At 36.7% G+C, this 57,671-nt stretch carries 47 protein-coding genes and 1 other RNA gene (2 of these 48 running past the window's edge); 30 read left to right on the top strand and 18 right to left on the bottom strand.

Annotated elements, in window-relative coordinates; genetic code table 11:
• Positions 1–2,599, bottom strand: partial view of a hypothetical protein gene (locus A3H37_03325; GenBank protein ID OGL50854.1) — the 5' portion only. Its footprint begins 875 nt before the window's first position; the window shows 2,599 of its 3,474 coding nt (coding positions 1–2,599); the start codon lies at positions 2,597–2,599; its stop codon lies off the left edge, out of view.
• Positions 2,600–2,746: 147 nt separating this feature from the next.
• Between A3H37_03325 and rnpB the strand changes: the two genes are divergently transcribed.
• Positions 2,747–3,165: RNase P RNA component class A (gene rnpB, locus A3H37_03320), an RNA gene on the top strand.
• A 41-nt stretch (positions 3,166–3,206) separates the two neighbouring features.
• Here rnpB and A3H37_03315 read toward each other — a convergent pair.
• From A3H37_03315 to A3H37_03295, 5 genes are all read right to left on the bottom strand, one after another.
• Positions 3,207–3,845, bottom strand: a complete 639-nt coding sequence (locus A3H37_03315) for a hypothetical protein (protein ID OGL50853.1) — start codon at positions 3,843–3,845, stop codon at positions 3,207–3,209.
• Positions 3,846–3,943: 98 nt separating this feature from the next.
• Positions 3,944–6,223, bottom strand: coding sequence for a ribonucleoside-diphosphate reductase, adenosylcobalamin-dependent (locus tag A3H37_03310; GenBank protein ID OGL50852.1), 2,280 nt, complete (start codon positions 6,221–6,223; stop codon positions 3,944–3,946).
• Positions 6,224–6,447: 224 nt separating this feature from the next.
• Complete coding sequence (locus A3H37_03305; GenBank protein ID OGL50851.1) at positions 6,448–8,337, bottom strand: hypothetical protein; 1,890 nt, start codon at positions 8,335–8,337, stop codon at positions 6,448–6,450.
• A complete protein-coding gene (locus A3H37_03300) occupies positions 8,321–10,210 on the bottom strand; it encodes an asparagine synthase (glutamine-hydrolyzing) (protein OGL50850.1) in 1,890 nt (629 codons plus the stop codon). Before A3H37_03300 ends, A3H37_03305 begins: the two co-directional genes overlap by 17 nt.
• Before the next feature lie 178 nt (positions 10,211–10,388).
• Positions 10,389–10,943, bottom strand: a complete 555-nt coding sequence (locus A3H37_03295; GenBank protein ID OGL50849.1) for a hypothetical protein — start codon at positions 10,941–10,943, stop codon at positions 10,389–10,391.
• A gap of 239 nt (positions 10,944–11,182) precedes the next feature.
• Between A3H37_03295 and A3H37_03290 the strand changes: the two genes are divergently transcribed.
• The 4 genes from A3H37_03290 (at position 11,183) to A3H37_03275 (ending at position 14,630) form a co-directional block, all read left to right on the top strand.
• Positions 11,183–11,926: a hypothetical protein gene (locus tag A3H37_03290; protein OGL50848.1), complete on the top strand. Its 744-nt coding sequence runs from the start codon at positions 11,183–11,185 to the stop codon at positions 11,924–11,926.
• A gap of 35 nt (positions 11,927–11,961) precedes the next feature.
• Positions 11,962–13,017, top strand: coding sequence for a hypothetical protein (locus A3H37_03285; GenBank protein ID OGL50847.1), 1,056 nt, complete (start codon positions 11,962–11,964; stop codon positions 13,015–13,017).
• A gap of 21 nt (positions 13,018–13,038) precedes the next feature.
• Positions 13,039–13,491, top strand: a complete 453-nt coding sequence (locus A3H37_03280) for a hypothetical protein (protein ID OGL50846.1) — start codon at positions 13,039–13,041, stop codon at positions 13,489–13,491.
• Between the two features lie 269 nt (positions 13,492–13,760).
• On the top strand, positions 13,761–14,630 hold the full coding sequence (locus A3H37_03275) for a hypothetical protein (GenBank protein OGL50944.1): 870 nt from the start codon (positions 13,761–13,763) through the stop codon (positions 14,628–14,630).
• 77 nt (positions 14,631–14,707) lie between these two features.
• Here the strand turns inward: A3H37_03275 and A3H37_03270 are convergent, their stop codons facing one another.
• From A3H37_03270 to A3H37_03260, 3 genes are all read right to left on the bottom strand, one after another.
• Positions 14,708–15,211 carry a hypothetical protein gene (locus A3H37_03270; GenBank protein ID OGL50845.1) on the bottom strand — a complete coding sequence of 168 codons (504 nt, stop codon included), beginning with the start codon at positions 15,209–15,211 and terminating at the stop codon, positions 14,708–14,710.
• 69 nt (positions 15,212–15,280) lie between these two features.
• Positions 15,281–16,774, bottom strand: coding sequence for an acetyl-CoA carboxylase biotin carboxylase subunit (locus A3H37_03265; protein OGL50844.1), 1,494 nt, complete (start codon positions 16,772–16,774; stop codon positions 15,281–15,283).
• 230 nt (positions 16,775–17,004) lie between these two features.
• A complete protein-coding gene (locus A3H37_03260) occupies positions 17,005–18,549 on the bottom strand; it encodes a methylmalonyl-CoA carboxyltransferase (protein OGL50943.1) in 1,545 nt (514 codons plus the stop codon).
• 330 nt (positions 18,550–18,879) lie between these two features.
• Between A3H37_03260 and A3H37_03255 the strand changes: the two genes are divergently transcribed.
• The 3 genes from A3H37_03255 (at position 18,880) to A3H37_03245 (ending at position 21,416) form a co-directional block, all read left to right on the top strand.
• Positions 18,880–20,547 (top strand): acetolactate synthase, large subunit, biosynthetic type, encoded by a 1,668-nt coding sequence (locus A3H37_03255; protein OGL50843.1) that lies wholly within the window; start codon positions 18,880–18,882, stop codon positions 20,545–20,547.
• An 11-nt stretch (positions 20,548–20,558) separates the two neighbouring features.
• Entirely contained in the window at positions 20,559–21,047 is a 489-nt protein-coding gene (locus tag A3H37_03250; protein OGL50842.1) for an acetolactate synthase small subunit, read from the top strand.
• 138 nt (positions 21,048–21,185) lie between these two features.
• Positions 21,186–21,416 (top strand): hypothetical protein, encoded by a 231-nt coding sequence (locus A3H37_03245; protein ID OGL50841.1) that lies wholly within the window; start codon positions 21,186–21,188, stop codon positions 21,414–21,416.
• A gap of 5 nt (positions 21,417–21,421) precedes the next feature.
• On the opposite strand, the gene A3H37_03240 is transcribed toward A3H37_03245, so the two are convergent.
• The 7 genes from A3H37_03240 to A3H37_03210 form a co-directional block, all read right to left on the bottom strand.
• The gene (locus A3H37_03240; GenBank protein ID OGL50840.1) at positions 21,422–21,964 is read right to left on the bottom strand and encodes a hypothetical protein; all 543 of its coding nucleotides are present in this window, start codon (positions 21,962–21,964) and stop codon (positions 21,422–21,424) included.
• Positions 21,965–22,144: 180 nt separating this feature from the next.
• Complete coding sequence (locus A3H37_03235; protein ID OGL50839.1) at positions 22,145–23,488, bottom strand: hypothetical protein; 1,344 nt, start codon at positions 23,486–23,488, stop codon at positions 22,145–22,147.
• A 235-nt stretch (positions 23,489–23,723) separates the two neighbouring features.
• The gene (locus A3H37_03230; GenBank protein OGL50838.1) at positions 23,724–23,954 is read right to left on the bottom strand and encodes a hypothetical protein; all 231 of its coding nucleotides are present in this window, start codon (positions 23,952–23,954) and stop codon (positions 23,724–23,726) included.
• Positions 23,951–24,304 (bottom strand): two-component system response regulator, encoded by a 354-nt coding sequence (locus tag A3H37_03225; GenBank protein ID OGL50837.1) that lies wholly within the window; start codon positions 24,302–24,304, stop codon positions 23,951–23,953. Before A3H37_03225 ends, A3H37_03230 begins: the two co-directional genes overlap by 4 nt.
• Before the next feature lie 76 nt (positions 24,305–24,380).
• Complete coding sequence (locus A3H37_03220; protein OGL50836.1) at positions 24,381–26,822, bottom strand: hypothetical protein; 2,442 nt, start codon at positions 26,820–26,822, stop codon at positions 24,381–24,383.
• A 17-nt stretch (positions 26,823–26,839) separates the two neighbouring features.
• Positions 26,840–27,865, bottom strand: coding sequence for a galactose-1-phosphate uridylyltransferase (locus A3H37_03215; GenBank protein ID OGL50835.1), 1,026 nt, complete (start codon positions 27,863–27,865; stop codon positions 26,840–26,842).
• A gap of 30 nt (positions 27,866–27,895) precedes the next feature.
• Positions 27,896–28,342, bottom strand: a complete 447-nt coding sequence (locus A3H37_03210) for a hypothetical protein (protein OGL50834.1) — start codon at positions 28,340–28,342, stop codon at positions 27,896–27,898.
• A 295-nt stretch (positions 28,343–28,637) separates the two neighbouring features.
• Here A3H37_03210 and A3H37_03205 point away from each other — a divergent pair, with 295 nt between their 5' ends.
• The 12 genes from A3H37_03205 to A3H37_03150 all read left to right on the top strand — a co-directional run bounded on the left by A3H37_03205 (position 28,638) and on the right by A3H37_03150 (position 40,578).
• Positions 28,638–29,624 carry a hypothetical protein gene (locus A3H37_03205; protein OGL50833.1) on the top strand — a complete coding sequence of 329 codons (987 nt, stop codon included), beginning with the start codon at positions 28,638–28,640 and terminating at the stop codon, positions 29,622–29,624.
• On the top strand, positions 29,624–30,265 hold the full coding sequence (locus A3H37_03200) for a hypothetical protein (GenBank protein OGL50832.1): 642 nt from the start codon (positions 29,624–29,626) through the stop codon (positions 30,263–30,265). Before A3H37_03205 ends, A3H37_03200 begins: the two co-directional genes overlap by 1 nt.
• Positions 30,266–30,482: 217 nt before the next feature.
• Entirely contained in the window at positions 30,483–31,688 is a 1,206-nt protein-coding gene (locus A3H37_03195) for an acetylornithine aminotransferase (GenBank protein ID OGL50831.1), read from the top strand.
• 8 nt (positions 31,689–31,696) lie between these two features.
• On the top strand, positions 31,697–32,620 hold the full coding sequence (locus A3H37_03190) for an ornithine carbamoyltransferase (protein OGL50830.1): 924 nt from the start codon (positions 31,697–31,699) through the stop codon (positions 32,618–32,620).
• A 79-nt stretch (positions 32,621–32,699) separates the two neighbouring features.
• Complete coding sequence (locus A3H37_03185; GenBank protein OGL50829.1) at positions 32,700–33,914, top strand: argininosuccinate synthase; 1,215 nt, start codon at positions 32,700–32,702, stop codon at positions 33,912–33,914.
• Between the two features lie 78 nt (positions 33,915–33,992).
• Positions 33,993–35,387: an argininosuccinate lyase gene (locus A3H37_03180; protein ID OGL50828.1), complete on the top strand. Its 1,395-nt coding sequence runs from the start codon at positions 33,993–33,995 to the stop codon at positions 35,385–35,387.
• Between the two features lie 2 nt (positions 35,388–35,389).
• On the top strand, positions 35,390–36,421 hold the full coding sequence (locus A3H37_03175) for a hypothetical protein (protein ID OGL50827.1): 1,032 nt from the start codon (positions 35,390–35,392) through the stop codon (positions 36,419–36,421).
• Between the two features lie 8 nt (positions 36,422–36,429).
• A complete protein-coding gene (locus A3H37_03170; protein ID OGL50826.1) occupies positions 36,430–37,683 on the top strand; it encodes a diaminopimelate decarboxylase in 1,254 nt (417 codons plus the stop codon).
• 20 nt (positions 37,684–37,703) lie between these two features.
• Positions 37,704–38,546: a diaminopimelate epimerase gene (locus tag A3H37_03165; GenBank protein OGL50825.1), complete on the top strand. Its 843-nt coding sequence runs from the start codon at positions 37,704–37,706 to the stop codon at positions 38,544–38,546.
• Positions 38,547–38,712: 166 nt separating this feature from the next.
• Positions 38,713–39,585 (top strand): 4-hydroxy-tetrahydrodipicolinate synthase, encoded by an 873-nt coding sequence (locus A3H37_03160; protein ID OGL50824.1) that lies wholly within the window; start codon positions 38,713–38,715, stop codon positions 39,583–39,585.
• A 13-nt stretch (positions 39,586–39,598) separates the two neighbouring features.
• The gene (locus A3H37_03155) at positions 39,599–39,802 is read left to right on the top strand and encodes a hypothetical protein (GenBank protein ID OGL50823.1); all 204 of its coding nucleotides are present in this window, start codon (positions 39,599–39,601) and stop codon (positions 39,800–39,802) included.
• Positions 39,784–40,578, top strand: a complete 795-nt coding sequence (locus A3H37_03150) for a 4-hydroxy-tetrahydrodipicolinate reductase (GenBank protein OGL50822.1) — start codon at positions 39,784–39,786, stop codon at positions 40,576–40,578. The genes A3H37_03155 and A3H37_03150 overlap by 19 nt, the downstream gene beginning before the upstream one ends.
• A 180-nt stretch (positions 40,579–40,758) precedes the next feature.
• Here A3H37_03150 and A3H37_03145 read toward each other — a convergent pair whose 3' ends face one another.
• Together A3H37_03145 and A3H37_03140 are read right to left on the bottom strand one after the other, a co-directional pair.
• Positions 40,759–41,241, bottom strand: a complete 483-nt coding sequence (locus A3H37_03145) for a hypothetical protein (GenBank protein OGL50821.1) — start codon at positions 41,239–41,241, stop codon at positions 40,759–40,761.
• Between the two features lie 19 nt (positions 41,242–41,260).
• The gene (locus tag A3H37_03140; protein ID OGL50820.1) at positions 41,261–44,461 is read right to left on the bottom strand and encodes a hypothetical protein; all 3,201 of its coding nucleotides are present in this window, start codon (positions 44,459–44,461) and stop codon (positions 41,261–41,263) included.
• Between the two features lie 154 nt (positions 44,462–44,615).
• On the opposite strand from A3H37_03140, the gene A3H37_03135 reads away from it, so the two are divergent.
• From A3H37_03135 to A3H37_03090, 10 genes are all read left to right on the top strand, one after another.
• Complete coding sequence (locus A3H37_03135) at positions 44,616–44,822, top strand: hypothetical protein (protein OGL50819.1); 207 nt, start codon at positions 44,616–44,618, stop codon at positions 44,820–44,822.
• 21 nt (positions 44,823–44,843) lie between these two features.
• Positions 44,844–45,422: a hypothetical protein gene (locus A3H37_03130; protein ID OGL50818.1), complete on the top strand. Its 579-nt coding sequence runs from the start codon at positions 44,844–44,846 to the stop codon at positions 45,420–45,422.
• Positions 45,413–46,768 carry a hypothetical protein gene (locus tag A3H37_03125; protein OGL50817.1) on the top strand — a complete coding sequence of 452 codons (1,356 nt, stop codon included), beginning with the start codon at positions 45,413–45,415 and terminating at the stop codon, positions 46,766–46,768. Before A3H37_03130 ends, A3H37_03125 begins: the two co-directional genes overlap by 10 nt.
• A gap of 22 nt (positions 46,769–46,790) precedes the next feature.
• On the top strand, positions 46,791–48,035 hold the full coding sequence (locus A3H37_03120; protein OGL50816.1) for a beta-ketoacyl-[acyl-carrier-protein] synthase II: 1,245 nt from the start codon (positions 46,791–46,793) through the stop codon (positions 48,033–48,035).
• A 3-nt stretch (positions 48,036–48,038) separates the two neighbouring features.
• Positions 48,039–50,198, top strand: coding sequence for a hypothetical protein (locus A3H37_03115; protein ID OGL50815.1), 2,160 nt, complete (start codon positions 48,039–48,041; stop codon positions 50,196–50,198).
• Positions 50,195–52,345: a hypothetical protein gene (locus A3H37_03110; GenBank protein OGL50814.1), complete on the top strand. Its 2,151-nt coding sequence runs from the start codon at positions 50,195–50,197 to the stop codon at positions 52,343–52,345. The genes A3H37_03115 and A3H37_03110 overlap by 4 nt, the downstream gene beginning before the upstream one ends.
• Complete coding sequence (locus A3H37_03105) at positions 52,317–54,242, top strand: hypothetical protein (GenBank protein OGL50813.1); 1,926 nt, start codon at positions 52,317–52,319, stop codon at positions 54,240–54,242. The genes A3H37_03110 and A3H37_03105 overlap by 29 nt, the downstream gene beginning before the upstream one ends.
• Positions 54,242–55,606 (top strand): hypothetical protein, encoded by a 1,365-nt coding sequence (locus A3H37_03100; GenBank protein ID OGL50812.1) that lies wholly within the window; start codon positions 54,242–54,244, stop codon positions 55,604–55,606. The genes A3H37_03105 and A3H37_03100 overlap by 1 nt, the downstream gene beginning before the upstream one ends.
• 376 nt (positions 55,607–55,982) lie before the next feature.
• Entirely contained in the window at positions 55,983–57,086 is a 1,104-nt protein-coding gene (locus A3H37_03095) for a hypothetical protein (protein OGL50811.1), read from the top strand.
• Positions 57,087–57,106: 20 nt separating this feature from the next.
• Positions 57,107–57,671 carry the 5' portion of a hypothetical protein gene (locus A3H37_03090; protein OGL50810.1) on the top strand. It continues 74 nt past the right edge of the window, so the window shows 565 of its 639 coding nt (coding positions 1–565); it begins with the start codon at positions 57,107–57,109; its stop codon lies beyond the right edge, outside the window.

The following is a 57,671-nucleotide window of genomic DNA, read 5'->3' as shown; positions in this document are numbered from 1 at the left end:
GTTTTTTTATCAGTTGCCTTCGCTTTAGACTTATATGCAAGAGTTTTGTATTTTCTGAAGATATTTCAACCTGAACAATAAGGGAGTTTCCTAATGCTTCAGACTTCAGTTCTTTCCCTGAGAGGAGTTCCTCAACTATGAGATTTTTTATATCTCCTTCTTTGAAATCAAGGGATGAAGTGTTTATTCTGAGGGTTATTTTTTTTTCAGAATCAGACGTATTCCTGAGAGTAAAATATAGATCTCGATATTTAGAAGGACCGAAACGCTCTACCATGATATCAGGATGCGAGGAGCTTGCTTCAGGGATTGGTTCCCATCCTGCTGAAGAAATTCTCTGGATTAAAGGTATATATTTTTTATAAAGCTCCCTTGGCAGTTCAAGTTCTCCCTCCTTTTGCCATCTATAGCTACCCGGGAACACTCCATAGGCTAAACATTTTTTTAGCCTTTTTTCCTTTTCTTTAATATCTAAGTTAGGGCTTGTTAATTCCCTATCAGTGAAAGAAAGTGTCTTTTGATAGCTCAGACTCCTGAGATAATGAAAGTGGAGGTCAGGTTGATCAGATGAATATTCTCCTGCTCCAACAATATCGAAAAGATGAGCGAAATAAGTATGGTTACAAGCCCATATATTGCCAAGCATTAATTTGCCTTTTTCATGCATAGAATCTGAAATATGTGAAATTAATTCATAATTACAGAAATTGCTTAATTGTACAGGTTTTCGGGTTTTATAGCTGAAGACAAGGGGAATATCTGCATATTTAAATTGTTCTTTGTTGTAATTTTCCTTATTTGCCCAATGCCAAGGCACTATAGAGTCTATGTAACAACCATCTATAAATGGTTTTTCTGCATATTTTTCTTTTAGATAAAAAATCTCAGGGTTTTCAAACAAGTAACCCAGTTCTTGCAAAATAGCTTTTCCATAACTTTCTCCGTTTAAATCTGGATCAGGGTTAGAAAACAGATAAGGTTTATATCTTGCAATATAAAGTTTTCCATTTTCGTCATCATAAGCGGAATCTAATGCCGCTTTTCCTAAATTTACCCCTGAACCAAAAAGCTTGACTTCCTGATTAATTGCTATTTCTTCCAGTCTATCTTTTATTTTAGAATATGGAATTTCAGGAGAAATGTGCTTATCTTCATCTAATACATTTGACCATGATATACCTATCCCGTAAGGTTCAAAATATGGAAAGGCGTATATTTTATGTCTATTGTCATAAATTAAACTTTTTCCAACAACAGCAGTTGAATCAAACATCAACCCAAAATCCTCAGGATCTCTCATTTTTTCAGGATCGAGCCAGCCAAACCAAATACCTTCTCTTTCATTTCTCTTTTCAAAAAATTTAGGAAAAATTCCGTAATACTTTTTCAAGGCAGAGCGCATTCCCCATTTAGGGTCAGAAGAATAGATTAAAAAAGAAAAACTTGCTTTTTGAGGAAATTTTGCTGTATCCTTACTTAAACCAAAATCAAATTCCAATTCATACCCTCTATCATAGCAATAGGAAATCCTGAAAATTCTTGGCATGTTAAGAGGCACGGCAATGGAAATTGAGGTATTAGGGTTATTTATACATGAGAGCGGAAGCTTTGAAAAATACCTATCCTTGCCTACTGTATAGAATTCATTGTAGCATTCTTCTTCATGGATTTCTCTCTTTCTCTGGATATCATCCCACCATGTCCATCCTCTTGCCTCTATCGGGATTTGAAAGGATAGAATCAGGGCGCGGTCATTCCCTGAGAAATCCTCAACAGTTCCGTCAACCCTTATAAAATCTCCTTTTCCGCTGATAGTGGCATTAACAACCAGATGCTTCTCCTCGGATGCCCCATGGTACAGGAGGAACTCATTTCCTGAAGCTTTAACCTCGCCTGAGAGTTTTGCATGTTTTGAGTTTCCAACTATTGATAGTTCTATGCTGTCAAGCCAGAGGATTACAAGGCTTTTATGTGAATAAAAGGAGATTGTTATATAAGAAGTTTCTTTAGCAGTTTTAAAGGGGTGATAGACCTTAAACCAGTCTTCTTCTTTTGAACCTGGTTCTTTTATCACCTGATGGAATAGCTCTTTTAAGGGTTTGTTCTCCCTGTCATACTGGTTGATTAAAAGATTGATGCCATTACCGCTTAACTTTTTTATCTTAAGCGAGAAAGTCAGAAGGTACTCCCTCTCCGGTTTGACAGAAATTTTCTCAGAGAGTAATTGCCCGCTGTTGTGCATTACAGAGCCAGGCATTTCAAGTTTTACAGACCATTTTCCCTCATGAGTTTCTTTCCAATCCCTGTACCACTTCTCTCCAAGACTCCACCCCTTTTCAGACTCAAACCCACCATTAGTAAAACCCTCTGAAGGGACAGGTCCCATGTCCCTTACATAGAATCCTCCTGTTTTTTCATATCTCAATAAATTATTGTCCTTGATTTTAAATCCATTCAAATCCCCATTTGAAGCAAAGGAGAGAGTTAATCCATTTTCTGTTGAAATGGAAGCAGCACCAGAGAGGCTTAATGGAGGGAGAAGAAAAAAAAATGTGAGAAATAAGACGAATGCAATATGGTAATGTCTTAAAGTTTTCATTTAGCTTTTTCAAAAGTGCTCATTTTTACCTGACATGGAAGATCAGAAGACTGTCCATTTTCCAACTTAACTTTGAGCTTTGACATTTGAGCTATGTTTGTATATTTTATAAAATAAAGGGTACATAATATCAATTAAATATTTTTTGAAGAAGGCCAGGTAATCGCTCTGATTTCAGGTTGCTGGAATCAGGGAGGAAAGTCCGGGCTCCGCAGGGCAGGGTGTCCTGAACATTCAGGATCCCGTGAGGGAAGGAAAGTGCAACAGAAAAGATACCGCAGGAAAGCCTACGGCTTTCACTTATGGCTATTAGCCAAAAGCTATAAGCTATAATGTGTGGCGCAAGCCACCTGTAAGGGTGAAAAGGCGAGGTAAGAGCTCACCTTCTGGTATGGTAACATACCGGGATTGCAAACCCCACCCGGAGCAAAGCCAAGTAAACTCGCTATGGAACTGCCCGTTCCGGATGATTTATATCACCAGCGAGAGGGTAGGCTGCTTAGATAGATGATTACCGTCCTGAATCCTTTCAGGAAACAGAACCCGGCTTATGGCCTTCTTCATTTTTTTTGATTGAACAGATTAAATTGAGATTGCGGTGATATTATCACTTTAGAATCTTCCCTGTTTTCCTGCTCCAGAGGAGAAGATCCATTTCGTCCATATCTATTTTAACTCTTTCTGAGAAAGACCTCATAGCATTTTCAATTTCAATATATTGTTTTTTGTTTTTGGGTCTTTCCGGTTTGTTTATCTGCCTGAATTCATATAAGCAGTTGAGAATATGCTTGTCAATAATTGCATAGCCTTTAAATCCTATGTTTCTTAAAAAATGGCTTGCTTCTTTATAACCAAGCCCCTTTATATCTTTATTGGATGCAAAAAAATCCCTTAAAAGATTGCGATCTTTAAAAGAATAGATTTTTTCTTTAATTCTGAAATTAAAGTTTTCTTTGAGATATTCTCTTGTATGAAATATATATTGCGCTCTCACTTTCCAGAACCTGTGCCTGCCTTTAAGTCCCTTCCTTAAGTCATTCACTGAACCTTCAAGCAATACGTTTTTTATTTCATTGACTGAATTTATTCCCATCTGTGCGCTGGCGTTTGCAGTAAGAATGCAGAATACAAGTTCCTGAAAGATTATTTCATCAGGTTGTTTAAATGTTTTCCGGAATTCTTTCAATCTTCCTTTTATCTCAGATTTTTTTTTGTGATAATCTTCTAATAGTTCCTGATAATTCATTGTCGATTATTTTTATAAAAATTTGCGCAGGCTAAAGCCTGAGGCTACATTCTTAAGAGCGAATACAAAGGTTTGCTCCTGCTATTCTGTTAACTATATTAGTGGCATTTGGAAAATCCGCATGAACGGCACACAATACATCCGCTTTCATGCTCAATCGGGTTTCCGCAGTCAGGGCAGGAACCGTTTGATAAATGAGGGGCATCAACATTCATCTGTACCAAAGTGTTTTGCGATACAGGGATTGGCCCGTGATGAAAAGAAATATCGACCGTATCGGTTTTATGAAAATTACCTGATAGATAATGCTCAATTGCTTTTCCAATGGCATCAGGGCAGGAAAGAACTTTTATTGCGTCACCATTATTGTCTTTACCGTTTTTCCTGATACACGAGAGGCATCTTATCCCTCGGAGCTGCTCAACAACGGAAGAGATATCTACATTTGACCTCAGGGCAAGCGAGATAAGCCGGCTTGTTGCTTCTGACTGGCTTGGGCATCCACCGGCTCTGCCGGTATTGGTAAATACCTCGCATATTCCGTTTCCATCGCTGTTGACAGTGACATAAAGATTTCCACAGCCAATTTTGTTTTTCAAAGTTGCTCCTGTAGTCATTGAAGGCCTGGGACGCGGAGTAAGATGATTTTCATGGTTTTTGTTCCTTTCAGTTTTCCCTATGTTCAGTACCTGTGAGTCTCTGCTGCCGTCCCTGTATACAGTAACTCCCTTGCATCCAATTTTATATGCGAGGATATATGCTTTTTCTATGTCCTTTGAAGTTGCAGTATTAGGAAAATTTACGGTTTTGGAAACAGCGTTATCAACATATTTCTGGAATGCAGCCTGCATCCTGATATGCCATTCAGGAGAAATATTGTGTGAGGTTACAAAGATTTTTTTTACATCATCAGGAACCTTATCAATATCTTTTATGGAGCCTTTTTTTGCTATTTCTTCCATAAGTTCTTCACTGTAAAAACCTCTTTCTTTTGCAACACTAAGGAATAGAGGATTTACTTCAACCAGTTTATCATTATCAAGAACGTTCCTGAAATAAGAAATTGCAAATATAGGCTCAACGCCGCTTGAACAGTCTGCGATTATGCTAAGAGTGCCGGTTGGTGCAATTGTTGTCAGAGTAGCATTTCTTAAAGGAACATTTGAATCCCTGTATTTGCTACGGTTATAGTTTAAAAAATTGCCGCGTTCCTTTGCTAAAGAAGAGGAGGCTTTATAGCTTTCTTCCTTTATAAAACCCATAACTTTTTTTGCTACACTTATTCCTTCATGGGAGTTGTACGGAATTCCCAACTTGATTAACATGTCGGCAAATCCCATTACACCAAGCCCAACTTTCCTGTTTCCCTTTGTCATCTGTTCAATTATTGGAAGAGGGTATTTGTTCACATCAATTACATTGTCAAGAAAACGCACAGAGGTCCATACAAGGGTTCTGAATTTGTCAAAATCTATGGATGGAGATTCTCCTTTTTCTTTGACAATCTTTGAAAGGTTTATGGAGCCAAGGTTGCAGGATTCATAGGGAAGGAGTGGTTGTTCTCCGCAAGGATTTGTACTTTCAATCTCTCCTATTTCAGGAGTCGGGTTGTCCTTGTTAATTCTGTCGAGGAATATTATGCCCGGTTCTCCGTTTTTCCATGCAAGGTTTACTATCATTTCAAAAACTTTTTTTGCATTAAGTTTTTTGACTACTTCCTTGCCTCTTGGGTTTATCAGTTCATACTCCTCATCAAGCTCAACAGCTTCCATGAATCTTTCAGTTAATGCTACTGAAATATTAAAGTTGTTTAAACGGTTATTCTCTTTTTTACAGGTTATGAAGTCCAGGATATCAGGGTGGTCGACTCTCAGGATTCCCATATTCGCGCCTCTTCTGGTTCCGCCCTGTTTTATGGTTTCAGTGGCAACATTAAAGACTTCCATAAATGATATTGGACCACTTGATACGCCGTGTGTTGTTTTTACAAGGTCATTGGCTGGGCGAAGCCTGGAAAAGGAGAAGCCTGTTCCGCCTCCGGTTTTATGAATAAGGGCAGTGTTTTTAATAGTTTCAAAGATTGCTTCCATTGAGTCTTCAATAGGGAGCACAAAACACGCAGATAACTGTCCAAGTTCCCTCCCTGCATTCATGAGGGTTGGGCTGTTGGGAAGGAAATCAAGGTTTATCATGATGTCATAAAACTTTTCCGCAATTTCACAGATTTCCTCATCAGTTTTTTTATATTGCCTTTCCGCCTCTGCTATAAACCCTGCAACCCGCCTGAACATGGTTTCAGGCTCTTCTACACAATTCCCCTTATCATCCTTTTTCAGATACCTTTTCTGGAGGACAGTAATAGCATTTTTTGAAAACATATGCCGGGCTCCTTTTTACGGATTTATAAAATTATAAGAACTAAAACATTAGAAAAACTGAAATAAACCACCCTCTGGGAGTACGAAGCCTAAACTTTTGCCTATATACCTATTTACCACCATATTTAGTGGCAACTATAAAAATATTATACAACATGTTGTTTGTCAAGAGAAATATAAAAAAGTTTTTATGCTTGGTTAGCGCATTGAAAAACAAGCTGTTTTCAGAACTTGGCTTCCTTAAGCCCTTCCTGGAATCCCCTGTAATAATACTCCCTTTCTGTCCCCTTTGCTTTTTCTATTTCCTCTCTGCATTTCAACTCATTGAATCCAAATTTTTTCCCAATGCCTCTTCCCATTCCGTAGTATAAATATTTTTTTGACTCATTGTCAGTTCCGTTTATGAAGTTTTCTATTGAATTCTTATTCCAGTAAGCCATCATGGTACTGAATCCAATATAAAAATTGTTTTCCTGGGATTCTGGAATGTTTTCTTTTACAAATTTTTTTAACTCGTTAAAACCCATGTTTTTGCCGTGCAGGAGTGAGTAGTTTATTCCAACCCCTTTATAAAAACAGTTTTGAAAATAAGGGTCAATCTTTTTAAATATTTTTTTCTCTTCTTCTTTTATAGAAAAAAATGCCCATCCATAATAATATCCAAGCCCTTCATAATATTCACCCCTGTAATCTTTATTAAGCCTCTCAGCAACAGAAATGGAGTTTTCAAGATTAAAGCCATAGCGGTAAACAACCACCTGTCCAAGCCAGAAGTAATTATAGCCTTTGTATAAAAAAGGATTTGTGGGGTTTGTGAATGAGATGAGACCGATGTTGCCTGAAATTCCAATTAGAATTATTACTGCCAGCAACAAATATGAGGCAGGTTTAATAAAACTTCTAAATCTGCTTTCATTTCCCTTTTTCAGAATATAAGAGATAAAAATGGAAATGATAATCATCTGAAACTGAAACAGGGAAGTAAGATATCTGTACCAGAAATAATCATCGAGAATTACTCCTATCTTGAATGGTGCAAGAGATAATATTAATATGAAGCTTACAGGAAGAAAGAGGATAAACAGAACCGGCGAGTTTATTTCAGGGTTATTTTTTTTATGATTTGAAGAAAAAAGAGACAAGCAGAAATTATAAACCTTTTTATGGTTCAACCAGAGAAGCGACAGGTAGGAAATAGAAAAAATACAGTAATAAGAATAATTGATTATTTTTCCTGATACAGGGCCTGCATTTTTAAAGCAAAAGGAGTTTGGAAGATACAGTGTAATCATGCTGTAAAACTTTTTAAGAAAACTTTCTCCTGATGAAGCTTTCTCTGAGAAAATCTCATAAATCGGAACACCTTTTACATTAAATCCAACAAAATTGTGGGTTATGTTGAAATATATCCCGGGGCTGAATCCAAGAAGAAAGCCTGCTGTAAAAATCAGGAATGGTTTTTTTAAAATAAATTTTTTATCACAGGCAAACCACAGAAAAAGGAATATTGCGAGCGGTATGAAAAAAGTGTAGGAAAAAAAGATTCCAACCCCTGCCACTGCGCCTGCTGAAAAGTAATAAACAAAGCCTTTTCCAGATACCTTTTCCGATTCTCTGCCAGATTTCAGAGAGGCTTCTGCAAAAAAATATTTATAGAATAAAATTATAATAACTATTGCAAAAAGATTTGACTCAAAATGATTTCCCCATGATGTGAGAGATATCTTGGTATAAGCCGGAGGAGAGAGGGTGATTAAAATTGATGCCAAGACTGCCTCAGTTTTTCCAAAGAAGTTATTTAAAAAATAGTACCAAAGAGAAAAAATTAAAACAGAGATTAGGAATGTAACAAGCTTTAATGAAAAATATGTTTGTCCCAGAATCAGAAAAAAGGGTATTGCAAGAATTCCCTCAAAAAGAGAACCGCCTTCATAGTCTGTATACAAGTAGTCAAAAAGAGGCAACGACAATCCATCAATAACCTCTTTTGCAATTGCACCACGGTAGAGCTCTTCAAAGTTGTAAAGCTGGTCAATGGAGGTGAAAAGAATAGAGAGCCTGAAGAGAATGAACAGAACCAGTAGTATCCAGAATATATCAAATCTGATTTTCATTTAAACTTTTCCTGAAATAGATATCATGCCAGAGGGAAAAGCAGAGAAGTGCCCATATTTTTTTTCCATGGTCTCTTTCTCCTTTCATATGCTCTGATAAAAGCAAATTGACATAGTCATAGTTGAGGATTCCGAGTGGCTCAATATTGCTTTTTGAGAGACAGGCTAAAGCCATATCCTTTAGCTGGGTCTTTAAATATTTTGACACAGGCAAATGAAACCCTCTTTTTGCTCTTGCGATTATTGGTTCTGGAATTTTTCCATTCATGGCTTTTTTAAGGAGGTATTTGGATTTAAACCCACTGAGCTTGAACTCATCAGGGACAGAAGCACAGAACTCCACAACCTTGTAATCCAGAAAAGGGACCCGAACCTCAAGAGAATTAGCCATGCTTGCCCTGTCAACCTTTTTGAGGATGTCATCAGCAAGCCAGGTTTTTATATCAGTGTACATGGCTTTTTTCAAAAAACTGTCACCGTCACAGCTGTTGAAACAGGTTTCAAATCGTGAATAAGGGTTGTAATCTATAGATTTTCTGCTGAAATCTTCTGAAAATAAATTTTTTCTTTCCTCGTCTGTAAACAAAACCCTCCACCAGCAGTGTGCCTGAGAAAGGGGGAGTTTTAATCCCTCAATAAATCTTGGGATTTTTGGATTATCTACCAGATAGGAGACAGGTTTTTGCAGCAGTGACAGGATATGACTCAGACCGGGAATGGATTTTATCCACAAAGCCATTTTATCTGCAATATAGGTCGGGTATCCTGCCAGGTTTTCATCGCCTCCGTCTCCGGAAAGTGCCACCTTGACTTTTGTTTGTGCAAGGTTTGAGACAAGGAAGGTTGGCATGGAAGATGAGTCTGCAAAGGGTTCATCGTTATACCAGATGGTTTTTGACAAAAGTTCCTGAACATTTAAATCAATAACAGATTCATGATGTTCAGTTTTAAAATGTTCTTCTGCGATTTTTATGAACTTACCTTCATTCCATCCCTCTTCATTAATTAATATGCTGAAGGTTTTTACAGTGGTTGAGCCTGCTGCCTGCATTAAGCTGACAACTGAGCTTGAATCTATTCCTCCGCTCAAGAAAGCCCCCAAAGGAACGTCGCTTATCATATGCCTTTTGACAGAAGCAGAGAGAACATCTAAAAATTCTTCTAAAATTTCATTTTCATTAGAAAATTTTCTGTCAACGAACTTCAAATCCCAGTAACTGTTTTCTTTAACAACGCAATTTGATACAGTTAAAAAATGTCCCGGAGAAAGAGAGTTAATATCTCTGAAAACAGTTTTTGGAGATAATATGTATCCTAAGGCGAAGTAATCTGTTATTGCTTCATCATTGAGTTTTTTCGAAAGCAATGGGTTTTGAATCAGAGATTTTAGTTCGGATGCAAAAGAAATACCTTTGCTGTTTAAAGAATAGTAAAAAGGTTTTATCCCTAATCTGTCTCTTGCTAAAAAGAGTTTTTTATTTTTTCTGTCCCATATACAGAAGGCAAACATTCCGTTCAGAAAGTCTAAACAATTTTCTCCTTTTTCTTCATATAAATGGAGTATTACTTCTGTATCTGTAAAAGTCTTGAATTTATGGCATTTGTTTATCAGTTCCTGTCTTAGTTCCCTGAAATTATAAATTTCTCCATTAAAGACAATAACCAGTGTTCCATCTTCATTGGTTATTGGCTGATGCCCTCCTTCAATATCAATTATGCTCAATCTTCTAATTCCAAGCCCTGCATAGTTCTCAATGAATTTTCCCTCATCATCGGGTCCGCGGTGGATGATGGCTTGCATCATTTTACCGAGGATTTCTGAATCAACAGGGGATTCATCTCTAAAATTTATTATCCCGCAGATACCGCACACTGGGAAGATTCCTTTTTGAAATTTTCTAATAATTATAAATGAAAAGTTTTTGCTATTACTTTTAAAAAATGATTTTATAAATGCTGAGTTAAAAAACCCAGCCTATCAACAAGCGGGATATTCTTGTCCCGCTCTTTTTTCTGTTGTTTTATGAAACTATGTTATGAAAAAATATTTATCAGGGAATTTTTAAAGTAATATTTTTAACAAAAGTTAAAAGACCTTCCTTCAAAGTCTCGTTCTTGTCCATTGATACAAGGCGGATAAAAAAGTTTTTCTTAAATGTTTCTACTCTGTAGGAACCTATCAGCCCCTGGTCAAGCCTTCCTTCTTCTCCGAGGTTGTCAATGTTTAAAGGAGAAATTGAGGAAGACCCCTTGTATAATCCCTTTGCCTGAGAGCTGTTTTTCGTCCTGTAAATCTCAAGTGTCAGGAGGGTATTCTCAGGTAATTTTTTGAAATCCTGAAAAATCATTTCAACAGCTCCTCCGTCAGTGTAATAAGGGGCGGCGCCATCAATAAGAGATGCAAGGCAGACAAGGTCCTGGCAGTAAATCATCTCTCCGTCCCTGCTCCAACCGCTGATTTCGTTGTCTGAAGGGATTGTATTTTTTAAATTGAAGCTTTTATCTTTAAAATTTTTTGGATAAAGAGAAGTTTTGCAACCCGCAGTAATAATAAAAAGGGTGAATAATACTGAAAATAGCTGTAAAAGTTGTTTTCTTCTTATCATAAAAAGCCTCCTTTGAATATAAGAGTAAAAAAAGGATTTTAGTTTTTTTACATTGATCTACTTAGAATTTTAGACATTAGGATTAAGAATTCAAAGTTTTGATAAAACTATATCTATTTGATAAATTGTCAAGAAAATTGATTTTATGATTTAAGCAGTAATAATTCTCTAAAAAACTTCTTGACAGATACGTTTTGATTTGTAAATAAATAATGAATTTTGTTTTACAGGAGGATTTTATGAAAAAAGTTTTTAGTGTTTTTCTGACAGCAGCTTTTTTGGCAGTAGTATTTGTTTACAGCGGATATGCAGGCTCAGACACGCTTAAAGATACTATTGCGGAGCTTGAGAAAGGGATTAAGGACCAGGACAAGGGACTGATAGAAAAATCAGTTAAGACCCTTGATGACTTCAGTAAGAAAAACGAGAAAGACATTTCAGCTCTTTACTGGGCAGCTAAAGCACATTATGCAATGGCTGATTATTTGGACCTGAAATCTGCTGAAAACAAGGATGCTTCTGGAGATGGAGAGAAGAATGTAGACGAAGCAATGGACCTTCTGAAGAAAGCTATTGGAATTAAAGAGGATTATCTTGATGCCTATGTTCTCAAGTATTTGTGCCTGTCAAAAAAGTTTAGCTATGTTGGTTTTCCTAGACTTATGATGTATGTTGGTGATATCAGTGAAACAGTAGATAAAGCCATGAAATATGGGCCTGAAAATCCTTGGGCAAATCTGATAAAAGGCATGAGCATAGCTACTGGCTTTCCAAAACCAGACCCAAAGGAACCAATAGCCCAGTATGAAAAGGTATTAAAACTTGACCCGAAAATGGATGAGGCTTATTATCAGATTGCAATGGTACACATCGAGCATAAAAATATAGATGAGGCAAAAAAGAATCTTCAGGAAGCGCTTAAGATAAATCCTAATAATCACTGGGCAAAAAAGAAACTTTCAGGGCTTGAGAAAAAGGCGTAATATTAATATTGTTCTTTAGGAGGAAGTTTATTAAAATGCCAAGGCAAAAAAAAATTCAAAAATTATTCGCTTTCTTGATAATTTTCTTTGTTATCTATGGATGCTCCGGAAAAAATGACAACAGGGGGAGTATTCTGATTGGAAGCATAAGGTCTGACGGAAAAGTTGCTGAGACTAAAATCTATGTTTATAAGCAAGGAGACCATACGAAAGAGGTGACATTTGGATATTCTGGCCTTGATATATTCGTTCCTATAGGAACTTATGATTTGAAGATTGATTGGAGAGGCACAACCAAGTGGTTAGATAATGTTAAAATAGAGAAATATTCCAAGGTTAAGGAACAGATTGTTTTCCCTCTTGGAAGGCTTATAGTAAAGGTAAGCAACACTGATGGCTCGCCTGCGGATGCTTCAGTGAAAATAACTCCAATTGGAGGAGAGAATGGTATTGATGTTCAGAAAAATGATAAAGGAGAACTTGTTTCGTTAAATGTCAAGGACCTGGCAATAAAGGTAGGAAGCAGGGAAGATGAGATAATGCCAAAACTTAACCCGGAGTTTAAAAGGTCAGAACCAACAAAAGAAGGAGAGAGCGGAAAGGAAGGTATAATCACTTATTATTACAGGATATTAGGAACAAATATTGACTTAACTTTTTCAAAATCAGATGATGGCTCAGGCAATCTTAAAAATATCAGCTATGATGAAAAAATTGCTGCAGGCATAGCAGGTGAAGAGATTGAGCTTAATCCTGGAGAATATGACGTAAGGGTTGAACATGAAAGAATAACAAAGTGGATCAGAAATGTTAAGGTTAGTGACAAGCAACTAACAGAGCAGTCTATCAGTTTTCCATCTGGAAAAATAATTATTACCTCTGACATACCTGAACAAGCAAAAGAAGCGCAGGTTGCAGTGTATTTAGAAGGAAGATATGAGGTGATGGAAAAGGGCGGGAAGATAGGAGAAGAAATTTTAATAGTTCCAGGAAGATATGACATATTAATAACGCTTAATAACAAGAAACATTGGATTCGGGGCATTGAAGTAAACGATAAAAGTGTTATCAGTAAAAAAATAAATTTATAAAAACCAAGCTTTTATAGTTCAGTGGAAGATTTTAAGCAAAAGTTTAAAGAATATCTTGAATCCCATGAACTGAAGTTTACCTGTGAAAGAGAAGCTATTTTAGAAAAAATTTTTTCCATTCACGAACATTTTGACGCAGATGACCTTTTATTTATGATGAGGGGTGGGAAAAAACGTGTTTCAAAGGCTACTATATACAGAACACTTGATCTTCTGGTAAAAAGCAACTTGATAATAGAGCATCAGCTGTTAGACAATAAAAAAATATACGAGCATATTCTGGGTCATTCCCACCACGACCATTTAATATGTCTTTACTGCAACAGGGAAATTGAGTTTGATGAACCGCTTATCGAAGAGCTTCAGGACAGATTATGTAAAAAACTCAATTTTACTCCTGAACGTCACAGCCTGAAGGTTTTTGGAAAATGTCAGGAATGTCAGAAAAAAGGAACAAAACAGATTCCTTCATAAAATATACACTTCATTTTATAAAGAGTACCGTTATAGTTTTGACTAACAAAGAGAGCTTAGCTATTTTTTTAAAAAAATTGGTATGAAATTTGCGTATAATACTGCAAAATCTTAAAATGGAAGTGAAATTCTAAATATTTCAAGTGGAAACTTTTATGAACAATCACCAGTTTAAAACTATTGAGGCAGAAGAAAAACTTAGTATTAAAAAAAAATATAGTAATATACCAAAAATTCTTGTAGTGGATGATGAGGATGTTTTAAGACAAATGTTAACGGATGTGCTTCAGGAAGAAGGGTTTGATGTTGAAATAGCAAGGAATGGTTTTGAAGCAATTGGAAAAATAAACAAGAACCACTTTGACCTTATTATTACAGATGTTATGATGCCTGAAGTTGACGGAATAGAGGTTTTAAAAAAAGCAAAAGAGATAGATCCTGATTCTGATGTGATTGTTATGACAGGATATGCCTCAGTTGAAACCGCTGTTCAGTCAATGCGCCTTGGAGCAGTTGACTACATTACTAAGCCTTTTAACATTGACCATATAAAGATAATAGTAAACCGCAGTATTGACAGAAGAGTTTTAAAGCGGAAAGCAGAAGAAGGAGAGTTTTATAAAGAACTTTCAAAAATAGATGGTCTTACAGAGGTTTACAATCACAGGTCTTTTCATCAGATTCTTGAAGCTGAAGTCAACAGGGCAAAAAGGTATAACAGGCAAGTATCTCTTATGATGCTTGATATAGACAATTTCAAAACTTATAATGACTCAAACGGACATCCTGCAGGTGATATAATCCTCAAGCAGTTAGCCTGGGTTTTTACAAAAAGCTGCAGGGAATGTGACCACATTGCAAGGTATGGAGGAGACGAATTTGCAATAATATTTCCTGAGACAAGCAAGAAAGAAGCAGCGCATATCGGAAGAAGGTTGAGACAGACAATTAAAGACAGCAGTTTCGAAAAGGAAGAAGTTCTTCCCGGAGGATCTTTAACAATAAGCATAGGTCTTGCTTCGTTTCCAGACGATGCTATGGATAAAGATGATTTGCTTGGAAAAGCGGATACAGCCTTATATCAGGCAAAAGCTGATGGAAGAAATAAGATTGTTATTTGCGACACGCCTCAGAATTAATGGAAATGAATCACCGCACCGCAATTATTATATATCACTTTTGAAAACCGGGTAAACTACATCAGATAAAAAATATACTACTCAATCACCATAAGTGTTGTACCACTTTCCACTATTTCACCTTCCCTGATATTTATTTCAATTACCTTTCCGTTTTTTGGTGATTTGAGCTCATTTTCCATCTTCATTGCTTCAACAACGATAAGGCCCTGATTCAGTTTTACTTCATGGCCTTTTTGGGCAAGAATCTTTACTACTTTTCCTGGCATTTCAGTGGTAACGGATTGTTTGCCTTCAACTGTATGTTCTCTTGATTTTATCCAGAGCCCTTTTTTCTTCTCATTTATAACATTTATAACATAATGTTCTCCCTTTATCAGGATATTGCAGATTCCATCCTTTGCATCAATATCAACTTCATATGATTTTCCATTAAGAATAAGAGAATAAAGAGAATGTTCTGAATGGACTACATCAACATCATATTTTTTACCACCAACGATAATCGCAAAAAGATTTCCATCTTTTTTTTCTATATCAATCCTGTGTTCTTCATTGCCAATTGATGCTATGTAGTGCATTTTTAGTTCCTTTAAAATATTTTATGATAAGCATAGTTTTTAGTTGTAAGTTATAATACAAGGCTTACTTTATCTTCCCTTCCACGGGTTAAATCCTGAAACTTTTTTATTGTTTACGGCTTTTGAGTTCTTAATCTTTTCTTTTTCTTCATTAAAAGCCCAAAGCACTGCAGAAATAAGGGCTATTTCCTTGTTTGAGTTGTTTTTATCAGTTTTTTCTTTAATATTAAATTTCGTGTCAATAAAATTTGTATCAAAGTCTCCATTTATGAAATGTTTGTTTTTCATCACTCTTTCGTGAAAGGGTATGGTTGTTTTTATTCCCTTAATAGAGTATTCAGTCAAGGCGCGACTCATCTTTTCTATTGCTTCATTCCTGTCTTTTCCCCATACAGCCAGTTTTGAAATCATAGGGTCATAGTATATTGGAACAACGTAACCCTCAAAAACTCCGCTGTCATCCCTTACTCCGGGACCTCCGGGTGTTCTCAGTTCACAGATTTTTCCAGGAAAAGGGAGAAAGTTGTTGTCAGGATCTTCTGCATAGATTCTGCATTCGATGCATGCTCCGCGCAGTTCAACGTTTTCCTGACGGATGGAAAGATTTTCACCTGCTGCAATTTTTATCATTTCTTTTACAATGTCTATTCCTGTTGTCATTTCAGTAACAGGATGTTCTACCTGAAGACGGGTGTTCATTTCAAGAAAGTGAAAATTTTTGTTTTTATCTACAAGAAATTCAACTGTTCCAGCGCTGTAGTAATTTACTGCCTTTGCAGCACTCACAGCAGCAGCGCCCATTTTCTTTCTCATCTCGGGGTCAACGATTGGAGAAGGTGATTCTTCTATAACCTTTTGATGTCTTCTCTGGATTGAACACTCCCTCTCATTAAGATGAATCAGGTTCCCATACTTGTCTCCAAGAACCTGGAACTCAATATGCCGAGAGGTTTCAATGAATTTTTCTATATAGACTGATGAATCTCCAAATGCTGATTTTGCTTCTGACTTTGCTGCCCTGATTGAACCTTTTATATCTTCTTTTTTCTTAACAAGCCTCATTCCTTTTCCGCCACCGCCAGCGCTTGCCTTAATCATTACAGGATAGCCAATATCATCTGCAATCCTTTCAATCTCCTCATCGCTTTCAATTGGCTGTGAAGTTCCTGGAACTGTTGGGACATTTGCATTCATCATTTTCTGACGGGCAAACGTCTTGCTTCCCATTGCTTCAATTGCAGAATAGTGGGGGCCTATGAAGACAATCCCTTCATCTTCACAGAATTTTGCAAAACCGGAATTTTCAGCTAGGAATCCATAGCCTGGGTGAATTGCCTGAACACCTACTTCTTTTGCAGTCTTTATTATTTTTTTTTGATTAAGGTAACTTTCTATTGAAGGGGCAGGTCCTACACAGTAGGCTTCATCAGCGTAGCGAACGTGAAGAGAATTTCTGTCGGCTTCGGAATAGATGGCAACTGTTTGTATCTTCATTTCGCGGCAGGCTCTTAAAATCCTAACCGCAATTTCTCCTCTGTTAGCAACCATTATTTTGGTAAACATATTTCCTCTCTTATTACTATTGAAAAAGACTTTCGATGTCATTGCGAGGAGCGTTTAGCGACAAAGCAATCTCACTTTTTAGCTATCAGCTAAAGCTGTCAGCTTTTTAATGAGATTGCTTCGCTTCGCTCGCAATGACAATAATCCAAGTTTTTCAACAAACTCTTGATTTGTCATTTTACATTCTACTCTGACATTTTAACTTTTTATTTTTAATTTTTAATCTTCCCCTAATACGGTTCATTGCTGTGCTTTTTTGCAGGAATAGAGTCTACTTTTGTTTCAAGCATCATCAGTGCTTGAATCAGTTTCTTGCGCGTATCTTTTGGTTCTATTATTTCATCGATGTATCCAAGTTCAGCAGCAACATATGGGTTTGCAAATTTTTGTCTGTATTCTTCAACAAGCTCTTCTTTGCGCTTGATAGGGTCTTTGGCTTTTGCAAGTTCTTTTCTGAATATGATATTTACTGCTCCGTCAGGGCCCATTACTGCTATTTCTGCTGTTGGATATGCAAAGCTTATATCGCCATGAATATGCTTGCTTGACATAACATCATAAGCGCCACCGTATGCCTTGCGTGTTATGACAGTTATTTTTGGAACAGTGGCTTCGCAGTATGCATATAAAAGTTTTGCCCCGTGTTTTATTATTCCTCCATATTCCTGAGTCGTTCCCGGAAGAAAACCCGGAACATCTTCAAATGTTACAATAGGTATATTAAAACAATCGCAGAATCTGATGAACCTTCCTCCCTTCAGAGAAGCATCTATGTCGAGTGTTCCTGCAAGGAATGCAGGCTGGTTTGCAATAATGCCAATGCTCCTGCCATTTAACCTGGCAAAGCCAACAATGATATTTTTTGCGTAGTGTGAATGAACCTCAAAAAAATAGTGATTATCAATAACTGTTTCAATCAACTCTTTCATATCATAGGGCTTGTTCGGGTTTTCTGGAACAAGGGATTGCAGTTTATCATCCTCCCTTTCAGGATCATCGGTGCATTCAATCAAGGGAGGGTCTTCCCTATAATTTGATGGAAGAAAACTTAGGAGTTCTCTAATCATTGAAAGTGTTTCTTCTTCGTTTGCGCAGGCAAAGTGGGCAACACCGCTTTTTGAATTATGTGTCATTGCTCCACCAAGTTCCTCCTTGGTAACAACTTCGTGGGTTACTGTCTTTATTACATCAGGTCCTGTTATGAACATATAGCTTGTTTTTTTTACCATAAAAATGAAGTCAGTGAGGGCAGGTGAGTAAACGGCTCCTCCTGCGCAGGGACCCATTATTGCTGATATCTGGGGAATCACTCCTGAGGCAAGAACGTTTCTTGAAAAAATTTCTGCGTAACCGCCAAGGCTTATAACTCCTTCCTGAATCCTTGCTCCTCCTGAATCGTTCAGTCCTATTACAGGAGCTCCGGTTTTCATTGCCATATCCATTATTTTACATATCTTCCTTGCATATGTTTCACTAAGAGAGCCGCCGAAAACAGTGAAATCCTGTGAAAAGACATAAACAAGTCTTCCATCAATTCTTCCGTATCCGGTTACAACGCCGTCTCCATAGATCTTCTGCTTGTCCATTCCAAAATCGTAACAGCGGTGAACCACGAATTTATCAAGCTCAACAAAACTTCCTTCGTCAAGCAGGAGATTGATTCTTTCTCTTGCTGTAAGTTTTCCTTCCGCATGCTGTTTTTCAATTTTTTCAGAACCTCCTCCAAGTTCAGCAAGTTTGTTTTTTTTACGAAGTTCCTCAAGCATTTTTTCAATGGACATTATGGCTTCTCCCTTTGCATTTTGACGTTTGATTGAACCATTTATTCATGCCAATTTCTTCTCTAAAGCGATTGTTAAATATTATAAGAAACTGCTGTTGTCAAGATTTTTGTTCCTTTTTAAAAAGAGAGAAAAATCTTTGATTTCAAAAAATTAATTGACTAAGTATGTGGATTTAATTAAGATTTCTAAAATAAGCTGACACTTATCAGATTTCAGCTGATGAAAGAAGGAGAAAACAACTGGACAAAAATAGTCCGTCTGTCTATAAGGCGGGGTTTTCTAACCCCATATTTTCTAAACTAATCACAGGAGATGAGTTTTTTGAAAAGAAAAGGATCTCAGGTTATTATTGATACCCTTTTGAAACAGGGAGTTGATACTGTATTTGGATATCCTGGAGGGCAGAACATCCCGATTTATGATGCTCTTTATGGTGTAAAGGATATAACCCATATTCTAACGAGGCATGAACAGGGGGCGATTCATGCAGCTGACGGATATGCAAGGGCAACAGGTAAAGTCGGAGTGGTTTTTGCCACATCAGGTCCTGGCGCTACAAATCTGGTTACTGGTCTTGCAAATGCAAATATGGATTCTGTTCCTTTGGTTGCTGTTACAGGGCAAGTTCCAACCAGCATGATCGGAAATGACAGTTTTCAGGAGGCAGACATTTATGGAATAAGTGTCCCTATAACAAAATATAATTATCTTGTTAAAGATGTAACAAAGCTTGAAAGAGTCTTGGTAGAGGCTTTTCACATTGCAAAAAGCGGAAGAACTGGACCTGTTCTTGTTGATGTCCCAAGGGATATTCAGACATCAGAAGTTGTTTCGGATAAATCCCTGGAACTTCGTCTTCCAAGCTACCAACCAAGCATCAAAGGTCATGCAAAACAAATTATAGAGGCAACAAAAGCCATAGAATCTGCTGAGAAGCCAGTTATCTATGCAGGGGGAGGCGTTCTTTCATCTGGTGCAAGCGAAGAGCTTTTCAGCCTTGCTGAAACTGGCTCCATCCCCGTTGCAATGACTTTGATGGGGCTCGGGTCTTTTCCTGGAACGCATTCTCTTTCTCTTGGGATGCTTGGGATGCATGGGACAAAATATGCAAACATCGCTGTCGCAGAAGCTGATGTGCTGATTGCAATAGGTACAAGGTTTTCAGACAGGGTTACAGGAAAACCGGAACACTTTGCTGTCAATGCAAAAATTATTCACATTGATATTGACCCTGCAGAAATAGGAAAAATTAAAAAATGCCACATTCCTATTGTTGGTAACTGCAAAATGGTTTTGAAAGTGATACTTGAAAAGCTTAAGCCAAATAAAAGAGAAAAATGGGTTGCAAAATTGAATGAGCTTAAAAAAGAATTTCCAATGGCATACAGTGATTCTGACAAAGTTATCAAACCACAGTATATTATTGAGCAAATCTACGAAGCGACAAAAGGCAATGCAATCATCACTACTGATGTTGGCCAGCATCAGATGTGGACAGCCCAGTATTATAAATTTGAAAACCCGAGAACTCTGATTACTTCAGGCGGATTGGGGACAATGGGATTTGGATTTCCAGCAGCAATCGGAGCAAAAATAGGGTGTCCAAAAAAGACTGTAGTCAACATAACCGGAGATGGAAGCTTTCAGATGACTATTCAGGAAATTGCAACTGCTGTTCAGTATAAGATTCCAATCAAAGTTGCAATTCTTAACAATGGCTATCTTGGAATGGTAAGACAGTGGCAGGAACTGTTTTATGGCGGAAGATATTCTGAGACAGATTTAGGAGTAAGCCCTGATTTTGTAAAAATTGCTGAAGGGTACAGGGCAAAAGGGATACTTGTCCAAAGAAAAGAAGATGTAAAATCTGCAATTGCCAAAGCGCTCGAGATGGAAGAACCTGTTATCATGGATTTCAGGGTTGACAGAGAAGAAAATGTGATGCCGATGATTCCTCCGGGCGGGACTGTTAAAAATGTTTTAGGTTAGGGAGCTTTATTATGGAAGAAAAACATACTCTTTCAATACTTGTGAGAAACCATCCTGGTGTTCTTTCCCATATTGCAGGGCTTTTTGCTAGAAGGGCATATAACATTGAAAGCATAGCTGCAGGAGTTACAGAAAAGCCTGATGTGACTAGAATTACGATTGTGGTTACAGGAGATGAGGATGTACTTGAACAGGTCATCAAGCAGCTCAGAAAATTAATTGATGTGATTAAAGTTGTTGATTTGAAATATTCTGATTCAATAACCAGGGAGCTTGCAATAATAACTGTTAATTGCAACAATGAAACCAGGGGAGAGATAATTGAGATAAGCGATGTGTTTAACAGCACTGTTGTGGATTTATCTGAAAGTACCGTTACAATTCAGGTAACAGGAAATGACAGGCAGATTAAGGGTATTATAAAGCTTCTTTCAAGGTTTGGAATAGAAGAAATGGCAAGAACAGGAGTTATCGCTTTGCCATATAAGAGTGTGAGGTAGTGAAAAATGATTACACTGCTTAACATAGCTACAAACAAAATTAATTGACAAGAATTTTGCAAGAATAAGATAAAAAAGTTCAGTAGATTTGGACCTTAGATTTTTGATTTTACAGCGATTATAAAAGGAGAAAAGACAATGAAAGAGCTAATTCAAATTATTGTTCAGAAACTTGTGGACAAGCCGGAGGAGGTAAACATAAGCATTACTGAAAGCGAATCTACTGCAATAATTGAGATTTCAGTTGCTAAGGATGAACTGGGGCTGGTAATAGGAAAAAAAGGTAGAATAATAAACAGCATAAGGAATATTATGAATGCTGTTGGGAGAAAAAACAGGAAAAAGGTAATTGTTGGGATTAAAGAGTAGATTTTTTAAATAAAATCAGGTTTGCTTTTTGTTAAGTAGGGTAGAAACAGAGGGGATAAATCAGTTAGTTTTTTGATATCAGATTGAGTAAAGTCAGGTCCTGCCTGCTGAGGGGTATCACCTTTCCTGCTTATCTGAATAACCCCTAATGCTTTGCTTTCAGATAGTAAAGGATAAGTAAGCATTTTCTGGATCGCTTTTGGCTTGTCTTCAGATGTCTTCACCTGTTCATAGATGCTCAGGTGTTTTATGTTTGAAAGATTATTTTGAATATCAGGCTTAAGAGTAGTAATTACCCTGGTAGACACACTTTCTCTTTTTGAAATTGGAAAAGTAGCTCCGCTTTTAAAGAGTTTTTTTGGAGCAACAAATCTTAAAAACTTTCCATTTGATGTAATAAGCAGTATTCCAACCTCGCCGGAATTGACATTAAAATACTTTGATAAGAAATCAACAACAACGTCTATTGTATCTTCAAATACTTTTGCCTTGTTTTCCAGAGTAATCTGCGATGCAATGCTTTTTATTTTTTCTGTAAATTCTTCCATTGAACCTGTTAGTTATAATTTTAAAAAATTATATAGAAATTTTTAGTTATGTCAATGATAAAATTAGAAATAGAAAATCAATCAGATAAGATTTGTTATTTCAAGTTACAGGCTCAGAGTTGATTAAAAATTGTAAAATAAGTGACGGAAATTTCCAGAATTTCAAACTTGAAACTATCTTCAGGTAAGCTGATCTTTTAATTCTTCAATTACTCTGAAAAGAATCGGGTCCTTTATCCTGCCCTCTTCTACTTTTTTTACTGAATGGATTACTGTTGTATGGTCTTTATTCCCGAACTTTCTGCCTATTTGCTGAAGGGAATCATTAGTAAGGTTTTTTGAAAGATACATTGCTATTTGGCGTGGAATCACAAGTTCACGCCTTCTTGATTTTGATTTCAAATCATTTACCCTGGTGTTATATTTTTCAGCAACAACCTTTTGAATTTCATCAATTGTGACCATCTTATCCTTAGGCTTAATTTGTCCCTTAAGAACTTCTTCCACAAGGCTGAAGGAAATCGGTGTTTCTGCGAGCTGGGCAAAAGCGCTTACTTTTTTCAATGCACCCTCAAGATCTCTCACACTTGGTCCTAAATTGTTAGCCATATACATTGCAACTTCATCTGAAATATTAATTTTCCAAAGTTCTGCTTTCTTTTTCATTATTGCAATTTTGGTTTCAAGTTCGGGTTCCTGAATGTCTACCATAAGTCCCCATTCAAATCTCGATCTCAGCCTTTCTTCCAAGTTTGAAATTTCTCTTGGTGGACGGTCAGATGTCATAACTATCTGTTTGTTGAAATTATAAAGGTCATTAAATGTAAAAAAGAACTCTTCCATGCTCTTTGTTTTGCCACCAATAAATTGAATGTCGTCTATTAGCAATATATCAGATCTTCTGTACCTCTTTCTGAATTCTTCCATTTTGTTAAACCTTATTGATGCTACCAGGTCGTTCACAAAATTTTCAGTTGACAGGTAATAAATACTAAGATTTGAATTAAGAGAAAAGGCTTTGTTGCCAATAGCGTGAATGAGGTGAGTTTTTCCTAAGCCTGTACCTCCGTAAATAAAAAGAGGATTATATCTTTTCCCTGGTTGTTCTGAAACGGACAATGTAGCAGCGTTTGCTAACTGGTTTGAGGAACCGACAACAAAATTTCCAAATGTGTAATTCGGATTAAGGCACTGTGGATAGGTTCCAAGATGCGATGATATCCTGTTTGGTTCAATCTTGGAGGTTTTCTGTGCTTCTGTGGAAATATCTTTGCCATTTAATGAAGATACAAATTCTATTTTCAGAGATGGATTGTTTGTAATTTTCCATACAGTATCCTCAATCAGATTCATGTGGTTTTCTTTAAGCCATGATTCAAAATAACTGTTTGGAATCTCTACCTGAAGCACATTTTGTTCAGGGCTGTAGTTTAACTGAGTAGTAGGTTTAAACCACGTATTAAAACATTGCTGATTGACCTGAGCTGAAATAAGAGTTAAAGTTTCTTTCCATATATCTTCCATAATAATTGCCTTTATAAAATAAAATAATAACTATTAAGTATTTTTGAAGGCCTATGAAGGCCTAATAAAAAATCATGTGAGGAAAAATTAAGATAATTTTTCTAACTGAACACATAATAAAAAGATAAAATAAATTTGCAAGCTTTTTTTAGAAAATAATTTTATCTGTTTGATTTAATAAAAATTTATTAAGATTTCAAAGCCTGAAGGTGAGATTTCAAAAAGATATTATTTGCTAAAATGAATTTAGCAAAGAAACCAAACCAATGCCTGTGATAAAAAAAAAGATAATAAAACCAAAATAGAAAATCAGGAAGAGGGGTTCTTCTCTAAAAAGATTGGAAATTTCATTTAAAGACTGCTTAATGCCACAGCAGTTTGAGTTTATTAGGACAAGCCTAATATATTTGATTAAAAAATAAGAACAGATTGAAACGCTTATTGCAAGAATCACAAGATACTTCATTTTTTAAGGAATTCTTTTATCTTGTTTTTAAGTTCTGCAAGGTCTGAAGATTTAACGATGTAAGCCTCTGAAGCCCAGACAGCAAAATCCTGTTTATAATCATCATAGGCTGTACACATCAGTACGGGAAGCTCTCTCTTTTTTTCTTTGACTTTTCTTAGGAATTCTATTCCGTTCATGCCCGGAAGGCGTATATCGAGCGTTATTAAATCAGGGTTATATGTTTCCAGAAGTTTCAAAGCCTCCTCTGCGGTTGTTGCTGTCATTACATCATATCCTTCTTCTTTCAATTCAATCTCGTAGAGCAGCCTAATGTTTTCTTCATCATCTACAACTAATATTTTTGGCATAATGCTTCCTCCTTTATTGGGTCATCAGTTTTTATTTTATATATTAAAAAAGTACAACTCAAAACTAAAGACTTTTTTATTCCTTCTGTGCCTGAACATTATCCTCAGACCTAAGAGGCAGATTAAGCTCAAAGGTCGCACCTTTCCCGATGTCATTTCTTATTTCTATGTGACCACCATGTTTTTCAATGATTTTTCTTGTCAAAGCAAGACCGAGTCCTGTTCCTGTATTTTTTGTAGTAAAAAATGGATTAAAAATGTTGCCAAGTACATTTAAAGGTATTCCTCCTCCAGTATCTGTTATTTCAACTGAAATAGAATTATTATCGCTTTTAAGATAGCTTTTAATTTCAAGTGTGCCATTATTACCAATGGCTTCAATGGAATTTGTTATAAGGTTTATCAAAACCTGTTTTATCTGCTGAAAATCAAATAAAAACTGAGGGATATCTTTGCCCAACAAAAAAATTACTTTAATATTTTTCTCCTTAAATTCAACATCAAAGAAAAGGAGTATATCTTCTATTGTGTCATTAATATTATTTTTTGACAGAAGAAGTTGGCTTTCTCGTGAAAAACCAAGAACATCCTGAAGAATCAATTCAAGCCTTTTTACTTCTCTTATAATAATATCCAGATATTTTCCTTCAGGCTGATTACTGTTAAACTTCTGATGAAGCCTTCTTGCAAAACCTCCAATAGATACAAGAGGATTTCTTATTTCATGGGCAACTCCTGCTGCCATTTCTCCTAGCGCAGCAAGTTTTTCAGATTCTACAAGCCTTTCCTGGGTTTTTTTTAGTTCTTCATTTGTTTCTTCCAAATACGAATAAAGTCTTGCGCTTTCAATTGCAAGACCTGCCTGGTTTGCAAACATAACAAGAAAATTCAAATCGCTCTGTGTGATAGGGTTTTTATTGAAAATATTATCAACAAGAAGCACCCCTAAAACCTTATCTCCCGCAAGAAGCGGAACTGAGGCTAAATGGTCTGTGTTAAGTTTTGATAAAAGCTTTTTGTCGACTCTTGTGTCTTCCCACGCATTGGTTATGTTGAATGGTTTTTTTTCAAGAACTGTTTTTGAAAGAATACCTGTTTCAGTAGAGATTGGAACACGCAAAGACTTTCCTATCTCATTTATTTTTGAACGTGCAAGCTCTTCCATTGGCTTTTTTTCAAGCAGGGTTTCAGTTAGGGATTTCTTTTCTTTGCTTATCTCTGACCATATCCTTCCTGCTTCCTCAGCATTTGCAGGACCAACTCCCATCATTCCCTGAAGAAGATTGGTTTTTTCATTTACCATCAGAAGAAAAGCACGGTTAAACCCAAGTCCATCCCCGATTGTTACTGCCGTTAGAATCATGTAGAGACGTCTGTTGAGGTTTTGTGTGGACCTCATTGCATTTGAAATTTCGTGAAGAATCGATAATTCGCGGACTTTAAGCTCATTTTCTTTACCAAATATTTGCATGTTCTCGTAATATGATGCCCTTTCAACTGCTATTGCAGCCTGGCTTGCAAGGGTTGATAAAAGGTTCTGGTCCCTTAATACAAAGACCAAACTTCCCTCAAAACTTTCATCCTTTATTTTATCAAGCAGGCTGATTGTGCCAATTGGATTGCCTTTTGCTATCAACGGAACGCTAAGGATTGAAGAAAAGGGAAGATTGCGGCTTGTTGGCGTAAATCTTGTTTCCGTTTTTATATCATGAACTATTAAAGGAATTCCTTCCTTTGCAACGATTCCTGCTACACTCTGGCCAAGCGTTAGAGCAGGATTGGTTTTTACATAATCATCAAAACCGGAAAAGGCTTTAATTTCCAATTTATTTGTATCTCTGTTATGAAGTCTTAAAAAACATCCGCGGGAAGGAATTAGTTCCAATGAAGTTTTAACAATAAGATTAAGAAGTGTTTCCAGAGAAGAAGCAGAATTCATGGCTTTTCCGATTTCATTAATTTTTTTCAGTTCTGAAAGGCTCTGGTTTGCTTCATAGACGATTTTTGCATTTCTTATAATTCCTGAAACCTGATTTGCTATAGATTCAAGAAATTCAATAAGTCCTGGTTCAAACATAAATTCTTTTTTTAAAAGAAGTTCTATTACTCCGAGACAACTTTCTCCATCAAGAATTGGAATTGAGATTGATGCTATTATGTTTTCAAACAGGTCTTTAAATTTGCTTAAATCTTTTGAAAGCAGTTTCGAGAGGCTTTCAGAGAAAATAGCTGATTTATCGTTTGAAGATTTTGTTTTTTTGTACTTTGCGGCTTCCCCTGTAATTCCCTGTCCTAACTGAAACTGAATTTTGTCAACAAATTCAATTGGCAGGCCGTTAGTTGCCCTGAGGATTAATAAGCTTGCTGATTCATCAAGAAGATAAATTGAGCAGATATCTAGATTGAATTCATCTTTAATAAGGTCAGCAATCCGAAATAACCTTGTTTTGATGTCAGGCTTGGAGTTGGCAATCTTTATTATCTGATGGAGAATTCTTGCCTGTATTTTATCAATCAATTGGATATTCATATCATTCAGGTAGCAATGAGTCGTGGTTCAACTGTTAAATCCTGTTCCCTCAAATACTTGGCAGATTGCTCCGGGGGCATAGGATTAATATAAAACCCTGTTCCCCATTCAAACCCGGCAACTTTGGTAAGCTTTGGCATTATTTCTATATGCGAATGGAATGATTCGCTGTCACTGTCGTGAAATGGAGAACTGTGAACTACAAAATTATATGCAGGAAAATTCAGAACTCTGTCAATCCGTTTTAACACGTTCTGTAATATTATGCTTAAAGAATTAATTTCACTGTCATTAAAATTTTCAAAAGAGGCTTTGTGGATTTTTGGCATTATCCATGTTTCAAAAGGAAAACGTGGAGCAAAAGGACAGATGGCAATGAAGTAGTCTGTTTCTTCAATTATCCTGGCTTCTCTTTCAATTTCCTGCCTTATCATGTCGCAGAATATGCAACGCTCCTTGTATTCAAAATACTTTTGAGAACCATAAAGTTCTTCAAGTACTCTTTTTGGCACAATTGGAAGGGCTATGAGCTGGGAATGGGGGTGTTCTAAAGAAGCGCCTGCATCTTCTCCATTATTTTTGAAAATCATTGCATATCTGAATCTTTTATCTTTTTTAAGGTCAACCAACCTTTCTTTGTAAGCATAGAGGACATTTCTGACTCCTGAAGCAGGCATACTTGCAAGTGTCAGTTCGTGGTTTGGAGTTTCTATGATAACTTCATGAGCTCCAATGCCTCCCATCTTGTCGTATATTCCATCACCTGCCCTGTTAATGGATCCTTCTGCCATAAGTGCAGGAAACTTGTTGGAAACAACTCTTATATTCCATCCAGGTCCGTTTGGCGAAGTTCCGTTGTCACGGTAAGCCAATATTTCAGGTGGTGTTTTGTCTTCATTCCCGGAACAAAAAGGGCAAAACCCTCCTTTTTTGTTTTCAGGCTTTGTAACAAAATCATTAGGTCTTTTAGCTCGTTCTGTAGAGATGATTACCCATCGCCCGACAATAGGGTCTTTTCTTAACTCAGGCATTTAACTCTCCAAACAAGTAACTAATGTTTTTTAATTTTTTAAGTTGAATACTTTTCCATTTAAATGACAGATATCGTTGAAGAGAACAACTCTTGGAGAACAATTGTTAAAAACAACTTCGGTTATTGATGTATTATCAATATGCATTTTCCACATATGATTCAAGTCCAGATTCAAGATATGACAGACAAAAGCATTTATTGTTCCGGCGTGGGATACAACAAGAGTTTTTTTATTATCATCAACCCTCACAGGAAGTTCAAGGTGTTTTGAAATTATACTGGCAGTTTCAAAAGCCCGTTTAAGCGGACTGGAGAAAATCGCATCAAAATTTTCATTTTTATTTTTTACGTGCTTGCTTAAAAGCTCAAACTGGGATATTCCTTTTTGAGTCAGGCTAGAGTCAAGATTCCCCTGAATTTTTTTCTGGGAATCTAAGACAGACTCTCCATGCCTGATTAATGTTAATTTCTGCAAAAGGACACCGGTTAAATAAAACAGAAAATTTGGCGAGCTTTTAAATATTCGCCAGATTTTTTACCTCCAAAACAGTTAAAAATTAGCATAAGCGCGTCATATGTCAAGGAGTATTTTTTGAAACGAAAAAGCGTTAATGGTCAAATTTCAAAAGGCTTTTATACGTTTGAACTTGATTTGAAATTATGGCTTTGATATTTGAGGTTAACAATTTATAGGGTTCTGAGATTCTATAGTATGAGGGGTATAGAGAAACTTAAAGATTACTAATGAACTTCTGGCAGAGGGTAAATTTATGCTACTCAAATTAATTGAAGAAATAAGAAATTTTGAGGGAATTAAAAGGAAAAGCCATATTAAAATTGCAATGGATATTCTAAAGAATGTCCAGGACTTCGGGAAAGTAGTGGTTGGTATTGGTGATGATGCAGCAGTTCTGAAAAGTAATGGCGGCTACCTCCTTTTTTCAGCAGATGGAGTTCTGCCTGCACTTGTCAGAGAAGAACCGTATGCTGCCGGAAAGGCGTCTGTAATGGTTAATGTTAATGATATATATGCAATGGGAGGGAGACCTGTTGCAATGGTCAATGTAGTAGCTTCTAAGAACATTGAAAGAATAAGTGAAATATTAAAAGGAATTGCAAAAGGATGTGAGAAATTCAGAGTGCCTATGGTAGGAGGACATCTCCATCCGGACGCAGAAGAGGACTCCCTTGTTGTTTCGATAGTTGGAACTGCAAAAAGACTTCTTTTAAGCAGTAATGCAAAGCCCGGAGATAAACTGATTTTTGCTGTTGACTTAAAAGGAAGGGTAGGGTGCAAAACGGTAAGGAGCTGGGATTCAACTTCATGCAAATCTTCAGAAGATGTTGTGCAACGGCTTGAAATATTGTGTGATATATCAGAAGAAAAACTGTGTGAAGCAGCTAAGGATGTAAGCATGGGAGGGGTGCTTGGAACAATTGCTATGCTTCTTGAGAGTTCAGGAGTTGGAGGAGATATTTTTCTTGATGATATTCCGAAACCGGCAGAATTAACGATTAATGAATGGCTGAAAGCATTTATGAGTTACGGGTTTATTTTAAGTGTTAATTGCAATAATACTGAGAAGGTTTTGAATAAATTTCAAGAGAAAGAGATAACAGCAAGTATTATAGGTGAAGTAAAAGAGGGTAAGGTTGTAGAAATGGTATGTGGGGAGGAAAGAGAGGTTCTTTTTGATTTCAATAAAGAGGGAATTACAGGCTCTTTTAGAGATGGTCAAAGTTTTAGGATAGGGTAATGAGTTTAGATAATTTATTTTCTTTCATAATTCAGAACGAAAACATCTTAGGTTACAGCATACTTTTTATTAGCTCCGTTATTGAATATGTATTCCCTCCATTTCCAGGAGATACAGTCACACTTTTTGGTGCTTTTCTGGTAGCTGCCCGGGGATGGAATTTTTTCTGGGTATTTTCAGCTGCAACTCTCGGAAGCGTTGCTGGTTCATCAATAGATTATATGCTTGGTTACAGAATAAAGAGATGGAGGGAAGGGAAGATAGACCCTGAAAATCATATTTCCCGGAAAGGAAGCAAGCTTTTAACAAAGGAAAGATTTGATTTCATTAAAGAGAAAATTGACAGCTATGGGCCCGCATACATCATACTCAATCGTTTTATGCCTGGAATAAGGGCATTTTTTTTTCTTGCTGCTGGTCTTGCTGAAATGAATTTTTTAAGCGTAATGTTCTATAATCTAATAAGCGTTATTTTATGGAACCTCGGCATAATTTATATTGGGATTTTAATTGGAGCAAACTGGTCAAGGCTGCTTGTAATCTTTAAGACCTATTCTCAGGTAGTAAGTGCTTTGATTGTTATTGTGGTTATTTTTATTCTTGCGAGATTTTTTATCAAAAAGAAGATGGGAAAAAAATGAAAAGGGCAGACGCAATGCCTGCCCTTCTGTTAACGGAAATGCTTTGTCTCTTATTGCAAGCTGCTTGATATCTGCGTGACATTCCCTGATCTTCTGTCAAGAACGTAGCATCCTCATTAAAAACTTTTATTTTTGCAAATATATAAATACTTTTTCCCTTGCTAAAATACTCTTCATGATGTAAAAAAAATTCTCATTTTGAATTTAACTGGTAATTATGAAAAGAGAAGAATATATAGAGTTTTCTGATAGGTTTTTAATGAACACCTATTCCCGCACTCCTCTGGTTTTTGAAAGAGGGGAGGGTGTCTATCTCTGGGATTTTAATGGCAGGAAATACCTTGATTTTGTAAGCGGCCTTTCGGTTAATAGCTTGGGGTATTGCCATTCTAAGATAGTTAAAGAAATAAAAGAACAGTCTGAGAAACTGCTCCATGTATCAAATCTCTATTATATAGCTTCTCAGTCAGAGCTTGGGAAAAAGATTGTTGAATTATCAATTGATGGAAAGGCATTTTTCTGCAACAGCGGCGCTGAGGCAAACGAGGCTGCAATAAAACTTACAAGAAAATATTCAAAGGAAAAATACAAAAAAGATGACCGGTATGAAATAATCACAATGGAAAAATCTTTTCATGGCAGAACAATAACAACAATTACTGCAACAGGGCAGGAAAAATATCAGAAGGGGTTTGAGCCGCTTTCTCAGGGCTTCAAATATGTTCCTTTTAATAATATAAAGGCTCTTAAAGATGCAATTACAGAAAGGACCTGTGCTGTGATGGTTGAGCCAATTCAGGGTGAAGGAGGAGTAAATATTGCTGATGAACAATACATAAGAAACCTTCGCAAGTTGTGCGATGAAAAAGGACTGTTGCTCGTATTTGATGAAGTTCAGACAGGAGTTGGAAGAACAGGGAAACTATTTGCTTTTCAGCATTATGGAATAGAGCCTGATATATTTACTCTTGCAAAGGGACTTGGAGGAGGAGTTCCAATTGGTGCAATGGTTGCAAAAAAGAACATTGCAGATTTTTTTACACCAGGTTCTCATGCCTCTACTTTTGGAGGGAATCCTTTTGTATGCTCAGTTTCATTGGCAGTACTTGAAACTATTGAAGATGAAAGGGTTTTGGAAAATTGTGAGAAATCCGGAAAATATCTGGTTGAAAAGTTGAATAACTTTGCGGAAGAGTTCAAGTTTATAAAAGAGGTAAGGGGTAAAGGGCTTCTTGTAGGAATGGAGCTTACAGTAGAAGGAAAAGATTTCGTAAGTAGCTGCATCGAAAAGGGGTTGCTGATTAACTGTACAATGAATAATGTTTTACGGTTTTTACCTCCATTGATAGTAAAAGAAAAAGAAGTAGATGAAGCAATGGAGATTTTCGGAAAGGTGCTGAAAGAAATTTCTATTAGGATTTGAATACACAGATGAAAAAAAGAGACTTAATAGGAATCTACTGCTTAACTCCAGATGAAATAAGAATGCTTCTTGACAGAGCCAGGATATTAAAGGATTGGCTCAAGAAGAATAAACACCACAAGCCATTAGAGGATAAGACTCTTGGAATGATATTTCACAAACCTTCTACGAGGACAAGGGTTACCTTTGAAGTTGGCATGTATCAGTTAGGTGGCCAGGCAGTTTTTTTAAGTGGCGGAGAAATCCAGCTTGGAAGAGGGGAAACTGTTTCAGATACAGCAATGGTTCTTTCGAGATATTTAAATGGAGTTGTGATAAGGACATATAAGCAAAACGATATTGAAGAATTTGCTAAAAAGGCAACAATACCTGTAATTAACGGACTGACTGATTCTTCCCATCCGTGCCAAGTGCTTTCAGATATTTTTACACTTGAAGAAAAGCTTGGTAGCGTTAGAGGGATTAAGATTGCCTACGTGGGCGATGGAAACAATGTTGCCAATTCTTGGATATTTGGAGCTTTGAAAACAGGAATTAACCTCACAATTGCAACTCCAGAAAAATACAGCATTGATTTGGATGTTCTTAAAACAGCAGAGGAGATATCAAAGAGTTCAGAAGGAAGTTTTAAAATCCTTACAGATCCAAATGAAGCTGTGAGGAAAGCTGATGTTGTATATACAGACGTGTGGACAAGCATGGGAAAAGAGAATGAAAACAATGAGAGGAAAAAATATTTCACTGCTTATCAGGTAAACCATGAACTTTTAAAACACGCATCAAGGGATGTACTTGTAATGCACTGCCTGCCTGCTCACAGGGATGAAGAGATAAGCTCAGAAGTTATGGATAGCAGGAATTCAATTGTCTTTGACCAGGCAGAAAACAGACTGCACCTGCAAAAGGCAATTCTTGAGTGGCTTATGGGATGATTTAAAATTAGGATTTAATTTTGTTCTTATTTAGTATTTAATTATACTTATAATTCAATAGAAGAAGGGAGATTTTTTGATGAGAAAGGTTAAGAAAGTTGTACTTGCGTACTCAGGGGGGCTTGATACTTCAGTTATTCTCCGCTGGCTGATTGAGACTTATGAATGTGAAGTGATAGCATTCTGCGCCGACCTTGGTCAGGGAGAAGAACTTAAAAAGATAAAAGAAAAGGCAATAAAAACAGGAGCAAGCAAGGTTTATGTAGAGGATTTAAAAGAGGAATTTGCAAGGAATTTTGTCTTTCCGATTTTCAGAGGGAATGCACTTTATGAGGGAAAATATCTTCTTGGAACATCAATAGCCCGTCCGTTGATAGCAAAAAAGCAGATTGAAATTGCAAAAAAAGAGAAAGCCGATTCAGTTTCCCATGGCGCTACTGGAAAAGGAAATGACCAGGTGAGGTTTGAGCTTGCATACCATGCCCTGTATCCCGGAATCAAGGTTGTTGCTCCTTGGAGAGAATGGGAACTTAACTCAAGAAAAGCTCTTGTTGCGTATGCAAAGAGATTTGGAATTCCGGTGCCTGTTAGCGTGGAACGACCATATTCAAGTGACAGGAATATGCTTCATATAAGTTTTGAAGGGGGGATTTTGGAGGATCCATGGCGCGAGCCTCCTGAGGATATGTATCTACTTACAAGGTCGCCGCAAAAAGCCCCTGATAAACCGACTTATATTGAAATAGATTTCGAGAAAGGAAATGCAGTTGCTGTAAATGGAAAAAGATTAAGCTCTGCAAAGCTTTTAGAGAAGCTTAATTCAATAGGCGGGATTAACGGAGTTGGCAGGGTTGACCTGGTAGAAAACAGGTATGTTGGAATGAAATCAAGGGGGGTATATGAAACACCTGGAGGAACAATCCTGCACATTGCCCACAGGGGAATTGAGTCAATTACAATGGACAGAGAAATAATGTATATCAGGGATTCTCTCATTCCAGATTATTCAAGACTGGTATACTTTGGTTATTGGTTTTCTCCTGAAAGAGAGTTACTGCAAAAGATGATTGATGAAACCCAGAAATATGTAACAGGAAGAGTAAGGCTTAAAATCTACAAGGGGAATTGTGATGTGGTTGGAAGAAAATCCCCGCAGACTCTTTACAGACACGACTTTGTGACTTTTGAAGAAGACAGTGTATATAATCAGGCAGATGCAACAGGTTTCATAAATCTTAATGCTTTAAGGCTTAAAATTAATGCAATTTCAAACAGGAAGGGGTTTTTGAAATAAATTGTGATTACTCGGATTAAAGAATGATTACACGGATTATTTTGATTTTTTAATCTGTGTAATGATTCTCAAAATAATATGGCAAACAAAAAAGCAAAATTATGGGGGGGAAGGTTTACTGAATCCACTTCAAAAGCAGTGGAGAAATTTACATGTTCTTTGCATTTTGACAAACGGCTTTACAAATATGATATAGAAGGAAGCATTGCCCACTGCTTGATGCTTGCAAAATGCAAAATCATTAAAAAGAGTGAAGCAGACAGGATAATAAAAGGGTTAGGTGAGATTTTAAAAGAGATTGAGGGAGGTAAATTTCCTTTCAGGGAAAATCTTGAAGATATTCACATGAACATAGAAAAGAGACTGATTGAAAAAACAGGCAGTGTTGGGGGAAAACTCCATACGGCAAGAAGCAGAAATGACCAAATAGCCCTTGATGTAAGGCTGTTTTTAAGGGAGGAGATAAAACGGACAGAAATAGCATTAAAAGAACTCCAGAGAGCAATTGTTGAACTTGCTGAAAAGAATCTTGGCTGCATAATGCCTGGATACACACATCTTCAGCAGGCGCAGCCGGTTCTTCTTTCTCATCATTTAATGGCATATTATGAAATGCTTTCAAGGGATATGGAAAGGTTAACATTCTGTTACAAGCAGACAGATACTCTTCCTTTGGGGGCAGGGGCTTTAGCCGGCACTTCTCTGCCAATAGACAGGAAATATGTTGCGAAGGTTTTAAAATTTTCAAAAGTTACAAAAAACAGTCTTGATACTGTGAGCGACAGGGATTTTATTCTGGATTACCTTTCCTTTTCTTCTATATTAATGATGCATCTGAGCAGACTGTGCGAGGAATTGATTTTATGGTCTTCAGCAGAGTTTTGTTTCATAGAGATATCAGATGCTTTTTGCACAGGAAGCAGTATGATGCCTCAGAAGAAAAATCCTGATATTCCTGAACTTGTCAGGGGGAAAACAGGAAGGGTCTACGGAAATCTTATGGCAATGCTTACGATAATGAAATCTCTTCCGCTTTCTTATAACCGTGACCTTCAGGAAGATAAGGAAGCTCTTTTTGATTCAGTTGACACAGCAGGAAATTCTTTGCTGTTGTTAAAGGAGCTGATGTCAAACTTAAAAGTGAATGAAGAGAAAATTAAAGAATCTTTCTCTGCGGGGTTTCTTACTGCTACTGACTTATCAGATTATCTTGTGAATAAAGGGATTCCTTTCAGGGAATCACACGAGACAATAGGAAGACTTGTAAGATACTGCATCGATAAGGGAAAGACATTCAATGACCTTACTCTTTCAGAGTTTAAAAATTTTCATAAAGGATTTGATGAAGATGTGTCAGAATTTGCAAGGGTTGAGTATTCTGTGAACAGCAAAAAATCTTACGGTGGTACAGCGGGAAAAAATGTTGCCGGAATGATAAAGGAGGCGAAGAAAAAATTAAAAAATATTTTGTAATCTTGCCTGTTCTGGTTCTGATGTTTTGTGTCTTCTCTGGGTGCGGCAAAAAGGGTCTACCTGCTGTTCCCCAAGAAGCAGAGCCGCTTCAGATTAAAGAGATAAATGTTCTGGCTCAGGAGGGAGTGGTAAGTCTTAGCTGGAAGATGCCAAAAAGAAAGGATGAGAACCAGGCAGTGGCTGAGCTAAAGGAGTTTAAAGTCTACAGACTTTCTGGAGATGAAGAGAAGGAAGCTGAAAAAAGAGAAGGTTTTAGCAGAATAGGAACTCTTCAAATCTACAGAAACGAGGACATTTTTCAGGAAATGAGGTTTGATGACAAAAGAAAACTTGAGAGAGATAAATGGTACCATTATATAGTGGCATGTTTTGACAGGGATGACAAGCTTTATGCAATCTCAGATACAGTTGATGTCTTTTTCTCGATTGAACCTGAGCCTCCAAGAAATTTAAAAGCTGAAATCAATGAGAATTACGTAGCGCTTCAATGGGAACCTCCTTCTGTTGATATTCAAGGGAAACCTGTTAAAAACATTGCCGGTTACAATGTTTACAGGAAGTCTCAAAAAAACAAAGTTTTCAGAGCAATTAATAATGGTCTTATTAAAAATGAAAAGTATACAGACATAGACATTGAACGGGATGAGGTCTATTCCTATTTTGTCAGAGTCGTTGACAATTATTATCCTCCCTGGCATGAAAGCGCTGATTCCAGTATTTTAGTTATTCAAAACAAAGATTTGATTCCGCCAGAGCCTCCGGGTAACTTAACTGTAATTGGAGGAATAGAGCGAATAAGCTTAACTTGGGATAAAAATGTCGAACCTGACCTTGCAGGATACAAAGTCTATCGAAGCACAACTCCAGGAGAGGGATATAAGCTTCTTAACCAAGAGATCATAAGGGAAGAGTTCTTTGATGATGTTTCAGTCAAGCGGGGAATTAAATATTTCTATGCTGTAACTGCAGTTGATGATTCAAAAAATTCCAATGAAAGCTCCTTTTCAAAAGAAGAGAGCAGCATAGCAGAGTGAGGTAAAAGATGCATTTATTCCAATACAAGAAAGAACAGCTTCTGTGTGAAGAGGTATCAGTAAAGAAGATTGCAGAGAAGGTTGGAACGCCATTTTATCTTTATAGTTTTAATACACTGGAAAAACATTTCAGAGTGTTTGATAACGCTTTTTCAGAAATCCCGCACATAACCTGTTACTCCCTCAAAGCCAATTCAAACCTTGCTGTGCTTTCACTCTTTTCAAAGCTTGGCGGGGGTGCTGATATAATGTCAGGCGGAGAACTGTACAGAGCATTGAAAGCAGGATTTGACCCTCAGAAAATCACATATGCAGGTCCTGGGAAAACAGAAGCTGAAATTGAGTATGCGCTTAAAAGCAATATTCTTATGTTCAATGTTGAATCTCCTCAGGAGGCAGAAAGCATAAACAGGGTTGCAGGAAGGCTTGGGAAAAAAGCAAGGATTGCTTTCAGGGTAAACCCTGATGTAGACCCAATAACTCATCCTTACATATCAACAGGACTTAAGGAAAACAAATTCGGGATTAACATAAAGAAGGCAATGGAAGAATTTAAAAAAGCAAGTTCTATGAAGAATCTTGATGTCGCTGGTGTACATGAGCACATTGGTTCCCAGATAACAAAGATAACACCATTCCTTGATGCAATTAAGAGAGTTAAAAATTTCATCATAAATTTGAGAAGAGAAGGAATAAATATCAGATATTTTGATATTGGAGGCGGACTCGGGATAACATACAAGGACGAAAAGCCGCCTCATCCGAAGGAACTTGCTAAAGCAATTATTCCGGTTCTTAAAGATCTTGGATGCACTGTTGTTTTTGAGCCCGGAAGGGTAATTGTCGGAAACGCGGGGATTCTTGTTTCAAGAGTATTGTATGTCAAAAAAAACGAGAACAAGACATTTGTGATTGTTGATGCAGGGATGAATGATTTAATCAGGCCAAGCTTGTACGGTTCTTATCAGGAGATTTTACCTGTTTCAAAAAGGAAGAGGGCAAAGAGCATTATTGTTGATATTGTTGGTCCTATCTGCGAATCAGGGGATTTTCTTGCTAAAAAGAGAAAGTTACAGGAACTAAAACAGGGAGACCTTGTTGCTGTTATGAGTGCAGGGGCTTATGGGTTTGCAATGTCATCAAATTATAACTCAAGGCGCAGGGTCGCTGAAGTGATTGTAAGAGGAAAAGAAGTTTATGTAACGAGGAAAAGGGAGAGCTATGAGGATTTAATTAGAGGGGAAAGTATACCAAGAATGTAGATAAATAGGATGGAACAATAATGAGGTCTTTACCGGTGAAAGAGATAAAGTTCACAAAAATGGTTGGAAGCGGGAATGATTTCATAATCATTGACAATAGAAAGAAGCTTTTAAGGATTAAAAACCTGAGACAATTCATTGGTAAAATATGCGCGAGAAGATTTTCAATTGGAGCAGACGGGATAATCTTTATTGAGAATTCATCAAAAGCTGATTTTAAATGGAGGTTTTATAATTCTGACGGTTCTGAAGCTGAAATGTGTGGCAATGGCGGAAGGTGTGCCGCAAGGTTTGCCTTCATTAATAAAATTGCAAGTAAAAACTTAAACTTTGAGACAGGTGCCGGGATTATAAGGGCAGATATCAAGGGAGAGAGAGTGAAAATTAGATTGACTCAGCCAAAGGGACTCAGGAGCGGAATAAAACTGAAAATCTCAGGAAAAGAAAGAGAAGTGAACTTCGTAAACTCAGGTGTTCCCCATGTCGTTCATTTTGTTGACAACCTTGACACTCTTAAGGTTGATGAAATTGGCAGAGAAATAAGGTATCATAAAAAATTCTCTCCTGCAGGCACAAATGTTAATTTCATAAAGATAGGGAAAGGAAGCTGCCTGAGAATAAGAACATATGAAAGAGGAGTAGAGGGAGAAACCCTTGCCTGCGGTACAGGGGCAGTAGCTTCTGCTCTTGTGTCGTCGTATCTCGGAAAAGTCAAATCACCTGTAACTGTCTATCCAAAAAGCGGGGAGAGTTTAAGAATATATTTTGATAAAGATAGAAATGATTTTTCAAATGTCTGTCTTGAAGGAGAAGCAAGGGTAGTTTGTAACGGAGTGATGCAAGAGGAGGCGTGGAAGTATTAATGAATAGGGGTCAAGGGCTAGAGGATTCGAGGGGTCAAGTGTAAGAAATTAAAAACTTAAAGTGCAAAGCGAATACCTAAGTCTTAGTTTTGCATTTTTATTTTTCACTTGAATCCTTGAACCCTCGACCCCTTGAATCCTTACTATTTATCAAAGGAGAAATGAAATGTTTTCCGGTTCAATGGTTGCAATTGTTACACCTTTTAAGAATGATAAGGTTGATGAGAAGAGTTTCAGAAAGCTCATTGATTTTCAGATTGAGAATAAGACCAGTGCAATAGTTCCATGTGGGACAACAGGAGAATCTGCGACCCTGTCATTTGACGAGCACCAGAGGGTTGTGGATGTTGCGATTGAAGCTGCAAGAAAAAAAGTGCCGGTAATTGCAGGCACAGGTTCAAATTCAACAAAAGAGGCAATAAGACTTACAAAGCATGCTCAAAAAGCAGGAGCTGACGGAGCACTTTTGATTTGTCCTTATTATAACAGGCCAACACAGGAAGGCTTGTACCAGCATTTTAAGGCAATTGCAGAGGATGTTGATATCCCGCTGATTCTCTACAACATCCCTTCAAGAACCGGAGTAAATATGCTGCCTGAAACTGTTGCAAGGCTTGCTGAGATAAAAAACATTGTTGGGATAAAAGAGGCTTCTGGTTCACTCACTCAAATGTCCGATGTAATTTCCCTGTGCGGTAAGGAATTTGACTTAATTTCAGGAGATGATAATCTTCTCCTTCCGATTCTTGCGATTGGTGGCAAGGGAGTAATATCTGTTGTTGCAAATGTTGCTCCGCTTGATGTTGCAAACCTGATTGAGGAGTTTGAAAAGGGGAATATGAAAGAGGCAAAGAGGTTTCACTACAGGCTTTCACCCCTTGTTTCTGCAATGTTTTACGAGACAAACCCTGTTCCTGTAAAGGCTGCACTTCATATGATGGGAATGACTACAGATGAAATAAGGCTACCGCTTTGTAAAATGAGCGAGGTGAACAGGAAAAAGCTGCAAAGCGTGATGAAAAAATTTCAGCTAATATAATTTTTGTTTTTATTTGAATATTTACATTGATGTCATTGCGAGGAGCAAAGCTTGCCTACCGCAGGCAGGCGACGAAGCAATCTCATTTGGTAGCTTGTCATCTTATCAGCATTTCGCTTTTGAAGGAGATTGCTTCGCTGACGCTCGCAATGACATGAGAAAGATTGTTGATGGGATAAAAGAATCAAGGAGTAAACTATGGTTAAAACAATCATAACAGGTGCCTGCGGAAGGATGGGGAAGATGATACGGGATGCTATCCTTGAAAGCGACGGGATTAAAGTTGTTGGAGGAACTGAAGTAAAAGGGCACAAGTGCATAGGAAAGGAAATTGAACCGGAAAAAGGTTATAAGATTAAAATATCAGATGATATCAGTGAAATAATAGATTCATGTGATGTGGTCATAGATTTCACTTTTCCCCAAGCAACAATTTCAAATCTTGAAGTTTGCAGAAAAAACAAAAAGGCAATAGTGATTGGAACGACAGGTTTGATAGCAGAACAGAAGAAAAAGATTTCAGAAGCAGCCAAATCAATTCCAATAGTTCTTTCCCCTAATATGAGCGTTGGCGTAAATCTTGTATTTGACCTGGTTAAGAAAATATCAAAAGTTCTTGGAGATGAATATGACATAGAAATTTATGAAGCCCACCACAGATTTAAGAAAGATGCTCCGAGCGGAACTGCTCTGAAAATTGCCGAGATAATCGCAGAAAGCCTTGGAAGAGACCTTGATAGAGATGGTGTTTACGGAAGGAAAGGGATTGTTGGTGAAAGGAAAAAGGAAGAGATAGGGATTCACAGCATCAGGGCTGGAGATATTGTAGGTGACCATACTGTTCTTTTTTCTGCTCATGGAGAAAGAATTGAAATAACCCACAGAGCCCATAGCAGAGAGACATTTGCAAGAGGTGCTGTAAGAGCTGCAAAGTTTGTTGCGAGCAAAAAAAACGGGCTATTTGATATGATAGGTGTGCTGGGGATTAAATAGAAGGGTGCATTCCCCAAATGCACCGAATATTACGGCACGGTTGGGAACCATGCCCTACATCTAACCATATCCTAAAGTAGGGTGCGTTTTCCAAATGTGATAAAAGGGGACAACTTCCATTTTTTCTTAGAGGGGAGAAATCCTTAGTCGCACAGGATTTATTGCAGGAGAAAAGAAGGGTTAAGAGTTTAAAAGAGGAAGCTCTTTCAGGATATTATTTTTCTCATCAATAAACCTTATAACTTTTATCCCCTTTTTTTGAATCTTTGCAATTGCATAAGGGCTGGTTAGGGCTTGGGTGAGAATTGACGAGGGAGAGGGTTCTTTTAATTTTACCTCAATTGAAAGGGCGCCTTCAGGAGAGAGATAGGTCCTTCCAAAATCGATTGAAAAGCCTCCTGTTGGCTTTTGCCCAAAAAGGAGCACAATTACTATCTTTTCTTTAAAATCTACTGGCGGCGGAGGGGGCGAAAGAATTTCAATGGAATGAAGCATTGAGAAAACTTTTAAAAATTCTTGTTTCTCCTTAATGACCATGAATGAAAGCTCTTTTTCTGTAAAGCCTGAATAAGTCCCTTTATCTAAAACCGTTAAAGGAAAATTAAGAGATGTGGCTTTTGGGTTCTGGGTAGGCAGATGGCAGGCAAAAAGAGCAATCAGCAAAAAAAAATTGATTTCCTTTTCATTGCATCGCCTTGGGTTTTTTCTTTAGCTTCATGAAACCCTTTTTTGGCAGATTTTTCCCTGTTATGAAGCTTAATTCACTGACAGGAAAATCAATGCCGCTTGATTCTTTGTCAGCCTCAATCTTAACAAGGTCGGGCTCTGAGAAAAGGGGAAAGATTCCGCAGGCATCCTCATCCTCGCAGATTATATCATTATTGTCCCTGTCTGTGCCTGCAATTATATAATATTCACCCTCAGGGATTGATATTACATTATATGAAAAATTATTAGTCACATTCGTTTCAGCCTGGGCAACGGTTTCAAAAGTATTCTTGTCAACTACCAGCACAAAGACCTCGCCAATATCCCTTTTGCCTGGTGTGGGTTCGTCTTCGCCTTGAACCTGCATAGAGACATTAATTTCTGCGTTTCCTCCGTTTGAAGCTATATCTATTGTTCCTTCATATCCTCCTGGAGAAAGCCCTGTCCTGTCTACTGTGACTGTAAGGATAAGAGGGGCATCCCCTGATTCCGGAGAGGCTGAAAGCCAGGAATCAGAAGAAGTGACTTGAGTCAGGCTAAGCGTCTCTCCGCCGCCATTTTCAACCAGGACAGTCAAACTTGTTTCTTCTGTTCCAAAATTAAGGGATTTTGTTGACACAGCAAGCTTTGGCCCTACTCCGCTTGATGTCTCAATGGCTGAAAGCACTGCATTCTTTGGATTAATCAATCCTGCATTTGGGAATTTTGCTTTTGTTGATGAGGAAACCCCTGATGATGTATTTATGAGTATGTTTTTAATCTCAGAAGGAGAAAGAAGAGGCAATTCCTTTGAAACCCTTGCACCCTGAATCAGGGCAATAATACCGGCAACATGAGGAGATGCCATGGATGTGCCCTGGTAAAAGACATAATTGAACTCGTTGCTTTCCTCACTTTTTAAGGTTGATAGGACTCCGTCCTGATAGCCATCTCCGTTTTTATCAGAAGATGTATCACCCCCTGGTGCCAAGATATCAATCCTTGTGCCATAATTAGAATAAGGGGCTTTTTCTGCATTTAAGTCCACAGCACCCACTGAGATTACTCCATCATAGGATGCAGGATAAAAAGGTTCGCTTTGGGAATCTTTATTTGAGTTTCCGGATGCAGCTACTATTGTGACTCCAGCATTTATGGCTTTGGTTATTGCATCCTGCTGAGACTGGGCAGAGCCTGGGCCGCCAAGGCTCATGTTTATTACATCTGCTTTTTTGCTTGGGAAGTTTTTTGAAGAATTTTCAAGGCGTGCTGCATAGAGGATTGCCTGGGTGATGTCAAAATTTGTTCCGCCCTCTTTTCCCAGGACCCTTATTGGCATTATCTTGCAATTCCAGTCAACTCCGGCAACACCGGTGCTGTTATCCGTGAGTGCTCCGATTGTGCCAGCTACATGGCTTCCGTGAAAGCTTGAGTGGACCTTTGCCGGGTCATCTCCAGGGTCATCAGCATTTGAATCTATTCCGTCTTCATCAAGGGCATTTCCTGCATCGCTTATAAAATCATAGCCATCACTGGTAAGCCGCGTTTTTAAATCAGGATGGTTAAGAAGGACTCCTGTGTCAATGACTGCCACTGTTACACTTGAATTTCCTGTTGTTATGTCCCAGGTCTCAGGCAGGTTTATCAGGGGATAGTGCCACTGATATTTGTAATAGGTATCATTAGGGGTTTTTGCAGGATAATAGATATAATTTGGCTCTGCATAGAGCACATCAGGGTCCTGATTTAGTTTTTCAATTACTCTTAAAGTCTGCGCTTTTAAAGAATCTACTGCTTTCTTTTTCGCGAGGCTTCCTTTTTCAGACAGGGATTTTTTGAATTCCTTTAACTCACTTATCTCAAAAAGCAGGGGGCCGTTATAGCTTTCGCCTTTCTTTTTCAGGTTAAACTGCAAAACCTTCTTTGAGGCAGAAGGGGTTTTCCCATTTTTAAATTTAACAACGACCTCGCCAGGGACAAAGTCAGCAGTCGCCTTTTTTCTTTTTTTGGAAACAGTTTTGGGAATCGTAATGGTTGTGCCTGGGTCTCCGTCTTCTGAGGCGCCAAAGATTTTTACAGGGAAGTAGAGGATATTAAAGGCTCCAGAAAGATTATCTTCATTGTTTTCCTCCTCAGTTAAACTGATATAATCCTCTACAATCAGCTTTCCGGAAATAGAGCCTGTTGCATTCGGGTTAAATTCTTCCAGAGTCAATGTATAGGAGCCGGTTTCCAGAACAAAGCGGCTGTTTGCAATTATGCTATAAGTGCCACTGTAGGGAAGCTCTCCTGAAATCCTTGCATCATTGCCGCCGCCGCTATCATCATCCTCTGCTATTATGGTATCTTCGAAAATACCAGAATAGATTAAATAGAGATAGCTGTCTATTTCTGCTGAACTCATCCGTATATCAACAGACTGGTTAGCTTGCCCGGTAAAAAAGTATTGATCATAGAGGGTAGAATCATCAAAATAGTCATCAGATAAATCCAGAGACCCTGAAACAGGAACTCCAAAATCTATGCTGGAAGAGGTGGCAGATTTACTGGAATTTGAAAGAACCTTCCTGTTTATAAAATTACTGCCTGTAGAAAAAGAATCTATGGTGAGGATATAATTTGATTCTAAATCCTTTGCATCAACACCAATTATATAAGTCCCAAGGTCATTAACAGTTATTGACTTCTCCTGACCAGGAAAGGCTGAATCAGAAACAGCAAGCTTTTCACCAGTTAGCGGGTCAAGGAGATAGAGGTCAAGGTCAGCTGAAGTATTTAAAATCTTTAAGGAAATTTTTGCCGGTTTTTTCAAAGCAACCTTATAGATATCTTCTATAGTTATCTCCTCGCCAGGGGTTGCTTTAAAGTTTGCGGTTTTATTCCTCTTTGCTATGGTTATCTGCTGGCTATTAGGGTCAAAGACATATCCTGGAAAAGAGGGAATTATTGTATATGTCCCGGCTAAGAGTTTTGTGAAACTGTATTTTCCCAATCTGTTAGTCTTTGATGTCCTGGTGACTTCTCCTTGAGAGGTAGTACCTGAAAGCCCTATAGAGACATCTTTTAATCTCTTTCCTGTACCTGTTTTTTTTACAATGCCTGATATCGTAAATCTTGAAATTCTGGAATCTGCTTCATTAGCGGAAAGGGAAAGGAGAAAACAGGCACCAAGGAGAATCAGGAGGAATTTTTTCATGATGGGTTTAAAACTAATCAATCTTAAATTATATGTCAAGGAATTTAAAACAAGAGCCAAATTTCTTGACTCTGAGCATTTTTTCTGATATAAAAATCAAATATTTTTCTTATAGAAATAAGTAAGTTTTTAATTAAAGAGAATTTTATCTCCTATGAAATTACTTTTAATTCAGCCATCTCATCTGGATGAAAAGGGAAAGGTTTATAAGAAGGCGCTAATGCCGACTTTAGCCATGACTTACATTGCAGCTTTGAATCCCATTTGCTCTACTCCCTTTAAGTGTCTTTATCTTCTCGGTTTAATAAATTTTATTATACGAAAAGGAATAAAGAAGAGAATGAGACCTTTATTGATTTAATCCTTAGTTGCTGCAAGAAGTATGTTTTTCAAAATATTTTTTTTAATATTTATGATTTTTATGTGCATTGAGCGTCTCTTTGAGCTCTATTGCTGGCGAGAGAAGGAGGATGGAATAATTGAAGCTCGATGGACATTTAGAACACTCCTGATTGTTCATATATTAATATTTATAAGCGTGTTCGTGGAATATTTCACAAAGAAACCAGAAATAATTTTTTTTATAACAATAATTGGTCTTTTTATGTTTTCTTTGGGACTAATTGGAAGAAATTGGACTATCAGGACTCTTGGGAAGCTCCATAGTGTTCATATAGAGATTAGAGAAAATCATAAACTGATAATAGAGGGTCCCTATAAATATGTGAGGAACCCGTATTATCTTAGTGTGCTGTTGGAGGTATTAGGATTCCCATTAGTAGCTAATGCTTACTATTCATTTTTAGTATCAGTATTTATCTATTCTCCTTTGATATTCTTAAGAACTTATTATGAAGAAAAAACTTTTGAGAAAAAGTTTGGAGAGGAATATGTAAGATATAAGAATGAGATTAATGCATTTATCCCATTCAAAAAAAGGCGCAGTTTGGTATGCAATTGAATGTGAAGAATTATAAATTGAAATTAATTCAACCATCTCAATTAGTGAATGGTAAAATAAGGAAATTTGAAAAATCCTTTGTTCCCAGTCGTACTCTACCTTATATAGCAGCTTTAACTCCTTCTGATTTTAGTGTTTCCATTATTGATGAAACCCTTGAGGATATAAATTTTGATGAACCAGTAGATTTGGTTGGGATTACAAGTTTAATAACACAACTACCAAGAGCATTACAGATAGCTGAGGAATATAAGAAGAGAGGTACTAAGGTTATCCTTGGGGGACCAGCTCCAAGCTATTTAATTGAAGAGGTTCTACCTCATGTAGATAGTGTTGTTGTCGGAGAAAGCGAGAATATATGGTGGAAGGTTTTAGATGATTTTAAAAAAGGAGAGCTTGAAAAGATATATTTTCCTAATGGTACACCATCTTTAGAAAAGCTTCCCACTCCTTGTTTTAATTTATTGCCATTGGATAAATATCTTAAACCAGGATTTTTATTTAAAACGAGTAAATGGCCCAGAATTCCCATAGAAACGGCAAGAGGTTGCTTCCATGATTGCGATTTTTGTTGTGTTAGTAATTACTTTGGCAAAAAAATGAGATTCCGCCCTATTGCTGAAGTAGTAGAAGAGATACAAAAATTTAAAGGGGCTTTTATTGTTTTCACTGATGACAATATAGCTGCTCAGCCAGAAAGAGCAAAGGAGCTTTTCAAGGCTTTGATTTCTTTAAAGATACATTGGTTTGGGCAATTCAGTTCTTTGGCTGCAATGGATGAGGAATTAGTGACTCTGGCAGGGAAATCTGGTTGTATCTTTGCATTTTTGGGAATAGAGAGTATTTCAAAAGAATCCCTTCTCTCAGTGAGGAAAAATTTCAATAGAATAGAAAATTATTCTAAAATTTTTAAAATATACTCTGATGCCGGGATTCAACCAAACCCGAGTATGATTTTTGGCTTTGATGGAGATACAAAGGAATTAATGGATGAGACAATAGATTTTTTAACAAAGGAAAAAATCCCATTAATGGTTCAATGGATATTAACTCCTGTGCCAGGAACAAAATTATTTGAAAGATTTTTGGAAGAGGGGAGGATATTACACAAGGATTATTCAAAATACGATGGCACGAATGTTGTTTTCAAGCCGAAGAACATGGAACCAAATGAATTAGAGGAAAAATTTTGGGAAGTTTTTCAAAAATTTTATCGGATTTCTAATATAGCCTATAGGCTTTTCTATAGATTAAATAAACTTACCATCTTCCTACTGAAGAGAAACTTATTTTTTCAAAATATGGTCAACAGAAGAATTCACCCTTATTCAGGAGGTTTAGAATAACCTAAAAGGATACAGCAAAGATATGAAAAAGAAAAGAGTTGTCGTAACAGGAATTGGTGTTGTTGCTTCAAATGGTATAGGAAAAAAAAATTTCTGGGATTCTTTAAAAGAGGGGAGATCAGGGATTAAAGAAATAACCAGCTTTGATGCATCCAGTTATCCCTGCCATGTAGCCGGAGAAGTTACAGATTTTGACCCCATTGATTATATTCCCCCTCAACTTTCAAAAAGGATTGACCGTTTTGCTCAATTTGGTCTTGTTTCAACAAAGATGGCGCTTGAAGACTCAAAAATTGACATAGAGAATGAAAGAAAAGAAAGAATAGCTGTTTTAATAGGAACATCCGTTGGAGCGCTGGCAATAGGAGAGAGGCAACATGCAATATTCCTTGAAAAAGGGTATAAAAGAATAAACCCATTTTTTGCCACATCAATAATACCAAGTTCCTGTGCAAGCCAGATAATGATAAGTTATGGAATAACAGGGCCAACCCAGACAATCACAACTGCGTGCGCTTCATCAACTTCAGCAGTAGGGGAGGCTTTCGAGTATATAAGAAACGGAAGGGTAGATGTTGCAATTGCAGGAGGCTCAGAAACACCTGTTACCCCTTTTGCCATTGCTACTTTTGCCAATGTTAATCTTCTCTCTAAGCATAGTGGAGACCCCTCAACTGTCTATAGACCGTTCAGCAGGGACAGAGATGGATTGGTTTTTGGAGAAGGAGCAGGAATTATTATTCTTGAAGAGTATGAGCATGCAAAAAAGAGAAAAGCAAAAATCTACGGTGAGATTACAGGTTATGGAGCAACTTGCGATGCATATCATGTTATGACCCCTTTGCCGGATTCTCTTCAGGGTTCAAGGGCGATCCAGATTGCTTTGAAAGATTCCGGTATATCTCCAAGGGAGGTTGACCATATCAATGCTCATGGGAGCGGAACAATCGTAAATGACAGGGCAGAGACTCTGATGATAAAAAACGTATTTGGAAAACATGCCTACAGATTGTCAGTTACAGCAACAAAATCCATGACAGGTCATGCAATGGGCGGATGTGGTGCTATGGAAATTGTTGCGTGTTTTCTAATGCTTGAGAATCAATTCCTTCATCCTACCATAAATCTTCATATCCCAGACCCGGAGTGCGATTTGGACTATGTCCCCAACAAGGGTTGTAAAAAGGAGATAAAAACTATTGTTAAAACCTCTTTTGGTTTTGGGGGTTATAATTCTGTGGTTGTTCTCAGGAGATTTGAAGGATAAAAAATGAACTGGTATGCCATAGGTTTTTTTACTGGAAGCATTTTTGCTTTTATACTTGGAATCTTTGTCTATCTGAGAAACAGGAAACTATTTCTTAATAAGATATGGTGCTTACAATGCTTTAGTGTTTCTCTCTGGTATTTTGGCCGTTGTATGGTTGGTGTTTCAATAGGTAGGGATGAAGCTCTTTTTTGGAATAGAGTTTTATATTTAGGGGCTATTTTCATTCCTTTTTTAACGCTTCATTTTTTTCTTGTTTTGGTTGAACAAGCCAGAGAAAAGAGAGCCCTACTTTTTGTTGGATATGGATTTGCACTGGTTGAACTGGTAGGCTTTAATTTTAGCAAGTTGTTTGTTAAGGATGTTATTTCCCACTTTGCATTTGGTTTCTATGAAGTTCCTGGAAAGATTTATTTTATCCATTTCCTTGTATACTGGGTTCCAATCTATGGTGTATGGCTTTTAATCAAAGAGCACCAAAGAACAACTCTTCTTTTAAAAAAAAATCAGTTAAGATATGTTATTTTTGCATCCGTAATTGGATTTGTAAGTGCTTCAACATCCTTTTTCCCGCTTATTGATTTAAAAACACCACCAATTGCAGCCCATTTATCTACAATTTATGTTTTTATCATTAGCTATGCCATAGTTAAATATCGCTTGATGGCAATTACTGTTGTCATAAAAAAGAGTGTAACATACTTTTTTTTAATTATACTTTTTTTCGTCCCCTGTTTCCTGATAGTTCTGCTAAGCGAAAAAGTATCATTTGATGTATTTAGTTACAGTTTTTCATTAATTCTTTTCCTGCTTTTTGTCTTTGCAGCATTTGTTTTCCCAAGGGTAAAAGTTCTTCTTGATAGAAAAGGAAGAGAGATATTTTTCAAGGATGAGGTGACAAACGAGAATGTTTTTTATAACCTGAGCAAAACAGTTACACAGGTTCTGGAGATAGATGACTTACTGGAATATATAGTTGATATAATAATAAAAACAATTGCTGTTAAAAAAGTGTCAATTCTTGTGCTTGACAGTGATGAGAGTAAATATGAAATAAGAGCCTCACACGGATTTAACGGGGAAATTAAGAATCTTTTGTTACGGAAAGATGATTTTCTGTCCAGATGGATGGAAGAGAAAAATGAAGTAGTTATAAGGGAAGAGGTTGAAGAAGAGATTTCATACGACTCAAGGATGAATTTAATAAATACAAAAATGATGGAGTTGGATTCAGAAGTTTCTCTGCCGCTTATTCATGATAATCGTTTGGTGGGTGTTATAAATCTGGATAAAAAAGAAAACGGCGGAGTATACTCTTACAGAGAGTTTGAGATGCTTAAGGCTTTGGCAAATCAAGCTTCTGTAGCAATAGAGAATGCAAGATTATATGATATGTTGAGAAAATCCAAAATTCATATGAGAAGGGCTGACAAACTCGCTTCTCTCGGAACCCTGACTGCAGGACTTGCTCATGAAATACGGAACCCGCTTGTTTCAATAAAAACCTTTTTACAACTCCTGCCTGAAAGGTTTGATGACAACGAGTTCAGAAATAATTTTTTGAATCTTACTATCGAAGAGGTTGAAAGGATATGCCGCTTACTGACTGAGCTTTTAGAGTTTGCAAGGCCTTCAGAACCAATACTGAAGGAAATTGACATAAATGATGTGCTTGAAAAGGTTATAATGCTTGCAGAGAATGAGGGTCTGAAGAAGAATCTGGTAATTCACAAGCAGTATGTCAGTGGACTTCCAAAGGTTATGGCTGATAAAGAGCAGATGAAACAGGTTTTTTTGAATGTAATCTTGAACGCAGTTCAGGCTTCATATGAAAATGGTGAAATTTTTATTGAAACGAGATTTCTTGAAGGAGAAAAGAAATTTGTTCAGATTGAGATAAAAGATACAGGGAAAGGGATTTCAGAGAAAAATATTGAAAATATTTTTACACCGTTTTTTACAACCAAAGACGGCGGAACAGGGCTTGGACTTTCCATATGTCATCAAATTATTCAGGAGCATAAAGGAACAATAGATGTGCAAAGCAAAGAAGGAAATGGGAGTTCTTTTATTATCAGCCTCCCTCTTAATCCTGAGGAATCAGATAATGGGCAGGATTGCCAATTATCTGAAAAAGAATTTATTGAGAGGACAGTAAGATGAACTGGTATGTTTTCGGTTTCTTTTTTGGGATTTTCCTGACATTAACTTCAGCAGTGTTTGTTTACCTCAAAGGAAGAAAAAATCTTCAAAACAGATTATGGTGCATTATCTGTTTAATACTTACTGTATGGCAGGCTGGAAGATATATGACTGCTGTTTCCATTGATGAGAAACAGGCTCTTCTCTGGTGCAAGGTTGTATATGTTGGAGCCATATTTATTCTTCCCATTAGCTTCCATTTCATATCTGTGCTTTTAAATAAGACAAGAGAACAGAAAAAACTGATTGTTTTTGCCTATTTCCTTGGAGGAACAGAGCTGATTCTCAGCTTTACCAATATCCTTGTTGAAAAAATGGAGTTAAGGCAGGGAATCGGATTCTATGAAAATCCTGGAAAATTGTATACGGTCTATTTCCTCACATATGTTTTTTTTGCATCCTACATAATTTATGAATTGGCAAGGTCATGCTATTCAATCACATCAAGCTTCAAACGGATAAGGATAAAATACATAACAATTGCATCAGTTCTTGGTTTTGCAGGAGGGTTTACTGCCTTTTTTCCTGTTTTTGACTTGAAAATCCTGCCATTTGCAGCGCCTTTTGCTTCTTTCTATCTTTCGTTGATAAGCTATGCGCTGATTTATTTCAAAATAATGGATATCACTTATCTGATAAAAAAAGGATTTATTGATTTCATGATATTTTCTTTGTTACTGATTCCAACATACTTTTTGATACTGTTTGGAGAAAAACATTTTCTTGGAGAGACTGATTATTTTTTTACTACATTAACAACATTTATGACTTTTTTAATCGGAGGGGTGTTGCCGCGATACAGAGGAGTTACTCAGAGGAGTATCGAAGAAGTTCTCTTTAAAGGGGATTTTAATTATGAAGATACTGTTTATAAGCTGACAAAGATGATAGCCGGGATACTCGATTTAAAAACTCTTCTCAAAATGATACTGGAAAGTCTCGTGAAAACTATGAATATTACAAAAGCAGCGATAATATTGCTTGATGATGAGAAAGGAGTCTTTAAAATTGAAGAATCCTGTGGTTATGACAACGAGCTAATTTCCCCTTATTTCTCAAGGGACAACTTTTTCGCAAATTGGATTAAGGAAAGGAATGACATTATAATAAAGGAGGAAATTGAGAAATACTACTCTGACAGCAAGATTGTTGCTGTGGCGAATACAATGAAAAACATGGAGGCGGAAGTGTTTTTGCCTCTTATAATCAGGGAGCGATTAATCGGTATTGTTTCTCTTGGAAGGAAAGAGTCCGGGGAAATGTATTCAGGAAAAGATATAGAGCTTTTAATGATTTTGGCTCACCAGAGCGCTGTTGCTATTGAAAACGCAAAATTGTACGACAATTTAAAGAAGTCAAAAACAAATATGCAAAGAGCCGACAGGCTTGCCTCTCTTGGAACTTTGACTGCAGGACTTGCCCATGAAATACGCAACCCTCTTGTTTCAATAAAAACATTTTTGCAGCTTCTTCCTGAAAGATTCGATGACAAGGAATTCAGGACTAATTTTCTGAACCTTACTGTTGAGGAAGTGGAGAGGATATCCCGCCTGCTCAGTGAACTTCTTGATTTTGCAAAACCTTCCAAGCCAAATCTTAATGAAGAGGATATCAATGAAGTTATTGAAAAAATAGCTCTTCTAGTTAATAATCAGGCAAAAAAGAAAAACATATCAATTAATAAAAACTATAATACAGATCTTCCAAAAATATTGATGGACAGAGAGCAGATGAAGCAGGTATTCTTAAATACCATTATGAATGCAATACATGCAACATCTGAAGGTGGAGAAATATTTATTACTACAAGATATTATGAGGATAGGGTTGATATAATTCAGGTGGAAATCAGTGATACTGGGGAGGGAATTCCTGAAAAAGATATAGAAAACATATTTACACCGTTTTTCACCACCAAACATACTGGGACAGGATTGGGCCTTTCAATAAGTCATCAGATTGTTCAGGAACATCGTGGTACAATTAATGTTAAAAGCCAGACAGGGAAAGGAAGTTCATTTTTCATAAATTTACCAGTTAATCCGAGACGTTATGAACGAAGAAGGGCAATTGAACGACATGAAAAACAAAATATTAGTTTGCAGTGATTCCAAAAGCCTGAAAGAATCAATAAGAATAATTCTTGGAAACGAATACCAATTAATTTCAGGAAGTTTTCTGAAAGACTTTAAAGAAGTTGCCAAAAAAGAAGAAGCAGACGTAGCTATTCTTGAAATCGGGTCTCTCACAGATACAAAAATTAATTCCATGTATGAAATAAATTCCTTATTCAACGACCTGCCATTCATTATTTTATTTGCTGATTACAATGAAGATAACTTAGTGAGTATTTTTGGAAGGAAAAACAGAATATTCTTAAAAATTCCATCTGAAATATTTGATTTGAAAGATAAAATTGAAATTCTTATGAATAAAAGATGGCTGGAAAATTCCATGGAGAAAGTGATAGAAGAGAATATAACCGATGATAAATATCTTATTTCTTCAAACTTATTAAAATTTGGGAATGAAGTAATCCGGTTGCTTAAAAAAGCAACTCCAATTAAGGCGTCAGTCCTGATAAGCGGTGAAGGAGGAACAGGGCGTGAACTGGCAGCACGAATAATTCACTACAGCAGTTCAAGAAAAGGAAAATTTGTTAATATAAACTGCAGCAGTTTAAATCTGAAGGAATTAACAAGCATTTTTAAAGATGAAGCAGAATCTGGATTTCAGAAAGAAGAATCTTTATACAGGACAATATATTTTAACAAAATAGAAGATCTTTCTTGCGAACTACAGATGGCACTGTCGGAGTTTCTTGATCTCGGAGGAATTATAACAGAAAATGGCAAGTTTAAAAAATTTAATGGAAGGATAGTTGCATCTACATCAAAAAATCTTTTTTATGAAATGAGACAAAACAGGTTTGACCCAAAGCTGTTTTATAAGATTAGCCTTTTTCCAATCAACATTGCTCCATTGAGAGATAGAAAAGATGAAATTCCATTGATTGTCAATATGATACTCAGCGAAGGGATGAAAAATCTTAATATTATAAAGAAATCTTTTACACAGGATGCAATGGAATTATTCCAGAATTACCTATGGCCACTGAACTTAATGGAACTTGAAAATATAGTGCTGAGGGCAGCAGTGCTGTCTGAGAATGAAGTAATCTCTGCTGATGAAATCTCCCCTTTGTTTGGAGATATTCAGAAAAAGTCAATGATAGAGAAAAGTTCATTATCAGATAGTATAAAAACAGATTCAGTAAATTTCAAAATTGCAAAATCGCACGGTATAACTAATTATAATGACAATCTGATTCTTGAATTAGCACACGAAATTAAAAACCCTCTGGTTGCAATTAAAACCTTTGCTAATTTATTTCCTGAGAATTTTAATGATCCAGACTTCAGAGAGAATTTTTATAAAATAGTAAGCCGGGATGTAGAGAGAATTGATTCGTTGGTTGAGAGAATACTGGAATATCAAAATGTGTTGTCAGTAAAAGGAAAAAGAGAGCCATTATCATCAATTTTAAACAAGACAATCAAGTCATTCAGTAAAGAATTTGAAAAAAGAAAAATATTTATTTATAAAGATATTAGTAATGATTTGTCTAAAATATGTGTGGAAAACAATAAATTTGAGTGTGTTTTCAAAAACATAATTTCAAAGTTAATTAAAGAAGCAGGAGAGGGAGGAGGAGAAATAAAATTTTCTGCAAAGGCAGAGCATAATAATGATATAGATGCTGAAAATATTTTCAAAGACGCAGTTGATCTCCATATAAAAGCAAAATCCAAAAAGAGAGAAGATGATGAGATCTCTCAGGAAATAAAAGATAACTATTCAGAAATGAAGGGAATTGAAATATTCTTAGCAGAACAATTAATAAAATATAGCTGCGGGAGAATGACAATAAATACTTTTAATAATAACGGAATTGATGTTAGTATACTACTGCCTATAATAAGCGGCCCATACAAGGAGATATGATGAAGGGAAAAATAATTCTCATTGTTGATGATGAATTAAGCATCAGGGAATCAATACGCATGATTCTGAAAAATGAGTACGAGGTGTTAATGGCAGGAAACGGAAGCACCGCTTTAAAGACCATTAAAGAGCAAAAACCTGACCTGGTTTTTCTTGATATCATTATGCCAGGAGAGGATGGTATAGAGATTTTAAAGAAGATTAAGGAAAGAGGAGATAATGTTAGAGTTATAATGCTCACTGCAACTAAGACAATTAAAACAGCAGTATCAGCGATGAAATTAGGAGCTTATGATTACATTACTAAACCCTTTGATATTGATGAAATAAAGCTCTTAATCAGCAAGGCTCTGAGCGAAAATGGTTCAACGAAAAAAAAAGAAGTAAGACAAGGCGACTACAGTTTCAGCAGTATCATTGGAAATACTGGGGTTATCAGAGAGATTTTCCATACGATTGAGCAAATCGCTGACACAAAATCAACAGTCTTAATATTGGGTGAGAGCGGTACAGGAAAGGAATTAGTTGCAAAAGCAATTCATTATAACAGTAACAGAAAGGAATTCCCTTTTGTAGCGATTAATTGTGCTGCAATTCCTGAAACTCTTATAGAGAGTGAACTTTTTGGGTCTGAAAAGGGAGCTTTCACTGATGCTTATGCGAAAAGGATAGGGAAATTTGAAATGGCTGATAAGGGAACTCTTTTTCTTGATGAAATTGGAGAACTTTCAACAGCTACTCAATCAAAGCTTTTAAGGGTGTTGCAGGAGAGAGAATTTGTAAGGATTGGAGGAACAAAACCTGTTAAAGTTGATGTCAGATTGCTTACTGCTACTAACAAGGATCTGGAGAAGGCTGTTGAAAAAGGAATGTTTCGCTCAGACCTATATTACAGGATAAATGTAGTTCCTATAGTTATTCCGCCTTTAAGAGAAAGAAAAGCAGATATTCCTCTTCTTGCAGATTACTTTTTATCGCGTGTTTCTGCGGATGGAAAAAAAGAAAAAAAGAAAATTTCTGAGGAAGCGATTGAGGTTTTGATTTCATACAACTGGCCCGGAAATGTCAGAGAGCTTGAGAATGTTATAGAGAGAATGGTTGCCCTTACACATAATAATACAATAGAAAAAGATGATTTACCGCCTAATATTTTAATAATTCAAAAAGCCAACACACTTAAAGAAGAAGTCCTTGATGGTAATATTCTTTTTGACGAGGCAGGGCAGGAATTTGAACAAGAAATAATTCTTAATGCTCTTAAAAAGGCTAATTTTGTTCAAACAAAAGCTGCCAACATTTTAGGAATAAGCAGAAGAATTTTAAAGTATAAAATGGATAAATATGGGATTGAAGTAGAAAATTAAAATTTAACAATTTCGCAAAACAGAAAACTATAAAATATTTTGTTTCTGTCCACGATTCATTTACCCGACTTCCTGCATTTTAACCTCAAATCATTTTTATAAAATCTTCCTTTAATCTGACGTTTAAAAGTAGCTGTGTTTTTTAAATATGCTGCCATTAGCTAACACCATTGTACAAATATGTACATTTTTTTGTGAAATGGTTAGCACTAATCCATCTGATTAATATTTATTAAAAAAACAGATAGACTGATAAATCAACAGATTATCTTAATATCCAATAGATTAAAATAGTTTAAATGAAGTTGGCATAAGATTTGCTATAAAAGTGTAGTCTAAATATTTTTTTACTTAAATTAAATAAGGAGCCTATTATATGAACCAACCTTCTATCCTTATTGTTGATGATGAAATCGGACCTAGAGAATCCCTGAGAATGATACTTAAACCTACTTACCAGGTGTATACTGCTGAAGATGGCAAAAAGGCTATTGAGATTATACACCAGCAAGCAATAGATTTGGTTACATTAGACCTTAGAATGCCAGGAATTTCAGGAATTGAGGTATTAAAAGCAATTAAGAAACATAATTCAGATATAGAGGTTGTAATAATTACTGGATATGGGACGCTTAAAACAGCTATAGACGGAATAAGATGGGAGGCTTTTGATTACATTACAAAACCATTTAATGTTGCTGAAATAATTTCAGTAATTAAAAAGGCAGTTGAGAGAAGAAAATTAAATGTTCACTTGAGTAATCTTTTAAATAATGTTCAGGAACTAGGCATTAAAAGAGATTTTGATGTTGTCAAGAGTACCCTTCAGGAGAACCAGCCGTTAATTGAAAAAATCAGAAAGATATTCAATGAAAACGCTAAAGAAAACAGAAGCGGAAATCCTATTGATTTTCTGGAATTTATAAAAGTCCTTTCCTGCACTCTTGAAAGCAAGGACCCCTATACTCATGGCCATTCAGGAAGAGTTTCCTATTATTCAAATCTGATTACGGAAAAGCTTCCTTTTACAAAAGAGGAAAAAAACGAACTACAGATAGCAACATTTCTTCATGACATAGGAAAGGTAGGGGTAAGCAATGAATACATATTCAAGGAAACTGCATTAACAGACAAGGAGTGGGAAATAGTGAAGCTGCATCCAATAAAAGGAGTTGATTTAATAAAGCCTTTAAACGTTTCTTCCTTTATTATTTCTGTGATAAGACACCACCATGAAAGAATGGATGGGAAAGGCTATCCGGATGGTTTAAAAAGAGATGAAATTCCACTTGCTGCAAGAGTAGTTGGTTTAGCTGATGCTTATGATGCAATGACAACTGACAGGCCATACAGGATTGCCCTTTCTAAAGATGCAGTCATCAGGGAATTGAGAATAAACGCAGGAACACAGTTTGACCCAAAACTTGTAGAAATATTTTTAGGGTTTTTAGAAAACGGTGAGTTGATTGCTTTAAGTTAAAAAAATAAAGGAGCAGGAAAGTGACTGGAAAATTAATAAGGTGCATTGAATGTGATGAGATAGTAAATATTATTGAAGGGGTAGATGATAAGGATGTTTTTGAAAAAAGACATAAGGGGCACAGCCTGGAAAAACTGCTTTCAAAAGAAGGTTCTTATGTCAGTGATGAACCTTTTGGCAGACCAGCAAAAGAATCCTATTTTGAAGTCACAAACGGCAAGAAGACATTTGTTATAAAAAGAACAATGAAAAATGCTGAGAACGAGGCAGAGTACTCAATAGTGCCTGGGAAATTGCGAATAAAGAAAATAGGGATTGAACTCAGAGTAAAGGAGATAAGACAACAGATAAGGATGGACAGAAACCTTAAAAAAATCAGCGAAATTAAAATAGATAAGTTTATAAAAGAGATTCAGAAACTCATATCACGTTTGAGTCCATCAGAGGTCGAAGAAATGCCATGGGCAAGTAATTATCCTATGCTTGGAATTGGAAAATTAAAAGATGATAAAATAGAAGAAATTATACGAATGGCAAATAAAGAGTTTTATGGAAACGAAAGAGAGAAAATAAAAAATTTTATTA

Source organism: Candidatus Schekmanbacteria bacterium RIFCSPLOWO2_02_FULL_38_14 (genome assembly GCA_001790855.1).
Lineage (GTDB): Bacteria > Schekmanbacteria > GWA2-38-11 > GWA2-38-11 > GWA2-38-11 > 2-02-FULL-38-14-A.
The sequence above is the reverse complement of the archived record's forward strand: the minus strand, read 5'-3'. Positions and strand labels throughout refer to the sequence as shown.

Excerpts from the sequence above, each read along its gene's own strand:
- A3H37_03315 (OGL50853.1), bottom strand. The coding sequence starts at position 3,845 with ATGAATTATCAGGAACTATTAGAAGATTATCACAAAAAAAAATCTGAG.
- A3H37_03310 (OGL50852.1), bottom strand. The coding sequence starts at position 6,223 with ATGTTTTCAAAAAATGCTATTACTGTCCTCCAGAAAAGGTATCTGAAA.
- A3H37_03305 (OGL50851.1), bottom strand. The coding sequence starts at position 8,337 with ATGAAAATCAGATTTGATATATTCTGGATACTACTGGTTCTGTTCATT.
- A3H37_03295 (OGL50849.1), bottom strand. The coding sequence starts at position 10,943 with ATGATAAGAAGAAAACAACTTTTACAGCTATTTTCAGTATTATTCACC.
- A3H37_03290 (OGL50848.1), top strand. The coding sequence starts at position 11,183 with ATGAAAAAAGTTTTTAGTGTTTTTCTGACAGCAGCTTTTTTGGCAGTA.
- A3H37_03285 (OGL50847.1), top strand. The coding sequence starts at position 11,962 with ATGCCAAGGCAAAAAAAAATTCAAAAATTATTCGCTTTCTTGATAATT.
- A3H37_03275 (OGL50944.1), top strand. The coding sequence starts at position 13,761 with ATGTTAACGGATGTGCTTCAGGAAGAAGGGTTTGATGTTGAAATAGCA.
- A3H37_03270 (OGL50845.1), bottom strand. The coding sequence starts at position 15,211 with ATGCACTACATAGCATCAATTGGCAATGAAGAACACAGGATTGATATA.
- A3H37_03265 (OGL50844.1), bottom strand. The coding sequence starts at position 16,774 with ATGTTTACCAAAATAATGGTTGCTAACAGAGGAGAAATTGCGGTTAGG.
- A3H37_03250 (OGL50842.1), top strand. The coding sequence starts at position 20,559 with ATGGAAGAAAAACATACTCTTTCAATACTTGTGAGAAACCATCCTGGT.
- A3H37_03245 (OGL50841.1), top strand. The coding sequence starts at position 21,186 with ATGAAAGAGCTAATTCAAATTATTGTTCAGAAACTTGTGGACAAGCCG.
- A3H37_03240 (OGL50840.1), bottom strand. The coding sequence starts at position 21,964 with ATGGAAGAATTTACAGAAAAAATAAAAAGCATTGCATCGCAGATTACT.
- A3H37_03235 (OGL50839.1), bottom strand. The coding sequence starts at position 23,488 with ATGGAAGATATATGGAAAGAAACTTTAACTCTTATTTCAGCTCAGGTC.
- A3H37_03230 (OGL50838.1), bottom strand. The coding sequence starts at position 23,954 with ATGAAGTATCTTGTGATTCTTGCAATAAGCGTTTCAATCTGTTCTTAT.
- A3H37_03225 (OGL50837.1), bottom strand. The coding sequence starts at position 24,304 with ATGCCAAAAATATTAGTTGTAGATGATGAAGAAAACATTAGGCTGCTC.
- A3H37_03215 (OGL50835.1), bottom strand. The coding sequence starts at position 27,865 with ATGCCTGAGTTAAGAAAAGACCCTATTGTCGGGCGATGGGTAATCATC.
- A3H37_03205 (OGL50833.1), top strand. The coding sequence starts at position 28,638 with ATGCTACTCAAATTAATTGAAGAAATAAGAAATTTTGAGGGAATTAAA.
- A3H37_03200 (OGL50832.1), top strand. The coding sequence starts at position 29,624 with ATGAGTTTAGATAATTTATTTTCTTTCATAATTCAGAACGAAAACATC.
- A3H37_03195 (OGL50831.1), top strand. The coding sequence starts at position 30,483 with ATGAAAAGAGAAGAATATATAGAGTTTTCTGATAGGTTTTTAATGAAC.
- A3H37_03190 (OGL50830.1), top strand. The coding sequence starts at position 31,697 with ATGAAAAAAAGAGACTTAATAGGAATCTACTGCTTAACTCCAGATGAA.
- A3H37_03185 (OGL50829.1), top strand. The coding sequence starts at position 32,700 with ATGAGAAAGGTTAAGAAAGTTGTACTTGCGTACTCAGGGGGGCTTGAT.
- A3H37_03180 (OGL50828.1), top strand. The coding sequence starts at position 33,993 with ATGGCAAACAAAAAAGCAAAATTATGGGGGGGAAGGTTTACTGAATCC.
- A3H37_03170 (OGL50826.1), top strand. The coding sequence starts at position 36,430 with ATGCATTTATTCCAATACAAGAAAGAACAGCTTCTGTGTGAAGAGGTA.
- A3H37_03165 (OGL50825.1), top strand. The coding sequence starts at position 37,704 with ATGAGGTCTTTACCGGTGAAAGAGATAAAGTTCACAAAAATGGTTGGA.
- A3H37_03160 (OGL50824.1), top strand. The coding sequence starts at position 38,713 with ATGTTTTCCGGTTCAATGGTTGCAATTGTTACACCTTTTAAGAATGAT.
- A3H37_03150 (OGL50822.1), top strand. The coding sequence starts at position 39,784 with ATGGTTAAAACAATCATAACAGGTGCCTGCGGAAGGATGGGGAAGATG.
- A3H37_03140 (OGL50820.1), bottom strand. The coding sequence starts at position 44,461 with ATGAAAAAATTCCTCCTGATTCTCCTTGGTGCCTGTTTTCTCCTTTCC.
- A3H37_03135 (OGL50819.1), top strand. The coding sequence starts at position 44,616 with ATGAAATTACTTTTAATTCAGCCATCTCATCTGGATGAAAAGGGAAAG.
- A3H37_03130 (OGL50818.1), top strand. The coding sequence starts at position 44,844 with ATGTTTTTCAAAATATTTTTTTTAATATTTATGATTTTTATGTGCATT.
- A3H37_03125 (OGL50817.1), top strand. The coding sequence starts at position 45,413 with ATGCAATTGAATGTGAAGAATTATAAATTGAAATTAATTCAACCATCT.
- A3H37_03120 (OGL50816.1), top strand. The coding sequence starts at position 46,791 with ATGAAAAAGAAAAGAGTTGTCGTAACAGGAATTGGTGTTGTTGCTTCA.
- A3H37_03115 (OGL50815.1), top strand. The coding sequence starts at position 48,039 with ATGAACTGGTATGCCATAGGTTTTTTTACTGGAAGCATTTTTGCTTTT.
- A3H37_03110 (OGL50814.1), top strand. The coding sequence starts at position 50,195 with ATGAACTGGTATGTTTTCGGTTTCTTTTTTGGGATTTTCCTGACATTA.
- A3H37_03105 (OGL50813.1), top strand. The coding sequence starts at position 52,317 with ATGAAAAACAAAATATTAGTTTGCAGTGATTCCAAAAGCCTGAAAGAA.
- A3H37_03100 (OGL50812.1), top strand. The coding sequence starts at position 54,242 with ATGAAGGGAAAAATAATTCTCATTGTTGATGATGAATTAAGCATCAGG.
- A3H37_03095 (OGL50811.1), top strand. The coding sequence starts at position 55,983 with ATGAACCAACCTTCTATCCTTATTGTTGATGATGAAATCGGACCTAGA.